The organism is Leisingera sp. ANG59 (assembly GCF_013317235.1).
Classification (GTDB): Bacteria; Pseudomonadota; Alphaproteobacteria; order Rhodobacterales; family Rhodobacteraceae; genus Leisingera.
Genome location: NZ_WLCM01000031.1, coordinates 1 through 51582 on the forward strand (window position 1 = coordinate 1; position 51582 = coordinate 51582).

Sequence of the window (51582 nt, forward strand, 5' to 3'; positions counted from 1 at the left end):
GTCTTATCCTTCTGCTCGCGGGCGGGGCCGCGGGGCGGGGCGGTTCTTGCGGGTCTCGCGCCAGACCGAGACCAGGCCGGAGGCGATGATCAGGGCGCTGCCGAGCCAGACCTGCAGATCGGGCCATTCGTTGAAGATCAGCACGCCCCACAGGACCGACATCGGCATCGCGATGTATTCGAAAGGCGCCGCCAGCGCGGCCTCGTTCATGCGGTAGGCCTGGCTGACCAGATAGCCGCCGGCCGAGCCTGCGAGGCCGACACCGATCAGATAGGGCCAGTCCTGCGGTGCGGGCCAGATCCAGGCGCGCAGGATGAAGTCGAAGGCGGGGCTGTCGCCGGTGGCAAACCGCCCGTCGCCGAAGACCAGCCCGGCCAGCGCGCTGAGGATCAGGAAGCCCAGCATCGGGTAGAAGGCCAGCGTCGCTCCGGCCTCGGACCCGCCTGCGCGGCGGGTCAGCACGTGCAGGGTGGCATAGCCGCAGGCGCCGAGGAACGGCAGGATGGCAGCGGGCTGGAAGGTGCCGGCACCGGGGCGCATGATGATCAGCACGCCGAGGAACCCGGCCACCACCGCGCCCCAGCGCCAGGGGCCGGGGCGTTCGCCGAGGAACAGGGCTGACAGGGTGGTGACGATGAGGGGCGTGGCAAAGGCGATCGCCACCGCCTCGGCCAGCGGTAGCAGGGTGAGGCCGGTGAAGAAGCAGATGTTGGCAAAGAACACCACCAGGCAGCGCAGCAGGTGCAGTTTCGGCTGGTGGGTGCGCAAGAGGTGGTAGCCGCCCTCCAGCGGCATGATGATGGCGAGCATGACGGCCACCGCGATGACGGAGCGGAACAGCACCATTTCATAAAGCGGGTAGTCGCCCGACAGGAACTTGAAGATCATGTCGATGACGGAGAAGGCAATGCCGGCACCGGCCGCGGCAAAGAGGCCGGGGACGCTGATCTTCACCTCTGCGCTCATGCCGTTGCCCTCCCGTCTCCTGCCCTTGATCAGTGGCGGATTTGGTCTGGCCGGGCAATGGGCCGGGGCGGAAAAATGCAATTTTTCCGGGCAAAATTCCGGGGCGGAATTTTGGGGCGCAGAACATGGAGGTTCGGGGCCGGGGAAAGGGTGGATTTCTTGCTGAGAAGCGGTTCAGGGGCAGGTATGCCCCTGAACGCGCCTGACTGAGTGTGGAGCGGCCTGATCCCGCGTCAAGGCCAAGCCGTGCTACGCAGGGTCCGCTGGCGCGGAGCCTTGACCCGGGAGCAGGCCTGCGGGGGCGCACATTTGCGTTTGCGAACAGGGAGATCACGCAATGTCATTGGGCAAGGCGGGCAGCGGCGCTTAGGTTTGGCCCTAAACCAGCACATGAGGTGGCCATGATCACATGTTATATCACGTATGAAATTCACCCGGACAAGGTTGAGGCCTTTGAGGTCTACGCCAAGGCCTGGATCCCGCTGGTGGAGCGTTTCGGCGGCACCCATCACGGCTATTTCCTGCCGCATGAAAGCGCCAATGATCTGGCGGTTGCGCTGTTTTCCTTCCCGTCTCTGGCCGCCTATGAGGAGTACCGCGCAAAAAGCTTTGAGGATGCGGACTGCCTGGCGGCGTTCCGGTTCGCCCGGGAGAACGGCATCGTCCGGCGCTATGACCGGACCTTCTTGCGTCCTGTTCTGGAGGGCGACCTTGCGCCGCTGAAGGCAGCGATGTCCTAGCGGCCCGCCTTGGCGGCTCTGAGCTCGCGCTCCAGCGCATCCAGAAACCGCGAGCGGTCGGCCTTGGTGAAACCCTTGCCGCCGCCCTGCATGCCCAAGGGGTTGGCGGCGCGCAGGTCGGCCATCAGGTCGCGCATCGCCAGCTGCTGGCCGATGTTGGCCTGGGTAAAGCGCTCGCCGTTGTGGCGCAGCACGCGGGCGCCGGCCTCGATGCATTTGGCGGCCAGCGGGATGTCGCCTGTCACCACCACGTCGCCGGGCCCGCAGCGGTCCGCGATCCACATGTCGGCCACATCGGCGCCCTCGGCCACGATCACGGTTTCCACCAGCGGGTTCTGCGAGGGGCGCAGCCCGCCGTTGGAGACCACGAACATGCGCAGGCCGTGGCGGGTGGCGACCCGCTCGGCCTCCTGCTTCACAGGGCAGGCGTCGGCGTCGATGTAGAGGGCGGTCACTCTGCCGCCTTCTTCTCTGCTTCGGGTTGCTTCTCCGGTTTCGCCTCTGCCTTGGGGGCGGGCTTGGCCTTGCGGGCGGGTTTCTTGACCTTGAACTCTTCCGGGATCGGCATCCGGTTGAAGGCGTCGAGACCGGCGATTTTATAGGCCTCGGCCAGGGTCGGGTAGTTGAAGGTGTTCTGCACGAAGTAGTCCACCGTGCCCTTGAGGTTCAGCACCGCCTGGGCGATGTGAATGAGCTCTGTTGCGCCTTCACCGACGATCTGCACGCCCAGCACCCGGCGGGTCTTCAGCGAGAACAGCATTTTGAGCATGCCATGCTCCAGCCCCATGATGTGGCCGCGGGAGGTCTCGCGGAAGCGGGCGACGCCGACCTCATAGGGGATGCCGCGCTCTTTCAGCTCTTCCTCGGACATGCCGCAGGTGGACATTTCCGGCACTGAGTAGATGCCGTAGGGGTACCAGGGGCTTTCAGGCAGGGTCGGGGTTTCCAGCGCGTGGCAGGCGGCGACGCGGCCCTGCTGCAGCGAGGTGGAGGCGAGCGACGGGTGGCCGATCACATCGCCCGCGGCATAGATATGGGGCACTTCGGTCTGGTAGGTCTTGCGGTCCACGCTGAGGCGGCCGCGGTGGTCGGTCTTGAGGCCAACAGCCTCGAGGTTCAGGGCGGAGGTGGCGCCCATCCGGCCAGCCGCAAACAGCAGCATTTCAGAGCGCACGTGGCGGCCGTTGTCGAGGATCACCTCAACATGCTCGCCGCGGTCCTCGATGCTTTCGACGGCGGAGCCGAGCCGCAGGTCAACGCCGTTTTCGCGGATCTGGTGGGTGAAGTCCTGGATCAGGGTCTTGTCGATGAAGTCGAGGAAGGTCTCGCGCGGCTCGATCAGGGTGACGCGCACGTCGAGGGCGGAGAACATGGTGGCGTATTCCACCCCGATCACGCCGGCGCCGATCACGGTGAGGGAGCGTGGGATTTCGGCCATCTCCAGGAACTCGTCACCGTCCACAACGGTCTTGCCGTTGAAGGGCACATACTCCGGGCGGTAGGTCTTGGTGCCGGTGGAAATGAGGAATTTCTCTGCCGTCAGCCGGGTGGTTTCGCCCGCCTCGGTGGCCACCTCGACCTCATTCGGGCCGATGAATTTCGCCAGCCCCAGCAGCGTGTCCACGTGATTGCGGTTGAACTGGTGCTCCAGCACGTCGACCTCGTAATCGAGGGTCATGTGCAGGCGCGCCTTCAGGTCGTTGGCTTCGATCTGGTCCTTCACGCGGTAGGAGCGGCCGTAGAATGACCGCTCGCGCCAGCCGGAGAGGTTCAGCACGGTTTCGCGCAGGGTCTTAGACGGGATGGTGCCGGTGTGCACCGACACGCCGCCGAGGCGGTCCTTGCGGTCGATCACCAGCACCCGGCGGTGCAGCTTGCCCGCCTGGATGGCAGCGGCGCGGCCCGAGGGGCCGGAGCCGATGATGATCAGGTCATAATCAAAGTCTTCACTCATGGCCGCGTCCTTTGGTCTTAGTTCTGGTACAGCGCGTCGGCGTGGAAGGAGACATGCTCCTCCATGAAGGTCGACACGAAGAAATAGCTGTGGTCATAGCCCGGCTGCATCCGCAGGGTGGCCTGCTGGCGGCGTTCGGCGACGGCGTGGGCCAGCGCCTCGGGCTTCAGGAGGTCGATGAACTGGTCGGAGGTGCCGGTGTCGATCAGGATCGGGCCGTCAAAGCCTTTCTCGCGCATCAGGAGGGTGGCGTCATGCTTGGCCCAGGCGGCTTCATCGTCGCCCAGATAGGCGCTCAGCTGCTTGCGGCCCCAGTCCGACTGGGTCGGGTTGGAGATCGGCGCAAAGGCGGAGACCGACTTGTAGCGGCCCGGCAAGTTCATCGCCAGCGTCAGCGCGCCGTGGCCGCCCATGGAGTGGCCAGTGACCGCCTGACGGTCCAGGTCGACGGCGAACTTGTCGCCCAGCAGCGCAGGCAGTTCCTCGGCCACATAGTCCCACATGCGGAAATGCGGCGCCCAGGGCTGTTGCGTGGCGTTCACGTAGAAGCCCGCGCCCTGGCCCAGGTCATAGGCGTCATCATCCGCCACGCCTTCGCCGCGGGGGGAGGTGTCGGGGAAGACGATGGCGATGCCCTGCTCGGCGCACCAGGCCTGGGCGCCGGCCTTGGTCATGGCGTTCTCGTGGGTGCAGGTGAGGCCCGACAGATACCACAGCACCGGTACCGGGCCGTCCTTGGCCTCCTCCGGCAGGAACAGGCCAAAGGTCATGTCGCCGCCAGTGGCGGAGCTGGCGTGTTTGTAGACGCCCTGGGTGCCGCCAAAGGCGCGGTTCTCGGAAACGGTTTCCATGGGTGAGGCTCCTCAAAATCTGTTAGCCCTATCGCTATCCGCAGTTGGCCTCAGGGTCCAGCGGATGGGCGGCAGCAATGCCGGTTTTTGCGGCATGAGGCTTGCGGAAACGCAAACAATCGGGGCTTTGGCCGACGGGAGGATGCCGCATTTGCGCAGAGGGTGCTGGACAGCCGATGCGAAAACCGGGACAGTCCGCCGCCAAGGCAAGAGGGAGGCACAGGGCCATGAGCGATTTTCTGAGACTGACACCGGAGGCTGCGGAGGCGGAGGTGGAGCGCCCGGCACCGGAGAAGGTGCTGGTAGGCGATCCGGTCTTCACCACGTGGAATGCGGAAGAGCGGAACGGTTTGTACTGCGGCATCTGGCAGTCGACACCGGGCAAGTGGCGGATTTCCTATGACGAGTGGGAATACTGCCGGATCCTAGAGGGGCGTTCGGTGATCACCAGCGATGACGGCACGGAATATCCGCTGGCGGCAGGCGACAGTTTCATCCTGCGGCCCGGTTTCAGCGGAACCTGGGAGGTGATCGAGACCACCCGCAAGGATTACGTGATCCGGCTTTAGGAAACCCAGGCGATCACCGCCGGCACGGTGACGATCGACACCACGGTGGAGATGAAGATGGCGGCGGAGGCCCGGTGCGGGGCCACGCCGTAGTGCTGCGCCAGCATGTAGACATTGCCCGCCACCGGCAGCGATGCGGCGGCGATGGCAACGGCGGCGGAGAACGGCGCCGCCGGGATCAGCCACAGCACCGCGACAGCAACGCAGGCCGGGTGCAGCACCAGTTTGGCAAAGCTGAGCCAGCCGGAGATATGCACCCGTTCTGCCGATTTCGAGGCCAGCGACGCGCCGATGGCAAACAGCGCGCCGGGGGTGGCGGCACCGCCGAGGATGGTGAGGAAGTCGTTTGCGGGCTCCGGGATCGGCAGGGCGGAGGCCGACCAGGCAAGGCCTGCGGTGATGGACAGGATCATCGGGTTTTTCATGAGGCCCAGCCCGACCAGCCGGAGTGTGGCAAGACCAAGCCCCTGGCCTCGGCCTGCGTTGATCAGAATCACGATCAGCGAGGAAAACACCACCAGATCAACGCTGAGCACCACCATCATCGGCGCCGCGGAGGCCGGGCCGAACAGGATCGCCATCATTGGCAGCCCCAGGAAACCCACATTGCCGATCGCGGCGCATTGCGCCTCCACCGCTGCGGTGGGCACGTCCAGGCCGCGGGCCATGGCGACAGCTGTCACCAGCAGGTAGACCGCCAGCGTGCCCGCCAGGTAGCCGAGGATCAGGGTTGGGTCGAAGACCTCGGCAAAGGACAGGTTGGCGGCGAAGCCGAAGATCATCGCCGACAGCGGGAAGTAGAACACGAAGCGGGTGAGATAGGCGGTGGCTTCCTCGGTGAAAAACCGGCTGCGCCCGGCCCAGTAGCCAAGGCCGATGATTGCGAAGAAGGGCAGGGTGCGGAAGAAGATCTCGGCCATGAGTAATTGGTAACAAGAGCTGACCAATTGGCAAGGGCTGTCTTGGGCGGGACCGGGCGTGCTCCCAACTGTGCTGCGCACAGGGCAGGTCTGCCCTGAGAGCGCCTGGTCAATTGTGATATCGTCCAAGACAGCCTCAAGGGTAAACCGCGCTGGCGCGCGGCGGCTGTGCCGCCCTTGACCCTGCCTTGGACAAGTGCAGCACCCGCAGCGCGTCAGCGCTGCCGGGCCCAACCGGGGAGGGGCAGCCTTTGGCTGCTCCGGAACGGGCGGGAGTACCCCGCTGGCGGCTCTAGCCGCTGCCGATCAGCGCGCCGGCGCCGAGCACCAGGGCACCGCCCAGAACCACCTGCATAGTGGCGCGCCAGAACGGGGTTTCCATGAACTTGTTCTGGATCCAGGCAATGGCCCAAAGCTCCACAAAGACGATCAGCAGCGCCAGCGTGGTGGCGGTCCAGAAATCCGGGATCAGGTAGGGCAGGGCATGGCCGAGGCCGCCGACGGTGGTCATGATGCCGGAGGCCAGCCCGCGTTTGACGGGGGAGCCGCGGCCCGACAGCTCGCCGTCGTCGGAGGCCGCCTCGGTGAAGCCCATCGAGATGCCGGCCCCGACCGAGGCCGCCATGCCGACCAGGAAGGTGGTCCAGGTGTCCTGGGTGGCAAAGGCGGTGGCAAAGATCGGCGCCAGGGTGGAGACTGAGCCGTCCATCAGCCCGGCCAGCCCCGGCTGCACCCAGGTCAGCACGAACTGGCGGTGGGCGGCGCGGTCCTCGTCCGCGCGGGTGCCGTCGTCCAGATGCGCCTCTTGCAGCTCGCCGGCGCGGGCCTGATGGCCGGCCTCGGCGGCGGCCAGATCGCCCAGCAGTTTGCGGGTCGCCGCGTCCCGGGTGCGGGCGGCGGCGGCGGTGTAGAAGCGTTCGGCGTCGCGCTCCATTGCGCGGGCCTCGTCGCGGATGCGGTCCAGGCTGAGGTTCTCCATCAGCCAGATGGGGCGGCGGGCATAGTAGCCCGCCACATGCTCGCGCCGGATCAGCGGGATGGCGGGGCCGAACCGCGCTTCGTGCAGGGCAATCAGCTGGGCGCGGTGGTCGTCTTCCTCCGCCGCCATGCCGTCAAACATCGCTGCGGAGGCGGGATATTCGGCGCGCAGCCGCTCGGCGTAGCCGCGGTAGATGCGCGCATCGTCCTCCTCGGAGGAGATTGCAAGGGCGAGGATTTCCTGGCCGGTCAAATCCGCAAAGTGCTTGCGCTGGGTGAAAAATCGCATCTGCCGCCCCTCAGCTTAGAATAATTCTAAACATAACGGTTCCGCGAGGGAGCGCAAGATGATGCGGCTTAACCTGTTGCAATGGGACGGCGCAAGCTACATTAGGCCCAGACCCCTACGCAGCCTACGGAGCCCGCATGAACCAGCAAGCCAGCGTCCTGCGCACCGGCCGGAAATTCGATCAGGTCCTGGACGGCGCACGCGAGGTGTTCCTGGCGGACGGGTTCGAGGGCGCGAGCGTCGACAAGATCGCCAAGGCGGCGGGGGTCTCCAAGGCGACGCTCTACAGCTATTTCCCTGACAAGCGGGTGCTGTTCATGGAGGTGGTGCGCTCTGCCTGCGTGCAGCAGGCGGATGAATCACTGGATCTGGCACCCGGCAGCTGCGGGCCGCGGGATGTTCTGCGGGCAGCGGCGGAGCGGGTGCACGGGGTGCTGCTGGGCGGCTTCAGCCTGCAGCTGTTCCGCATCTTCGTGGCGGAGGCCGACCGATTTCCGGAGCTGGGGCCGATGTTCTATGAAAGCGGCCCGATGGTGCTGCACGGGGAGATCCGCGACTATATCGAAACCGCTGCAGCGCGGGGCGAGCTGAAGATCGAAGACGCCGACCTGGCCGCCGCGCAGTTCATCGAGTTGTGCAAAGCGGATATCTTCCTGCGGTTCCTGTTCAAGATCGATACCGAGTTCACCGAGGCCGAGCGCGAGCGGGTGATCAGCGGTGCGATTGACACCTTCATGGCGCGGTTCGGCGCCTGAAGTGCCTGGCGGCAGGGGCCGCTGTCCGGTCAGTGGGTTGTGAAGCTGTTGGGGGTCCTGCGGTAGGTCTCGTGGCAGCTGAGACAGCCTTGCATCAGCCCTGGCAGGGTGCGGCGCAGGGCGGGCAGGGAGCGGGTGCTGAGGGCTCTGGCCGCAATTTCGGCTGATTTGGCCCGGGCTTCGAAATCATCCCAGGATATCCAGATCTGGGGCCGGGCGTGGCTGCGCGGGTCCATCCGGTGCTTGCGGAAATGCTTGCGGATGCTGCTGGTGGATTTGATCAGCTGCCGACGGGCGGTGCGCGCCTTGTCCCGGTCGAAAACGATGCGCCCGGACATCATGCCGGTGAGCACATCCATCGCTGCCTTCTGCCCGGTCATCAGGGCGATGCGGCGGGTCACATGCTTGCTGAGGCCGCTATCCGCTGTGACCGGGGCCGAGGGGCCGGCGGCCAGGGCCGCAAGCAGGGCAAGACAGGCAAGAGGTTTGAGCAGGCGCAGGGTCATTGCGCAGCGCCCCTGCGGATTGACCGAATCGCATATTGAGAACAAAATGGGAACATCTGCCGTGAGTCTCCTGTAACCTGCCGCCTGGCGGCCCCTGCTGCCCGATCTGCCCATGCCCCATCGCCGCATTCTGTCGCTGTGGTTTCCGCGCCTTGGCGCCGAACGCATTTTGCGGGCGGAGCGCGGCGGCATTGCCGGGCCGCTGGCCGTTGCCGAGGAAGTGTCCAACACGCAGGTTATTTCCGCGTTAAACATGGCCGCCTCGGCAGAAGGGCTGCAGGCTGGCCAGCCCTTGCGCGATGCCCATGCGATGTGCGCGGGCCTGGTGGTGCGGCCGCGCAGCCGCGCGGCGGAGATGGCGTTCCTGGCGGCGCTCAGGCGCTGGGCGGGCAAGTTCAGCCCCTGGGTGGCAGAGGCCGGGGAGGACGGGCTGACCATCGACCTCACAGGCTGCGCGCATCTGTTCGGCAGCGAGGCGGCGCTGATGGAGACCGCGGGGCAGGATTGCGCGGAGATGGGCCTGAGCGTGCGGATGGGGCTGGCCGACACCCTGGGCGCGGCCTGGGCGCTGGCGCGCTACGCGGGCGAGGAGGCGGCGCCGGAGCGGTCGGGCGATGCCATCGACCAGGAGGCGCGCGCGACCCGCGCCCGGGCGCAGAAACGCCAGAGCGTCAAGCGGCGCCATTGGACCCGCGGCGGCGCGGCGCCGCAGCTGCAGGCGGCGGTGCCGCAGCTGGGCCGGATTGCCGAAGCCGGCCAGGCCTATGGCGCGCTGGCGCCCTTGCCGGTGGCGGCCTTGCGGCTGGACAGCGCCACGGTGGCGCAGCTGAACCGGCTGGGCCTTCGGCGGATCGGCGACCTGCTGGGTCAGCCGCGGGCCAGTCTGGCGCGCCGCTTCGGCCAGGGGTTGGTGCTGCGGCTGGACCAGGCGATGGGCAGCGCGCCGGAGCCAGTCTCGCCCGCGCGCAGCCCGGACCGTTTTGCGGTGCGGCTGACCCTGCCGGAGCCGATCGGGCTGATGGAGGACCTGCTGGCAGGCATCGACCGGATGCTGCCGCGGCTGTGTGCCCGGCTGGAGGCGCGCGGCAAGGGGGCGCGGGTTTTGCGGCTGGAGGCGCACCGCTGCGATCAGGAAATGGAGGCGGTGAGCCTGGGCCTGGCCCGTGCCAGCCGCGATCCCGCCCGCATCCGGCCGCTGTTGGAGATGAAGCTGGAGCAGATCGACGCGGGCTACGGCATCGACATGCTGCGGCTGGAGGTCTTGCAGGCGGAGGCCATGCACGCCCGCACCCCGGCGGGCCACCTGCAGGCGGGCGCCGCGGCGCGGGCGCGGCAGGAGGATGGCGCGGCGCTGGAAGATCTGATCGGCCGGCTTGGCGCGCGGCTGGGGATGGAGGCCATCACCCGCTGTCACCCGGCAGAGAGCCATATCCCGGAGAAAACCTTTACCGTGCAGGCGGCGGCCTGGTCGGAGCCTGCCGCTGGCGACTGGCCGCGGCCGCCGCGGCCGCGGCCGCTGCTGCTGTGGCGGCCCGAGCTGGTGCATGCGCCGGATGTGCCGCAGGTGCCGGAACGCTTCCGCTGGCGCGGCCGGGACTGGGCGCTGGCAGAGGCGGAGGGGCCGGAGCGGATTGCGCCGGAATGGTGGCTGGAGGACCCGGAGTGGCGCAGCGGCGTGCGCGATTACTGGGTGGTGGTGACGGACTGCGGCACGCGGCTGTGGCTGTTCTTTGCCCATGGCGGCGCGCTGTCGCCGGGCTGGTTCTGCCACGGGTCGTTTGCATGAGCGGGCCGGGAGGCCGACTGGCGTGACGGCGGAAAGTTCGGCGCGCGGCGAAGGGTTTTGCTTGGGTGTCCCTGTGCAAACCGCATAAGGTAGGGGCATGATCACACCGCGTTTCGACATTCTGGGCCAGGCCATCAGCGACGCCAGCCGCACGCAGATGCTGTGCGAGCTGATGGAGGGGCGCGCCTATACCAACAAGGAGCTGGCGGCGGCTGCGGGGGTGACGCCGCAGACCGCCTCGGCCCATCTGCGGCTGCTGCAGGACGCAGGGCTGGTGGTGGCGGAAAAGCGCGGCCGCTGTGTCTATCACCGGCTGGCCGGCGCAGAGGTGGCCCATGCGCTGGAGCAGCTGGCAGCAATTGCGCCGGCCGACAGCCTGCACCGCGCCCAGCAGCGCAAGGCGGGCGGGCTGGCGCAGCTGCGCAGCTGTTACGACCACCTGGCGGGCCCGCTGGCGGTGGCGATGACCCGCGCCTTCCTGGACCGCGGCATGCTGGTGGAGGAGCAGGGCGCCTTCCGCACCGTTCCGGCCGGGGAGTGGCTGAAACTGGGGGTGGTGCTGCCGGAAAAGACAGGCCGCCAGCCCTTTGCCCGGCCCTGCCTGGACTGGACCGAGCGCAAGCTGCATGTGGCGGGGCCGATGGGGCGGCAGATCCTGGATCACGCGCTGGACAGCGGCTGGGTGAAGCGGCACCGGCACAAGCGCGGGCTGCTGCTGAGCGCGCCCGGACGGGTGGCGCTGGAGCAGATCCTGGGGGTGCAGTGCGGCGCGCTGGCGGCGGCCTGAACAGGGCTGAAACAGGCTCTGATACAGGAGGAAACACGCTTTCCGCACCTGTGCGGATACTGCACCACACGAAAATTCGACCGTTAAAAGCCTTGATTTGCCGCGGAAACGGCGCAACCTTTTATCTATGAGCTTTGATCAGGTGCAGCCTTTTCCCGGATCTCCCTACCCTCAGCAAGTCGCATTTGACCGGCGGGAACTGTCGGTCATTCTTTCGTTGTACGGACGGATGGTGGCAGCCGGGGAATGGCGCGATTACGGGATTTCTTCCTTGCGCGATCTGGCAGTTTTCTCCGTCTTCCGGCGCACGGCAGAGCATCCGCTCTACCGGATCGAGAAGCGCCCCAAGCTGCGCAACCGCCAGGGGCAGTATTCGGTGGTCGGCATGGACGGGCATATCCTGAAGCGCGGCACGGATCTGAAGACCGTGCTGAGGGTGCTGGAGCGCAAGCTGATCCGCTCCGTGGAGTAGCCGCAAGGTTTGCGGCGGAGCGGGGACCGGAAAATTCAAATTTTCCGGCCAAAAATCGTCGTAAGATTTTTTTACCGCCTGCGGCGGCGGGCGGGTGTCACCCCAGCCTTTTGTGCGCGGTGACCGGGCCGTCGCCCTGGGTTTCGATCCGCTCGATTGCCGCGCCGATGGGCTCAATGGCCACCGCCATGTCGTGGGCATTGGCGTGGATCAGCGTCTGAGCATCCCGCACCAGGGCCACGTGGCCCTTCCAGAACAGCAGATCGCCGCGCTGATAATCTCCGGAGGGGGCGGGATCTCCCAGCTCAGCCTCCTGCATGTCGCTGTCGCCAGGGCAGGGGATGCCGCAGGCCAGCAGTGCCGCCTGCACGAGGCCGGAACAATCGATCCCAAAGCGGCTGTTGCCGCCCCAGAGGTACGGCGTGCCGAGGAACAGTCCGGCAATTGCTGCTGCGTCGCTGGCATGGCTGCCGAGCAGAGACAGGTGGCGGGCCGGGAGGAAGCCCAGGTTGGTTTCAAGGAACCGGCCGCTGCCGCCCAGCACCTGCACCCGGCTGCCGTGGCTGAGGGACAGTGTTTCGGGGGATTTGAAGTCATCCGCTGTATAGGCATGGGTGGCGGCGGCGCTGACCCAGTGGGTTGCCTCGAAAGGGGCCGTCAGGCTGGCGCTGGGCACATAGCCGACATAGGCATCCTTGGCCGCTTGCAGGAAGGACCAGCCGCCGCGGTCCTCATAGACCGTGACCGGCTCGCCGTAGACAAGCTGGCGGTCGCGGGCGCCATCCGGTGCGCGCAACAGGTCCGCAACCGGCACGCCGACGCGGGCGGCGCTGCCTTCAACGCGCTGCAAACCCTCCGGCGCATCGTGCAAATGGGCCGCGGCAACGCGGGTGTTCGCCGGCGTGCGGCGGCGGTCTGACATCCCGGTCACAGCCCCAGCAGCTCCGGCAGCGCGGCAAACAGCGCGCGGGCGCCCTGCAGGGCGCCGCCCTTGGGGCGGCCGGGCGCGTCGCTGGGGGTCCAGCCGTAGATGTCGAAATGCATGTAGCGGGTCTCTCCGGCAAAGCGGCGCAGGAACAGGGCCGCGGTGATCGAACCGGCAAAACCGCCCGCCGGCGCGTTGTCCAGATCGGCGATGCCGGGCTCGATCATCGTCTCGTAAGGATCGTGGAAGGGCATCCGCCAGACCGGGTCGGCGGTGCGGGCGGCGCTGGCCGCAAGCGCGGCGGCGTCGCCGTCGTGATCGGTATAGAAGGGCGACAGGTCGGGGCCGACGGCGACCCGCGCTGCGCCGGTGAGGGTGGCCATGGAGATCAGCAGGTCCGGCGCGTCCTCCGCCGCCAGCGCCAGGGCGTCGGCCAGCACCAGGCGGCCCTCGGCGTCGGTGTTGTTGTTCTCCACCGTCAGCCCCTTGCGCGACATCAGCACATCGCCGGGCCGGAAGGCGGCGCCGGAGACGGCATTTTCCACCGCGGGGATCAGCACCCGCAGCTGCAGCTTCAGCCCGGCAGCCATGATCATGCGGGCGAGGCCCAGCACATTGGCGGCACCGCCCATGTCCTTTTTCATCAGCGCCATGCTGTTGCCGGGCTTCAGGTTCAGCCCGCCTGTGTCGAAGCAGACGCCCTTGCCCACCAGGGTGAGTTTCGGGCCGCTGCTGCCCCAGCGCAGGTCAATGAGCCGCGGCGCCCGGTCCGAGGCGCGGCCGACGGTGTGGATCAGCGGGAAATTCCGGGCCAAGAGGTCCTCGCCCAGGACGACCGAGGCTTCGGCACCGAACTCCCGGGCCAGGGATTCGGCAGCGGCCTGCAGCTCTGCCGGGCCCATGTCGGCGGCGGGGGTGTTGATGAGGTCGCGGGTCAGGCATTCGGCAGCGGCCAGCGATTCAACGGCGGCGGCCTCCACCCCTTCAGGCGCCTGCAGCGCGGCGGTGACGCCGTTGGCATCCTTGTAGCGGTCGAACCGGTAGGCGGTGAGCAGCCAGCCGAGCGACTCGCTGGCGGCGTCTTCATTCGGCAGGCCGGAGGCGATGCGGTAGGTTCCCGCGGGCAGTTTCTGTGCGGCTTCGGCCAGCACAAAGCGGCGGCGCGTGCGCTGGGCGGCGCTGCCGTAGCCCGCCAGGGCCATTGCGATCCCGCCATCGGCGTCCGGCACCGTCAGGGCCTGGCCGCAGGCGCCGGAGAAGCCCTGCGCCTTGGCCCAGGCCTGAACGCGCTGCGGCTGGCCTGCAAGCCAGCTGTCAAATTCATCGCTTGCAATAACATGCACAGGGCAGGCGTCCGGGCCGGGGGCGGCAAAGACTGGCGGCATTGAAAAACTCCGGTTGCAATCACTTCTGATGCGCCAGAGTAGCCGCCGCGGCGCGGCCTGCAAGCCCTGCGGGCTGCGGAAATGTCAGATCGTCATATCCTGCTGGTCCCAGACCGCGGTCAGCGAGCGTTCGCCCACCCGCATCAGCCGGAACAGGATGGCGGCCACGGCCGGCGCGTCCTCGGCATCGATGGCCCGGGTCACGTCGCTGGCGATGGAAGCCAACGCGGTCATGCCGATCTGTTCGGCCATGGCAATCAGCGACCGGGCGCTCTTGCGCAGGTTCATCATATCGTTCTGCCGCCACAGACGCTCGCAATGCGTCAGGCGGACCGCCATTTCCTCAATCGCACGGCACACGACGTCCTCGGCTCCGGCTTCGCCGAGCTGTTCATAGAGTGCGGAAAGTTTGTCTGGATCTAATCGCACTGTCTCGGAGTGCATCACTGTAAGTATATTGGCCACCACATTCACCCAATTCATCATGCCCCCACGGCACGCTGCCCAATTTGGAAGCCATAGGTTTTCAAAAGGTTTCCGCGGGCTGATCAAATCCCTCGAATTTTGAGACAATGCAGGCTAATACCGCCGTCAACGCGTAATGAACCGAGGATTCGACAATGGAATTTGCCAAGCCTCTCCCGAGCTATCTGGTGACCCGCTATCACGGCTGGAAGGCAACATCATATGAGGAGAACCAGGGCTGGTACCGCCGCCTGGCAACCGAAGGCCAGCGGCCGCGGGCGATGGTGATTTCCTGCTGCGACAGCCGGGTGCATGTGACCTCGATCTTCGGCGCCGACCAGGGCGAATTTTTCATTCACCGCAATATCGCCAACCTGGTGCCGCCGTTTGCGCCCGATGGCGACCACCACGGCACCTCGGCAGCGGTGGAATATGCGGTCACCGCGCTGAAGGTGTCGCATCTGATCGTGCTGGGCCATTCGCAGTGCGGCGGCGTGCAGGGCTGCATCGACATGTGCAAGGGCAACGCGCCGCAGCTGGAGGAAAAGACCAGCTTTGTCGGGCGCTGGATGGATATCCTGAAGCCCAAGTTCGGCGGTGTCGAGGATATCGAGGATCCGGTGGAGCAGGCCCGCCAGTTCGAGCGCCAGGCGGTTGTCGCGTCGCTGGAGAACCTGATGACCTTCCCGTTCATCGAATCGGCGGTCAAGGCAGGCGAGCTGAGCCTGCACGGGCTGTGGACCGACATCGGCGAGGGCGGGCTGGAATGCTACGACCCCAAGGCGGGCACCTTCGCCCCGGTCTGAGGTCAGGCCGTTTTCTTGCTGATCCCGAAAGCAGCCGCCAGGTTGGCGGCTGCTTGCGTATAGCCGCCCGCAGCGCCGTCGACGAAGTGGATGTGGTCGTCCTCCACTGGCGAGGGCACGATGCAGGTGACCATGGCGGCGTCCTGTTCGTGCAGGCCGAAGTGAACCAGCCCCGCATCGGCGGCCTGTTCCAGATGCTGGCGGATGCGGCTGCGGATTTCGGGCGTGCAGTCCAGCGTCATTTTGAGGCCGTCGTCGAATTTGCGGAAATCGGAGTGCGCCCGCAGCACTGACAGGTAATGCACCGGATCGAATCTGCCGACAGGGCGCCGGGTGAGAAAGATCAGTCCGGCCAAAGCGCTGTGGAAAAACAGGGACACTTTCCGGAGAAACAGCGGCGCCCTGCCGCGTGAGGCCCGGGCTTCGAGAGCCAGCCCGGCGGGCGGGAATTGCAATTTGGGGCCGGTTACGGGGACCGGGTGGCCACTGTCCTCCAGCTCTGCTGCGAGATCCAGAACCTCTGCCGCGAGCCGGGCAAAGGCCTGCGGGCTGGCGCCGGGGGCGGGCTGGGCCACCACCGACAGGATGATGCCGTGACGGGCAGGCGTGTTGCTCCAGCGGCAGGAGAGGCCAGCCAGGTCGGGCGGCTCCGCCTGCGGCGCGGGTGCAACCGCGAAGGCGCCGGCCTTCATCTGCGCTTCGGCCCAGGCCAGGCCGCCGCCGCTGAACATGGCGAAATCGGCGTGGTCAGACACCGCGTAGCGGGCGAGCTGCACGTCCAGCCCCTCGGCGCGGATCGCGGCGGCCGGCAGAACCGCGGCGCGCAGGGCGATGCCGTATTCCGCCTCGGTCCAGCTGCGCAAGGATCCCAGAACGCGCTGCGCCGTGGCCTGATGGCGGGGCGGCACCGCGAAGGAGGCGCCGTCGCCGCCGAAGACATAGGGAAACGCCTCGCCCTCCAGCGCGTTGCGCATCGCGGCGATCACCGCGGCACCGACCATGTTCACGGTTTTGTAGCGGCCCGCCTTCACCAGCCCGGTGGAATTCACGATATCAGTGCAGCACAGGTGCCAGTCCGCGGGCAGCGGCGCAAAGACGGACGGGTCGGAGAGATCGCCGAACTCGCGGACCTTGGGGAGGCTGGCATAGAAGCTATCCGTCGTCATATGCATCTTCCCCCTGTGGCGTGATCCCGTGACCTGCCGTTTCTGTCTAAACAAATTGTGCGCCCGCGCCAAACATGCAAGCTGTGCGGCAGCAACGAAAAACGCGGGGGAGGGAAAATGCAGGCAGGGTTGATCTTATTGTGCCTGGCCTATGTGCTGAGCCAGTTTTTCCGCGCTTTCCTGGGGGTTCTGACGGGGGTGCTGGGGCAGGACATCGGCGCGGCACCGGATGATCTGGCCAATGCATCCAGCCTGTGGTTCCTGTCCTTTGCCGCCATGCAGCTGCCGGTGGGCTGGGCGCTGGACCACGTCGGGCCGCGCAAGACGGCGTCACTGCTGCTGTTGCTGGGCGGCGGCGGCGGTGCAGCGCTGTTCGCGGCGGCCACCGGGCCCTGGCATGTCGGCGCGGCCATGTTCCTGATCGGCATTGGCTGCTCGCCGGTTCTGATGGCCTCCTATTACATCTTTGCCCGCCAGTATTCGCCCGCGCGGTTCGCGACACTCGCTGCGGTCATGCTGGGGGTGGGGTCGGCCGGCAATCTGGTGGCCTCCTATCCGACGGCGCTGGCGGTGGATCTGGTCGGCTGGCGCGGCACGCTGGCTGGGCTGGCGGCAATCTCAGTTTCAGTGGCGGCAGGAATTTTCCTGACCGTGAGCGACCCGGACAAGCCCGCGGGCGGGCACAAGGGATCGGTGCTGGATCTGCTGAAAATGCCTGTGATGTGGGCGATCTTCCCGCTGATGCTGGTGGCCTATGCGCCGTCCGGGGCGATCAGAGGCCTGTGGATCGGGCCATTTCTGAACGATGTCTACGGGCTCAGCACCCAGCAGGTCGGTTTGGCGGCCACGGTGATGGGGGCGGCGATGATCGCCGGTACCTTTGCCTATGGGCCGCTGGACCGGATGCTGGGCACCCGCAAATGGGTGATCCTGGGCGGCAACCTGCTAGCCTGCGCGGCGCTGGGCGGGCTGATCCTGGCTACCGGCGCGCCGGTCTGGATGCCGGTTGTGATGATGGCGGCGGTGGGTTTCTTCGGGGCGTCTTTTCCGGTGATCATGGCGCACGGGCGCGCCTTCGTGCCGCCGCATCTGGCCGGGCGGGGGGTCACGCTGCTGAACCTGTTTGGCATCGGCGGAGTGGGAATCATGCAGTTTGCCACCGGGCGCATCCACGCGGAAATGGCCGGTTCGGACCTTTCCTTACCCTATATCGGCATTTTCAGCTTCTTTTTGGTGCTTCTGGGGCTGGGATGCGCAATTTATCTGTTCAGCCGCGACAGCATGGACTGATACAGGCCTTTAAACTTGGCCGCGGAACCATTATCACTCCCGCGCCGGCCATGGGGCCGGGCAATATTGGAGAAACAGACAAATGGGTTACCGCATCGTCGTCGTTGGCGCCACTGGCAACGTGGGCCGCGAAATGCTGAACATCCTGGCCGAGCGCCAGTTCCCTGTGGATGAGATCGCTGCGCTGGCAAGCCGCAAATCTCTCGGCACCGAAGTCAGCTTTGGCGATAAGACACTCACTACCAAGGATCTGGACACCTTCGATTTTGCCGGCTGGGACATGGCGCTGTTCGCCATCGGTTCCGACGCGACCAAGAAATACGCCCCCAAGGCGGCCGAGGCCGGCTGCGTGGTGATCGACAACTCGTCGCTCTACCGCTACGACCCGGAGATCCCGCTGATCGTGCCGGAAGTGAACCCGCAGGCGGTTCACGGCTACAAGAACAAGAACATCATCGCCAACCCGAACTGCTCCACTGCGCAGATGGTTGTGGCGCTGAAACCGCTGCACGACCGCGCCAAGATCAAGCGCGTCGTGGTGTCGACCTACCAGTCGGTGTCCGGCTCCGGCAAGGACGCGATTGACGAGCTGTGGGATCAGACCAAGGCGGTCTACAACCCCACGCAAGACGTGCCGCCGAAGGTGTATCCCAAGCAGATCGCCTTCAATGTCATTCCGCACATCGATGTCTTCCTGGACGATGGATCGACCAAGGAAGAGTGGAAGATGGTCGCCGAGACCAAGAAGATCGTCGATCCGTCGATCAAGGTCACCGCGACCTGCGTCCGGGTGCCGGTGTTCGTCGGCCACTCCGAATCCGTGAACATCGAGTTTGAGGACTTCCTGGACGAGGACGAGGCGCGCGACATCCTGCGCGAGGCGCCGGGCATCATGGTGATCGACAAGCGGGAAGCGGGGGGCTACGTGACCCCGGTGGAATGCGTCGGCGATTTCGCCACTTTCATCAGCCGCATCCGCCAGGATTCGACCATCGAGAACGGCCTGAACCTGTGGTGCGTCAGCGACAACCTGCGCAAGGGCGCGGCGCTGAACGCGGTGCAGATTGCCGAGCTGCTGGGCCGTGAGGTCCTGAAGAAGGGCTGAGCCTTTCGCTCGTCTGATCAGGGGGCCGCTTCGCAGGAAGCGGCCCTTTTCTTTTGCATGGCTTCGGGGCGGGGCGGCGGCTAGGCTTGGCAGCGGGCGGGCAGGTTTGCCCCGCGGATATTTGTTCGAGAGATGCCAATGCGATTTTCCTTGATGGCCTTTGCCTTATCCTCATTTGCCGCGGCAGCCGCAGGCGCAGACACGATCCCCGTCAGCAGCGCGGTGTCGGAGGTGACGCTGTATCCCGGGCTGGCGGAAGTCACCCGCAGCGCCGCGCTGGCGCTGCCGGAAGGCCGCCACCGGCTGATCCTGCAGAACGTGCCCAGAACGGCGGCGCTGGAAACGCTGCAGGTGGAGATCGCCGGCGCCCGCCGCGTCGCCACCCTGCTGCGCGAGGACTACGTGCCGCCGCGCAATGCGGATGATCCCGAGGCGGAGGCCGCCGAGGCGCGGGTGCGCGAGGTGGAGGCGCGGATTGCCGCGGTTCGGGACGAGGCAGCACGGGCACGCTCTGGCGTGCGGGCGGCAGAGGCCTCGATTGGGTTCCTGCAGCAGCTGGGGGCAAACGAGGGGTTGGTACAGGCGGATGCCGCTGCGCTGAGTGAAATTGCCCGGATGATCTCCGCGGAAGCGGCGGGGGCCAGCCAGGCGGCGGTGGCGGCAGAGGCTGAGGCGCGCCGGATCGAGCTGCAGCTGGAGGACTTGGAAGAGGAGCTGGCAGAAGCGCAGGCAGCGCTGGCGGCGATCACGCTGGAGGATGAGGACCGGCTGTACATCGCGGTGGACATCGAGGCGGAGCAGGCGGGCGAGGGTGCCGTCAAGGTGAGCTACTACACCGCGGGTGAGGGCAATATCGGCTGGCAGCCGTCCTACGAGATGCACCTGAATACCGTGACCGAGCAGCAGGTGATCCTGAAGCGGGCGGTGATGCTGGTGCAGGACACCGGCGAGAACTGGCAGGATGTGGCGCTGACACTGTCGACGGCGGTGCCGGGTGACCAGGGCAGCCCCTCTGCGCTGCACCCCTGGCTGCGCCGGATCGAAGAACCGCAGCCGCCGCGGGCGCTGAAGTCCATGGGGCAGGATGCGGCGGAATTGTCTGCGCTGGCGGAACCGGCCGCTGCGCCTGTTTTTGCGGAGGAGGCCCGGAGCGGCTGGGGCGCCGATCTGGGCGGTGCGGCGGCGACCTACCGGTTCGGCCTGCCGGTCTCAATCGCATCCGGTGCTGATCTGCTGCGGCTGGAAATGGACAGCCTTACCGCCAAGGCAGAGGTGCGGGCGGTGGCCGTGCCGTTGCAGGACGGGACCGCCTACCGGGTGGCCTCTTTCACCAACACCTTCGGCGAGCAGTTGCTGGCCTCGGACGAGGTGCCGCGGTTCGTCGATGGCAAGCTGGTCACGGTGGAGGAGTTCGCCGGGCTGGCACCAGGGGCGGAGATGGACGCCGGTTTCGGCCCCATCGAAGGCTTGCAGCTGCGCCGCGACGTGCTGGGGCAGAGCGAGGGCGAGCAGGGGCTGATCTCGCGCAGCAACGCGCAGGTGCAGAAGGTGGAGATCACGGTGGAGAACCTGACCGCGCAGGACTGGGCGGTGCGGGTGCTGGACCGGGTGCCCTATTCGCAGCAGGACGACCTGGAGATCGAATGGAGCGCCGCACCGCGGCCCACGGAGGAAAACGTGGAGAAACAGCGCGGCATTCTGGCCTGGGATCTGAAGCTGGCGGCGGGCGAGAGCGAGACCATCCAATTGGACACCACGCTTAGCTGGCCCGAGGGTATGCTGCTGCGCTGACGCAGGCTTGGTGTCTGATAGCAGGTGGAGTTCTCCCGCCCGTCGTCCGGCATTGAAATACCTTCCTCCCGTTGGCGCGGCACCGCGCATGGCGCGGGGGGCTTCCTGTGCGGTTAGCGGTGCGTGTCTAGTCAGTCTTCCACTTGGCGGCCAGATCGCGGGCGTTTTTGGCCAGCACCATAACGTCGATGCCAACCGCCAGGAACTGCGCGCCCATATCCGCGTAGGCCTGGGTGGCCTCATCGGTGGTGCCGAGGATGCCGGGGGCGAGGCCTGCCGCCTTGATGCGGGTGATGGCATCGGCAATGGCCGCGCGCACCTCCGGATGGGCGGAGTTGCCCTGGTGGCCCATGTCGGTGGACAGGTCCGCCGGTCCGATAAAGACGCCGTCGATGCCCTCCACCTGCAGGATTTCGTCCAGCGCAGCCATGCCGGCGCGGTTTTCCACCTGCACCAGCAGGCAGACCTCCTGATCGGCGGTCTGGATGTATTCGCTGACTGTTCCGAACATGGTGGCGCGGGCCGCCGTGGCGCCGACGCCGCGCAGGCCCTTGGGCGGGTAGTGGCAGGCGCGGACCAGCTCGCGGGCCTGATCGGCGCTTTCCACAATCGGCACCAGCACCGTCTGGGCGCCGGCATCCAGCACCTGCTTGATCATCCAGGTTTCGCCCACCGGCACCCGCACCACCGGGTGGCTGGGGGAAGCCGCCAGCGCGATCAGCTGGTCGCGGATCGAGCGGATGTCGTTGGGCGCATGCTCACCGTCGATCACCAGCCAGTCGAAACCGCAGGTGCCCATGATCTCGGCGAGCTGGCCGTCGGCAAAGCTCATCCAGCAGCCGATCTGGCGTTTGCCCTGTGTTAGAGCCTGTTTGAAGGGGTTCTTGGGCGCGGGCATGGGGCCTCCTGTCAGGCGAAATTGATGGATACGGAGCCGAAGGGGCCGAAATCAGCGGCGATCTCTGTGCCCGGCGGGCATTCGATGGGGCGGATGAAAGAGCCCGAGAGCACGATATCCCCGGCCTCGATCTGTTGTCCATATTCCGCCATCCGGCGTGCAAGCCAAAGGACCGAGGTGACAGGATCGTTCAGGACGCCCGCGCCGAGGCCGGTTTCCTCGACCGTGCCGCCCCGGGCCACGATGGCACCGACCCAGCGCAGGTCGTGGGCGTCCACCGCATGGCGTTCCGCCCCCAGCACAACGCCCGCGTTGGCGGCGTTGTCGCTGATGGTGTCGGTGATAATGCGAGCCTGGCCGGTTTCCGGGTCCGCACGCAGGATGCGGGTGTCGAGAATCTCCAGCGACGGCGCTAAGTAGTCCGTTGCGGACAGCACGTCCTCGCGGGTGCACTCGGCGCCTGCGAGCGGGGATCTCATGACAAAAGCGATTTCTGCCTCCACCCGCGGCTGGATGAAGCGGCCTTCGGGGACGGTGGCGCCGTTTTCAAACAGCATGTCGTCCAGCAGCACGCCGCTGTCGGGGGTGGTGATGTTCAGCGCCTGCTGCATGGCGCGGCTGGTGAGGCCGATTTTCCAGCCGATTTTCCTGCGGCCGGAGGCCAATTTTTGCCTTATTAGAGCCTGTTGCACTGCATAGGCATCGTCCAGCGTCATGCCGGCATAGGCCAGCGAGAGCAGGCCGCATTGCTGGCCGGTTTGCTCGGCTTTCAACAGGGTCTCGGCGGCTTCCTGGTGCTGCTCCGGGGTCATGTCTCATCCTCAACCGTGTTGCGCAGGATGCCGATGCCCTCGACCTCGACCTCCACGACGTCGCCGGGGACCAGGTACTTCGGAGGGTCAAACCTTGCGCCTGCCCCGGTGGGGGTGCCGGTGATGATCACGTCGCCGGGCTGCAGGGTTGTGAAGGTGGAGATATAGGCGATCTCCTCGCGGATCGGGAACATCATCCGGTTGAGGGTGTCGTCCTGGCGGATCTCTCCGTTCACACGGGTGACAATGCGCGCCTCATCCAGCTGCGCGGCGTCGGTGAAGGGCACCAGCCACGGGCCGATGGAACCGGAATTGTCCCAGTTCTTGCCCTGTGTCACGTTGAACTTGGCGTGGCGGACCCAGTCGCGGATGGTGCCCTCATTCGCCAGTGTTAGAGCTGCAATGTGATCGTAGGCGTCCTCCGGTTTGATCCGGCGGCCTGCCTTGCCGATCACCACGGCGACTTCGCCTTCGTAGTCCAGCGTGTGGTTTTCCGGCGGGCGGATCAGCGGGCGCTCCGCCCCGGTGAAGGAGCGCGGGAAGCGGGGGAACAGGGACATGTGCTTGGGCTGGGCAGAGCCGTCCTTGTACTCCGCGTTGCGGTCCGGGAAGTTGACGCCAACGCAGAGGATCTTTTCCGGGTTGGGGATGGGGATCTCATAAGTGAAATCCGTTTGGGTCACGGGCTTGCCCTCTGCGGCCTGAGCCAGTGCAAGCAGGCCGTCCGCCGCAATCACGTCGCGCAGGGTGGGCCAGTCCGGGAACTGCGGCGAGAGGGCGATCATGCCCGCATCGGTCACCGCGCCATAGAAGACCTCGCCATCGGCGGTGTAGGTGGCAAAGCGCGTCATTGCAGGCTCCTTGCGATTTCGGTGATGACGCCGAAGGCCATCATCACGTCTGCTTCCGTAGTCTCGAACTGGCCTGCCTGGAAGCGGATCACCAGCTGGCCGTCGAGGCGGGTCTGGGTCAGGTAAATGCGGCCGTCGCCGTTGATCGCATTGACCAACGCTAGGTTCAGATCGTCCAGATCCGTGGCGCCCTCGGGCGCATAGCGGAAGGACCAGAGCGACCACATCGGCGCGGAAGTGATCTGAAAATCAGGCTCTAACTTGAGCTTTTCGTGCAATTGTTTCGACCACGTGATGTGGTTTCTGAGGCGCTGGCGCAGGCCCTCCAGCCCGTAGGTGCGGATCAGGAACCAGATTTTCAGCGCGCGGAAGCGGCGGCCCAGCGGCACCGACCATTCGGAATAGTTGATGATGCCGTCATGGCCGTGAGTCTTGAGATATTCCGGGCTGATGGCGAGGGTTTGGACCAGATCATCCGGGTTCTTCAGGAAATGGGCGGAGCAGTCGAACTGCACGCCCAGCCATTTGTGCGGGTTGAAGACGATGCTGTCGGCGCGTTCGACGCCGGGCCAGTAGTGGCGGTATTCCGGGCAGATCATCGCGGAGCCTGCCCAGGCGGCGTCCACATGGGTGTAGAGACCGTATTTTTCGGCCACGTCCAGCACCTTGTCCACCGGGTCCGTGGCGCCAACGCCGGTGCCGCCGACGCAAAGGATGACGCCCGCGGGCTGGTGGCCTGCCGCGAGGTCAGCCTGGATGGCAGCCTCCAGCGCGTCGGGGTCCATGCCGCGCCAGTCGCCCTTGATGGGGATGCGGATCAGGTTCTGCTGGCCGATGCCTGCAACCCAGATGGCGCGGTCGATGGAGGTGTGGACCTCCGACGAGCAGTAGATGCGCAAGGCATTCTGACCGAACAGGCCCTGTTGATTGCCCTGCCAGTTCAGCGCTTTCTCCCGCATGGTCAGGACTGCGGCGAGGGTGGCGGAGGAGGCGCTATCCTGAATGACACCCTGGAACTGGTCCGGCAGGTCCAGCGCCTGGCGCAGCCAGTCCATCATCCGGGTCTCCATCTCCGTCGCCGCCGGCGAGGTCTGCCACAGCATGCATTGCGGCGCGATGGCGGCGGTCAGGAATTCCGCCAGCACCGAGGGCGCGGCGGCGTTGGAGGTGAAATAGGCAAAGAAGCGCGGGTGCTGCCAATGGGTGATGCCGGGCATCACGATGTCCTCGAAATCGCGGAAGATGGCCTCCATCCCCTCGCCGTTCTCGGGCGGGGTTTGGGGCAGGGCGTTCAGTACCTCGCCGGGTTCGGTTTTGGCGCGCACGGGGCGGTCGCCGACGGTCAGGTGGTAGTCCTGGGTCCAATCCGCGACCCGGCGGCCCCATTCGGAGAATTCATCCCATTTCATCTCGTATTCCTTAAGTCTGTGCCGGAGGCACGGACAGCGCCCGGACCGACCCCATGGGGAGGGCGCCGTCCTTGTGTTTCGCTAGGGTGCAATAATCGGCTGCGCGTTCAAGGCGCTGGGTTTCGGGGCGGTGCCTTCGAACACCGAGCCTTCCTCGAACCAGCTGAGCGGTGCCGGGGCGCCCCAAAGGGTCTGGCGCTGCGGGTCGGTGAGCGACCACTTGATCGGCTCCAGATCGGGGTCGACGGTCTGGTAGTCGGAGCAATAGATCTCAATCCGGTGGCCGTCGGGGTCGCGCACATAGAGGAAGAAGGCGTTGGAAATGCCGTGGCGGCCGGGGCCGCGCTCGATGTTGCCGACATAGCCGGTGGTCGACATCAGATCGAGCAGGTCGATGATGTTCATCGGGTTCGGCACCCAGAAGGCAGTGTGGTGCAGGCGCGGGCCAAGCCCGTTGGTGAAGGCCACGTCATGCACGCCGCCCTTGCGGTGCATCCAGGCGGCCCAGACCTTGCCGCTCTCGTCATCCTCGGTGAACTCGGTGGTCCGGAAGCCCATCTCGTTATAGAAGGCGACCGCGCCGTCCACATCCGCGCTGAACATGTTGAAATGGTCGATGCGCAGCGGTTTTACCCCATTATAGAGCCTGTATTTCTGGAGGATCGGCTCCAGCCGCTCCATCTTGACGTAGAACTCCAGCGGGATGCCCCAGGGGTCGCGGGTGCGTAAGGTTTTGCCCATATGGGGGCGGTCCACCCATTCGACGGGCAGGTCCCTGGAGGCGAAGAACTCCGCTGCCTTTTCCAGGTCCGGCTCATCATAGAGCTTGAAGCCCAGAACGCCGACCGATGCGGTGTCCGACTTCACCAGCACGATGCAATGGTGGCCGCGTTCCTCCATCGCGCGCAAGTAGATGCGCTCGCTGTCTTCGTGCGTCACCTGCAGGCCGAGGGTATCTACATAGAAGGCGCGGGAGGCGGCGAGGTCGGTGACGGCGTATTCCACATGGGAAAGCCGCACGATGTTGAAAGGCGGATAGAGGTTCGGGGCGGGGACGGGCATTGGGGGTCTCCTTTTACTGAACCGGGAAGATCACGTTGGTCTGGCCGGTGCCGGAACTGGGGAAATACTCGGTGATCACTTCGCACGGGGCATCATAGCTGTCCCAGCCGAGCGCGCCGTAGAGCATGGCGGTGTCGTGCATGGACCCCTCGCCGCAGCAGAACTCGGCGTATTCGCCCAGCATTTTGAGGAAAGTGGCATGGTCGCCCTTCTGCCACAGCTCCAGCACCCGCAGGTCCATCTGGCGGTTGAACTCGGAGCTGATGGTGAAGGTGCCGTTGTTGGCGGCATAGTCCTTGTTCGCCCAGATCTTGTGGCTGAGCGAGCCGGAGGCGACCAGCAGCACCTTGCTGTCCGAAGCCTCGACCGCTTCGCGGATGGCCTCGCCGATCACCCGGCTTTCGTCGTGATCGTGGACGGTGCACCAGGCGGCGATGGAGACCACCTTGAAATCCCCCTCGCGGCTCATGAAGCGCATCGGCACCAGGGTGCCGTATTCCAGTTCCAGCGAGTCGAGCTGGTGCGACAGGGTGTAGACGCCCTTGTCCGACGCCGCTGCCGCGATGGCATCGCCCAGGGCCGGGTTGCCCTCGTACTCATAGGGCAGGTTCTGGATGAACTGCGGGAACTCGTTGGAGGTGAACAGGCCCTTGAACCGGCTGTTGGCGTTGATGTGGTAGCCTGCGTTGATCACCCAGTGGGTGTCGCAGATCACGATGGTGTCGGCGCCGAGCGCCTTCGCGCGGCGGGCGATTTCCCGGTGGCCGTCGATGGCGGGCTTGCGGGCGCCCTCCAGCCGGCCGGGCTGTTCCGACATCAGCATGGTGGGCACATGGGTGCATTTGGCGGCGAGAACGATTTCTCCCATGGTCTTCTCCTCAAAGACTGGTTGCGCGTTTCCTTGAGGTCAGGCGCCGAGGCGCGGGATCTTGTGCTGGCCCAGGGCAAAGCCGATGTGTTTCTGTTCCATGTAGAACTCGAAAGACCAGTCGCCGCCGTCGCGGCCGATGCCGCTGGCCTTGACCCCGCCAAAGGGGGTGGGCAGGTGGCGGACGTTTTCCGAGTTCACCCAGATCATTCCGGCCTCCAGCGCGTTTGTGAAGCGCAGGGCGCGGGTGAGGTCGTTGGTCCAGACATAGCCGGTCAACCCGTATTGCGTGTCATTGGCCAATGTTAGAGCCTCATCCTCGTCCTTGAAGCGGATCGCGGTAAGGACCGGGCCGAAGATTTCCTCCTGCGCGATGGTCATTTCGTTGGTGGCATTTGTGAACAGTGTCGGGCGGACGAACCAGCCTTGATCGCCAGCGCGGGTGCCACCAGCCGCGATGGTGGCGCCGTCCTGTTTGGCGGATTCGAAGTAGGAGGTGACCTTGTCGAAATGCACCTTGTGGATCAGCGGGCCGACCTCGGTGGCCGGGTCCAGCGGGTGGCCGACCTTGATGTTGTTGACGCGCTCGATCAGCTTGGCCTCGAATTCCGCCGCGATGCTCTCCTGCACCAGCAAGCGCGAGGAGGAAGTGCAGCGCTCGCCGTTCAGCGAGTAGATCATGAAGATCGCGGCATCGAGCGCGCGGTCGAGGTCGGCGTCGTCGAAGACCACCACCGGGTTTTTGCCGCCCAGTTCGAAGTGCACCCGTTTCAGGGTGTCGGCGCCCTGTTTCATGATCATCGAGCCGGTCTTGCTTTCGCCGACAAAGGCAATGGCCTTGATATCGGGATGTTCTGTGAGGGCCTTGCCTGCGTCCTCGCCAAAGCCGTTCACGAGGTTCCAGACGCCGGCGGGGAGGCCCGCCTCGTGGGCGATCTCAGCCAGGATGCGGGCGGTGAGGGGGGAGAACTCGGCCGGTTTGTGGACCACGGTGCAGCCGGCCGCCAGCGCGGGGGCGATCTTCCAGGTGGACAGCATGAAGGGGGTGTTCCAGGGGGTGATGACGCCGACCGGGCCGATCGGCACCCGGGTGGTCACATTCATCAGCGTCGGCGATTGCAACTGCTGGCCGTCGCGGGCCGAGGCGGCCTTGTCCGCGAAGAAGCGGACGTTTTCTGCGCCGCGCAGGGCGGCCTTGGACATGAAGCGTAAGGCTTGCCCGGTGTCCCAGCATTCGCACAGGGCGATTTCCTCGGCGCGTTCGACGATCAGGCCGGCGATGCGGTTGAGGATCTTCTTGCGCTCCAGCGCAGGCATGTCGCGCCAGGCGGGGAAGGCGGCCTTTGCTGCTGCTGCTGCTGCATCTACGTCCGCTGCGCCGCTCTTGGCGACGGAGCAGATCACGCTTTCATCCACCGGGGACGATGTTTCAAACGTGGCTCTGGAGGCGGCGGGGCGGCTTTCGCCGCCGATCAGGTTCAGAATGCCGGTCTCGCGGAAACGGGTCAGGTGGCTGTTCAGCGTTTCGATGTTGGTGGTCAGATCGCTCATCACTGGTCCGCCTTTTGCATGTGGTCGCGGATGGTGCCGCATTTCGGGGAAAGCTCCGGGTCGATGTCGCGCATCTCCAGCGACAGGGCGATGGAATGCTTCTGCAGGGCCGGTTCAAGGAAGGTTTGCGCTGCGTCGAACACCGCCTGGGCGGCGCGTTTGCGGGTGTCCAGGTCGCGGCCCGCGCGCAGCCGGATGGAGATATCGATATAGCCGTGCTTCGGGTCGCCGTCGGCAATGGAGGTGTGATTGGCCGCAAAGGCGCGCACCCGGATGCCTGCCAGGGGGAACACGCCGGTCGCCGCTGCGGCCTGCCGCAGGTGGCGGCAAAGGGCGGCGATATCGGTGCGCGCCTCCATATTGGCCGAGTAGTCCAGCGTGATGTGCGGCATGTGCAGTACCTCTCCTGAATTACTTAACATGTTTAGCAATTATGCGGTGATGAGTCAAGCAGAAGAAACCCAAGCGGCAATTGCGTTTAGCCGGAAGCGGGGTGATAATCGCGCATGACCAGGATGATGCCCTCCACCGACCGTTCGCTGCCCATTGCCCTTTTGAGGGCGCGGGAGCGCGTGATGGGTCCGATCCGTGCGCTGCTGAGCGGCGCTGGGCTGACCGAACAGCAATGGCGCGTTCTGCGGGTGGTGCAGGAGAGCGGACCGATCGATCCGACCCAGATTGCCGACAAGGCCTGCCTGCTGCTGCCGAGCTTGACGCGGATCCTGCAGAAGCTGGAGGAAAAGCAGCTGATCAGCCGGGAGCGCGACAAAGAGGATCGCCGCCGCCAGGTGGTACAGATCTCCCCGGCTGGGGAGAAGATCATTGCCGACAACCTGGAAGCCAGCCTGGAGCTGATGGAACGGACCCGCCGGAAGATGGGGGCGAAACGCTATGAGGCGCTGCTGGATCTGCTGAATGAGCTGGATCAGATTGAGCTGACTGACTGAGTCGGGTTTGCCGCATTTGGCGCGGATGGAGAGGTGCGTGACGCAAACCGGCCCGAGCGCGATTTTCGCTGCTGTGCGCGGCGGTGATTTATTTTATCTATTAATAATATGATCTTATCTCGGTAATGCGTCCGTGTGGTTGTGGCCGGTCATGCTGCAACTGCATTGGTGATTTCCCGCCTGTGACGCAAATGGCGCTGCCGATGTCCGAAATCCCCCTGTGAAATGACGCATTTCTCAACGATTCTGCCGGGGACAGTTGATGAGGACATCATGCGGTACTCTGGCCTGAAAGTGATCAAGGAGGCCCTGACGGGCCACAAGGGATGGCGCCCGACCTGGCGCGATCCGGAACCCAAGAAAAGCTACGATGTGGTGATCATCGGCGGCGGCGGGCACGGGCTGGCGACGGCCTATTACCTTGCCAAGAACCACAACATCACCAATGTCGCGGTGATCGAGAAGGGCTGGATTGGCGGCGGCAACGTGGGCCGCAACACCACCATCATCCGCTCCAACTACCTGCTGGACGGCAACGAGCCGTTCTATGAGCTGTCGCTGCAGCTGTGGGAAGGGCTGGAGCAGGACTTCAACTACAACGCCATGGTCAGCCAGCGCGGCATTCTGAACCTGGTGCATACCGATGCGCAGCGTGATGCGGCGCGGCGGCGGGGCAATGCGATGATCCTGAACGGCTCCGACGCGGAGCTGCTGGATACCGATGGCGTGCGGTCGATGTACCCGTTCCTGAATTTCAATGACGCGCGTTTCCCGATCAAGGGCGGGCTGCTGCACCGCCGCGGCGGCACCGTGCGCCACGATGCGGTGGCCTGGGGCTATGCCCGCGGTGCGGACCTGCGCGGTGTCGATATCATCCAGAACTGCGAAGTCACCGGCTTCAAGATCGAGAACGGCAAATGCCTGGGCGTGGAAACCACCAAGGGCTTCATCGGCGCCAACAAGGTGGCGAGCTGCGTTGCCGGGTCGTCGAGCCGGGTGATGGAGAAGGCGGGGATGCGCCTGCCGATCGAAAGCCATGTGCTGCAGGCATTCGTGTCCGAGGGTCTGAAGCCGGTGCTGGACGGGGTCATCACCTTTGGCGCGGGCCACTTCTATTGCAGCCAGTCGGACAAGGGCGGGCTGGTCTTTGGCGGCGACCTGGACATGTACAATTCCTATGCGCAGCGCGGCAACCTGCCGGTGGTCGAGGACGTGATGGAAGGCGGCATGGCACTGATCCCGGCGCTGGGCCGGGTGCGGATGCTGCGCAGCTGGGGCGGTATCATGGACATGTCGATGGACGGCTCCCCCTTCATCGACAAGACCCATATCGACGGCCTCTATTTCAACGGCGGCTGGTGCTACGGCGGGTTCAAGGCGACCCCGGCCTCGGGCTGGTGCTATGCGCATCTGCTGGCGACGGACACGCCGCACAAGGTGGCCACGGCCTACCGGCTCGACCGGTTCCGCCGCGGCTGCATGATCGACGAAAAGGGCCAAGGCGCCCAGCCGAACCTGCACTGAGGAAAGGACAGCAGCGATGATTATCAACCATCCGATCCTCGGGCCGCGGGACAGCCAGGAGTTCACCTATCTGGGGGATGCGGCGCTGATCGACCGGCCGGACTGGCAGGCCGAAGGCGCGGCGGATCAGTTTCACGACTACCTGTACCTGCGCGACAACCCGGCGGGCGAGCACCGCGAGCTGTGGTTCCACGAGCAGGGCGACCGGTCCTGGCTGGTGGTGACCCGCAACACCGTGACCCATGAAATCCTGAATGTCGAACTGGCCCGTGATGTGGCCCGGGCAAGGGGGCGCAGCAAATGACTGACGCAGTGATGAATGCCGGCCGCGTGGCCTTTCAGGCCGATGGCAGCACCGGCGCCCGCAAGGGGGTGCAGGTGAACCGCCTGGATGGCGGGCTGATCAAGGGCAGCAAGGCGCTGAGCTTCACCTTTGATGGCAAGAGCTACAAGGGGTTCGAGGGCGACACGCTGGCCTCGGCCCTGCTGGCAAACGGCGTGCGGCTGATGGGCCGGTCGTTCAAATACCACCGTCCGCGGGGCGTGCTGACCTCTGGCTCGGAAGAGCCCAACGCGCTGGTCGAGCTGCGCAGCGGCGGGCGGCAGGAGCCGAACACCCGCGCCACCGTGGCGGAGCTGTATGATGGGCTGGAGGCGAATTCGCAGAACCGCTGGCCGTCGCTGCAGCATGACTTCATGGCGATCAATGACCGGTTCTCGAACTTCCTGACCGCGGGTTTCTATTACAAGACCTTCATGTGGCCGGCTGCGTTCTGGGAGAAACTGTACGAGCCGATCATCCGCAAGGCGGCGGGTCTGGGCAGCATCAGTTTCGAGGCGGACCCGGATGCCTATGACAAGGGCTTCCTGCATTGCGACCTGCTGGTGATCGGTGCCGGCCCCACCGGCCTGATGGCGGCGCTGACCGCGGGCCGGGCCGGGGCGCAGGTGATCATTGCCGATGAGGATTTTCTGCTGGGCGGGCGCCTCAATGCGGAAACCTTTGGCATTGGCGATCTGGCCGGCGCGGCCTGGGTTGCGCAGGTTCAGGCGGAGCTGGTGTCGATGCCGAACGTGCGGGTAATGCCGCGCACCACCATCATCGGCGCCTTTGACCACGGTATCTATGGTGCGGTGGAGCGGACTGCCGACCATGTGCTGGCGCCGGAAGCGGGCAAGCCGCGGCAGATCCTGTGGCGGATCTATTCCAAGCGGGCGATGCTGGCGGCGGGTGCCACTGAACGCCCCATCGCGTTTGAGAACAACGATCGCCCGGGCGTGATGCTGGCGGGTGCGGTGCGCGCCTATGCCAACCGTTGGGCGGTGACGCCGGATCAGACCGTTGCGGTCTTCACCAACAACGACGACGGCCACCGCACTGCCGCCGACCTGATCGCCAAGGGGGTGAAGGTGACGGCGGTGATCGACACCCGCGCCGATGCGCCCAAGGTTGAAGGCGCCGAGCTGTTTGCCGGTGCCCAGGTGATCGACACCAAGGGGCGGCTGGGTCTGGAGTGGGCGCGCGTGCGCCTGGCCAACGGCACCACCCGCGACGTGCCTTGCGGCGCGCTGGCGGTCTCCGGCGGCTGGAACCCGAACGTGCATCTGACCTGCCACCAGCGCGGCCGTCCGGCCTGGCGCGCGGACATTGCGGCCTTTGTTCCCGCGGGCGAGCTGCCGCAGAACATGTCCGTGGCCGGTGCCGCCAATGGCGATTTCTCCACCGCTGCCGCGCTGCGGGCCGGTGCCGAGGGCGCGGTGGCCGCGCTGTCGGAGCTGGGTATTGAGGCCAAGGCGGGTGATCTGCCCGAGGCCGAGGATGCGCCGGTCAATGTGACCCCCTTCTGGTACGTGAAGGAAGGCAAGGGACGCGCCTGGCTGGATCAGCAGAACGACGTCACCGTCAAGGACGTGAAGCTGGCGCACCAGGAGAACTTCCGCTCTGTCGAGCATCTGAAGCGCTACACCACCCTTGGCATGGCGACCGATCAGGGCAAGACCTCCAACATGGGCGGCTTGGCGATCATGGCCGAACTGGCGGGTAAGCAGATCCCCGAGGTCGGCACCACCATGTTCCGCCCGCCCTATACGCCGGTTTCGTTCGGTGTGATGGCAGGCCGCTCGGTCGGCGAAGAGTTCCGCCCCACCCGCAAGACTCCCAGCCACAAATGGGCTGAGGAGCAGGGCGCAGTGTTTGTCGAGGTGGGCCAATGGCTGCGGGCGCAGTGGTTCCCCAAGGCGGGCGAAACCCATTGGCGCCAGTCGGTGGACCGCGAAGTGCTGCAAACCCGCAACTCGGTCGGCGTCTGCGACGTGACCACGCTGGGCAAGATCGACGTGCAGGGCAAGGACGCAGCCGAGTTCCTGAACAAGATGTATGCCAATGCCTTTGCCAAGCTTCCGGTGGGCAAGGTCCGCTATGGCCTGATGCTGCGCGAGGACGGCATTGCCTATGACGACGGCACCGCCGCACGCTTTGCCGAGGATCATTTCGTGGTGACCACCACCACCGCCAACGCAGTTCTGGTTTACCGCAACATGGAATTTGCGCGCCAGTGCCTGTTCCCTGACATGGATGTGCAGCTGATCTCGACCACCGAGGCCTGGGCACAGTTCGCGGTGGCGGGTCCGAATGCCCGCAAGCTGCTGCAGAAGGTCGTGGACCCTGAGTTCGACATCTCGAATGAGGCGTTTCCCTTCATGGCCTGCGGGGAAGTGACCGTGGCGGGCGGCTGCCGGGCGCGGCTGTTCCGGATCTCCTTCTCGGGCGAGCTGGCCTATGAGATCGCGGTGCCGACCCGTTACGGCGATGCAATGATCCGCAAGCTGATGGAGGCGGGCGAGGAGTTCGGCGCGGTGCCTTACGGCACCGAGGCGCTGGGCGTCATGCGGATCGAGAAGGGCCATGCCGCGGGCAATGAGCTGAACGGCACCACTTCAGCGCTGAACCTCGGCATGGGCCGGATGGTCAGCAAGAAGAAGGACTGCATCGGCAATACCCTGAGCGAGCGCGAGGGGCTGAACCAGGAGGATGCACTGAAGCTGGTTGGCTTCAAGCCGGTGAATGCCGCCGATCCGGTGCAGGCCGGGGCGCATCTGATGAACGCTACGGGCGAAGTCAGCGCGGCCACCGATCAGGGCTATATCACTTCTGCCGCCTATTCGCCGGTGCTGGGCTGTTCGATCGGGATCGGCTTCCTGAAGCGCGGCGACAGCCGCAAGGGTGAGGTGATCCGCGCGGTCAACCCGCTGGAGGGCAAGGAAATCCAGGTCGAAGTTGTCAGCGCGCATTTTGTGGATCCGGAAGGGGAGCTTCTCCGTGGGTAAGTTTGATAATCATGGGCTCAAAGCCATCTCTCCGCTGGGTGGGCAAGAGCCGCGGGTGGATGTCTTCACAGGTCTCCAGATCCGTGAAGTCACCGACCGGGCGCTGGCCTCTCTGGCGGCACGCCAAGGCAGCGAAGATGCGGTGAAATCTGCGGCTGCGTCTTATCTGGGCGGAGCGTTGCCGGAGGCTGCAAGCTGGACTGAGCACGGTGTGTTTGCTGCCTGGTGGATGGGGCCGGACCTGTGGATGGTCTCTGCCCCGCATGACAGCCACGAACTGATGGCGGCGGATCTGAAGCAGGCCGTGGGCGACGCGGGCTCCGTGGTGGAGCAGACCGACGGCTGGTGCCGCTTCGACATGGAAGGGCCGCGCTGCTTTGACGTGCTGGAGCGGCTGTGCAACGCCAATGTCCGTGCGGGCAAGGGGGGCGATGCCACCCGGACCTCGATGGAGCATCTGGGTGTGTTCCTGCTGTGCCAGACCCCCGGGCAAGGATATTCGATCATTGGCCCGCGGTCCTCTGCCGGCTCGCTGCATCATGCGCTGGTGGCGGCGGCGAAATCGGTGATCTGAACAGAAAAGGGCCGGTGGTTTCTGAGAAAACCACCGGCCTTTTTGTGCCTGGTCTTTCCTGTCTGGGCGGGTCAGGCCGACGGGATCGGCCGGTTGTCCTGAACCCGGAACAGGTTCACCTTGCGGCGTTCCTCCTGCGGGGTGACGCCGAAGCTTTCGCGGTAGTGCTGCGACAAGGTGGAGGAAGTGGCGTAGCCCACCGCATTGGCGATCGAGGTGATCGAGTCGCGCGAATACATCACCAGCTGGCGCGCTGCGTTCATCCGCAGGGTGCGGTAATAGATTGCCGGGCTCTGGCCGGTGGCGGCCTTGAAGCTGCGCTCCAGCTGGCGCGGCGAGACGCCGATCTCGCTGGCCGCATCGCGGATCGACACCGGATGTTCCAGGTTGTCGGCAAACAGCTCCACCGCCTTGGCCACCGGCGGCGGCAGGCTGTCGGCGGTGCTGTCGGTCTTGAACGCCGGGGTCTTCTGGCGCACGCCCTCGGCCCGGACCATCGGGTGCTGGAACCAGCAGGCGACCTCTGTCATCACGGCGTCGCCCATGGCGCGCTCGATCAATTTCAGTGACAGGTCGAACATCGCCGCGGCGCCGCTGGCGGTGAACCGGCGGCGGTCCAGCACGATCACGTCGTCGACGGTGGCGAGGGACGGGAATTCTGCAGTGAAGGCAGCCTTGTAGCACCAGTGGACCGAGCAGCTGTGCCCGTCCAGCAGGCCGGAGCGGGCCAGCGGGAACACGCCGCCGGAGACCGCGCCCATGGTGGTGCCGTGCCGGGCCAGATGGCGCAGCTTGCCGTTGGAGGCCTTGGGGTCGTCGAATTTGCCCTGCGGGCTGGACAGCAGGAACAGGGTGTCGATGCCGTCGGCCTCATCCAGGGCGCAGTCGGGCTGGAACGCCACATTGGCGGAGGCGTTGACGCTGTTGCCGGTCTCGGACACCAGTTTCCATCGGAAAGTTTCAGAGCCGGCAATTTCATTTGCCGCGCGCAGGGGTTCGATGGCCGAGGTCAGGCAGGCCATTGGAAAGCCGGGAAAAATCAGAAAGCCGAGTGTCATGGTGTTATCGCGCTGCATGGGGTGAATTATAGCTTGCGAAGAGAGATTCGCACAGCGGCGAAGGGGTGCCTGCGCCGTACAGGAAGGGGAAAACGGCGCAGGCGTATCTGCTTAGTTCTGCAGATATGCTTCCAGCGAGTCGTCCAGTGCGTCCTTCCACGGGGTGTGGTGCACAGGGGCCATGGTGCCGGTGATCACTGATTTGTAGGAGTTGTTACGGAAGGCCATGATGTCCTTGGCCTTGTGCCCCTTCCATTCATAAAAGGCCTGGCAGGCACCGGCCACGTCGAAGGTCGGGTAGTCGGTCTCCTCGATCAGTTCCAGCACGTAGTCGCCCTGGTACTTGATCGCGTATTTGACGTCGTCCGAGGCTTCCTCGCGCGCTTCGCGCTCCTTCACGTCGGCCAGAAGGGCCTCCTTGTCCGCCGGGATCTCGATCTTGCCCATGATCGCGTCGCGGACCCACCAGGCCTGGGCGTCGAACATGTTGAAGGTGAACCACTGGTCCTGCATGCCCAGGTAGAACATCTTGGGGTTATGCGCGTAGACCACGCCCTTGTAGAGGTCGGCGGTGGCCAGGCGGTTGGCGGTCTTCAGGCGCAGGTCGTCCGGCAGGAAGTTGAAGAAGTGCTTGTAGCCGGTGCAGAGGATGATCGCGTCGACCTCTTTCTGGGTGCCGTCCACGAAGGTGGCGGTATTGCCGGTGACCGATTCCAGCGCCGGAACCTCGTCCCAGTTGTCCGGCCATTTGAAGCCCATAGGTGCCGAGCGGTAGGAGGTGGTGATCGACTTGGCGCCGTATTTCCAGCATTGGGAGCCGATGTCTTCGGCCGAGTAGGAGGAGCCGAGAAGCAGGATGTCCTTGCCGGCAAATTCGCGGGCATCGCGGAAGTCATGGGCGTGCAGCACGCGGCCGTTGAAGGTGTCGAAACCCGGGTAATAGGGCACGTTCGGGGTCGAGAAGTGGCCCGAGGCGCAGATCACGTGGTCGAAGTCTTCCTTGTAGGTGCTGTCCTGGGTGTGGTCATGCACGGTGACGGTGAAGTTGCCCTTGTCCTCGTTGTATTCGACCCAGCGGATCGGGGAGTTGAAGCGGATCCACTTGCGCACATCTGCCTTCTTCACCCGGCCCTCGATGTAGTCGAACAGCACGGCGCGCGGCGGGTAGGAGGCGATCTGCTTGCCGAAATGCTCCTCGAACGAGTAGTCGGCGAACTCCAGGCCCTCCTTGGGTCCGTTCGACCACAGGTAGCGGTACATCGAGCAGTGCACCGGTTCGCCGTTTTCGTCCAGGCCGGTGCGCCAAGTGTAATTCCACAGGCCGCCCCAGTCGTCCTGCTTTTCGAAGCAGACGATTTCCGGGATCTCCTCGCCCTTTTGGGCCGCGGACTGGAAGGCGCGCAGCTGGGCCAGGCCGGAGGGGCCTGCGCCGATGATGGCAATACGTTTCTTGGTCATCTGGTTCTCCCGTTGGTTCGGACCAATATTCTAATTTGGATCATTTGGTCTGGTCCAATTAGGTCCAAACTTGCGCCAATAAGTCAACATTTTTTCACATGCGGAATGTTTTTGGGCGCAATTGGACTGGAAGCGCGTTGTTTTACTGGTAGGATTCCAAACATGAAGACGACCAGTTTTGTGCACCAGTTGACCGCCCGCGCGGCGTTGCCCCGGCTGTCCGTGGGGATGGCAGAATCAGTGAATATCGGATTCCTCGGCCCGCTTTCGGGCCGGGTGGAGAGCTGGGGGCTGCCCGGATTGAACGGCTGCCGGATCTGGGAGGACGGGCTGAACCAGGCCGGCGGGGTGCTGATCGGCGGCCGCCGCTACCCGATCCGGATCCACTCATACGATTGCGGCTACGACCCGGAACGCGCGCTGGAGGGCGCGGTTGAACTGGTTCAGCAGCACAACGTCAAGCTGATGCTGATGCTGGGCGGGGACACGTTTGCGCCGGTGCGCGATTTCCTGATGCGCAACAAGGTGCTGACGTCGACCCTGCTGCCGACCGACCTGTCGCCGGACACGCCCTATCTGATCGCGCCCAGCGAGGCGCACCCGATCCAGAACGTGACCGGGGTGGCCTGGCTGGCGGAAACCCGGCCGGAGCTGAAAACCGTCGCCCTGTGCAGCCAGGCCGATCTGCTGGGGCTGCCCGCACAAGCGGTCTACCGGGCGGCGTTCAAGGCGGCGGACAAGCAGATCCTGCGGGAAGTGCAGTATGATCCCGGCGCCAGCGACCCGGCGCCGGTGGTGGATCCGATGCTGGAAAGCGGCGCCGATATCCTGTGCTGGTGCTCGTCTTATGCGCCGATGGTGCATGCGATGACCGAATATGCCCACACAAAGGGCTTCACAGGGCAGATCATCAGCTGCACCATGGACGGCTATGACCGGCTGGTGGAGCGGACATCCCCCGAATTCATGGAAGGGGTGGTGTTCCAGTTCCCCGATTTCGATGACCCGCTGCTGCGGGAGAAGGCGTTTTTCTTTAACCGCCCGCATGAGTTCTATGAGGAATACAACCGCCGTTTCCCGGGCAGCTGGTCGGCGGTGAGCTGGGAGTATGTGGCGATCCTGGACATCTGGCACAGCGCGGTGGAGAAGGCGGGGTCGGTTGCGCCGCCATCGGTGCTGGCGGCGATGAAGCAGCTGGGCCATGTCACCCATGCCTTCGGCCACGCGGAATGGTGGGGTGAGGATATCTTCGGCATTTCCAATGCCTTGGTCGGCGACTGGCCGGTGGTGACGATCCGGGAAGGCAAGGCGCGGATCGCTGCGTTCAAGTCGATTCCGGCCTGGCTGGCGCAGCATTCCGGCCTGCTGAAATCGGAAATGGAAACGCTGGGGCAGCTGTGGCATCAGCGGCTGGAGAGCGGCGCGCCGGGCAGCGAGGTCAGCTCGCGCGCGGTGGAGGGCTGAGGCGGCTCAGACCTCCTGCAGCAGCAGTTTCTGCTCGTCGATCAGATGCAGCTTGATGAACTCGACCGCGGATTCCACATCGCGCGAGGCGATGGCGTTGAACAGCGTGTTGTAGCGCTTCTGGTAGTCCTGAATCCGCTGCGGCGTCAGGTGGCGGCGGCGCAGCGCAGTGCGGTAGGACAGGCGGCAGGCCTCGATCGTCAGCTCGTAGCAGGAGTGCAGCAGCGGGTTGCCGGTGCCCTCGGCGATCTTGCGGTAGAGATCCTCCTCGGCCTCGATGAATTCGACGGGGTCGGTGCGCACGGCCTCCACCCGGGACAGGATCTGGTCCAGCTCCTCGATCTGGCGCGGGGTCATGTTGATCACCGCCAGGCGCACCAGTTCCGGCTCCAGAATGCCGCGCACCACCAGGTGGTCGAGCGGAGAAACCTCATTGGCCAGCGAGCTGTAGGAGGAGGTTTCCGGCTTGGGGCCGGAGCGGAATTTCACAAAGCTGCCGGACCCTGCGCGGCGCTGGATCACGTTCTGGCCGGCCAGCACGTCCAGCGCTTCGCGCACGGTGTTGCGGGCGACCCCGAGCTCGGACGCCAGCGTGCGTTCCGAGGGCAGACGGGTGTCCACCGGGTAGGTGCCGGATTTGATCCGGGCAAACAGCGTGTCGATCACCACCTGCACGGTGGCGCCGACGGAATGGGTGGTCAGGATCTGCGAGGTGGTTTCTTCCGCTGAGCTCATGGTCTGTCTTTTTCCGGGCCGTATGAGCGGGAAACCCTGCTCCTGAGTGCTGTGGCAAGGCTGCATTTGCCGGTTCTGGCGGCGGCTTTGCAGGTGCCCTTCACAGCGGTGACTGACCCTCAGACTAGCGGTTCCAGTGCCGGTCAGCAAGGACGGGTGCGCAAATTGGTTCTATGCCGCGGTGATTGCGCGTGTTCTGGAGGTTCGCCGTAGCTCCCTGTTTTTGCGCCATTTTAAGCTTTCTCGCCGGTGCTTGCCGTGGCGGCTCCTGAAATTGGTGCCTTTTTGGTCCAGAGGTGGCAAGCGTATGCCCGGGCCGGGTGTCCGTTGGCGGCGCCGGCGTGTTCCGGCTGGGCTGATCTGCGTGTCGCGCCGGCACTGGAAGCGGGCCGCAGGGCGCGCTGCCGCCTGCACGCGGGCGGGGCGCAGCGCCGCGGTAACATTTTTCTTTCCTCAGGCGGTAAGGGGTTGGGAAAAATGAGTAATGACAGTAAAATAATATTCGCACCATTCCTCGCGTCCGGGAAAGTTTTTACATATCGGCTGCTGCGCGCTTGTCAGAGGCCATCCATAAGGAAGATAACACAGTGGCTAAACTCAAAGATGATAGTGACGCAGTGGCAAATAACCTCTCCCAAGACCCGCACCGGGTCCGCGACGGTGCAGAAAAAGTTCTGGAAGTGGCGATCGGCCGCGAGGTGCGGTCGTTCCGGCGGCAGCAGGGAATCACGGTGGCGGATCTCGCCAATCTGACGGGGCTGTCGATCGGCATGCTGTCGAAGATCGAGAACGGCAATACCTCGCCGTCGCTGACGACGCTGCAGCTGCTGGCCAATGCGCTGAGCGTGCCGATCACGTCTTTTTTCCGGCGGTTCGAGGAAAGCCGCGAGGCGGTGCATACCAAGTCCGGCGAAGGTGCTGAGACTGAGCGCGCGGGCACGCGGGCAGGCCACCAGTACCAGCTGCTGGGGCATCTTGGCGCCAATGCGTCCGGCGTGATGGTGGAGCCTTACATGATCACCCTGACCGAGGAGTCGGATGTTTTTCCGACCTTCCAGCACGACGGGGTGGAAATGCTTTACATGCTGGAAGGCGAGGTGGATTACCGCCATGGCGACACGGTTTATCCGCTGAAGCCGGGGGATACGCTGTTCTTTGATGCCGATGCGCCGCACGGGCCGGAAAGCCTGGTCAAACTGCCAGCGCGCTACCTGTCGATCATTTCCTACCCGCAATCGAGCTGACGCGCGGCGGGAGTGCTCCCGCTGGTTCCGCGGCATCTGAAGATGCCCCTGCACCGTTGGGCGTGGCGCCGCGCGATGCGCGGCGCTGTTGCGTTGAGCTGTGCGCTTTTGCCGTCTGCCGCCCGCAGCGCGCAGCGCGCAAGGCTGCGCAGAGGCAGGCAGCGCCTGCGGCCTGAAGGGGGGCGGTTTGCAGCCAGCGCAAAAAAAAAGAAACTGCCGGAGCCAGGGGCAACGGCAGTCAGTGAAGCGGGCCTAAGTGACAGGGGGTAGGGACGGCCCGCGAGTCCGCTCGGGATCAATCGTCGTCGGGCCAGATGCCATCCGAGGTCGGGCTGCCATCGTCAAACTGCGACAGCCATTCCACCATCAGCGGGCGGTTGTCGATGAAGCCCTTGTAGGTTGCCAGCTCCTCCGGCAGGTCGCGGATCACCCGGTGCAGGCGGCGCGCCCATTTCGGCACTGTCACCAGATCGTTGAAGCTGATCAGGTAGCAGCGGATCGGGAACACCAGCGCGTTGGAGCGCGGCAGGCGGAAGAAGGTCTGCAGTTCGACCCGCAGGTGCTGTTTCTCGCCGATGTTCTCCATCGTCAGCCCCTGCTTCATCACGCCCCATTTGTGGTAGTTCTCGGGGGAGGTATCGAGCAGCGGGTTGACTGTCATCGTCCAGTTCAGGCGGCGGGCGGGCTGGCCCTGCTGGATGTTCAGCAGGAACTTCAGGGCGCGCACGAAGATGCCCATCTCATGCGCCTTCGGCACCGGCGCGTGCCATTCGAAGAAGTTCATGCCGATGTCGAAATCCAGCGACCAGTCGGCCTGGGTGGTGACCATGCCGGCATCCATCCACAGGTTGTCGTCGCGCTGGTCCAGCACCGCAAAGTCGCCCTGGGTCTGACGGGTGATGTATTCCATCGGGCCGTAGGGCAGGGTGCTTTCATCGAGGAAGGTGAAGGTGTCGTCGATGCCCAGCGGCTTGTTGATCCAGCGCCAGCGGTTGCCGTCCTTGTGCAGTTCGAACAGGTCCGGATATTCGGCCGCCTTGGCCTCCATGATCAGCTCGACCAAGTCCCAGCCCGCCAGCGTCATATGCGGCAGCGACTGGCAGCGCAGCGGATCATTGGCCAGCACCCGGGCGCGGTCCTTCATTTCCGAGACATAGTGCTCGTCCACGTCAAAAGTGCGTTCGAACACCGAGCCGGGGCGGTAGGATTTGTGCGGCTCCATGTTCACCGAGTACATGTAGCTGTCTTCGTGGAACGGGAAAGGGAAGCGTTTGATTGCCCAGTCCGAGTTCTTGAAGGTGAAGTCGCCGTAGAAGGTTTCGTCGTTGAATTGAATGGTCATCTTTCTCTCCCTCAGCGGTCCAGAACCAGTGTCTTGCCTTCAAAGCGCGACACGCAGGGCATGATGTGCTTGCCGCCGGCCTTTTGTTCATCCGTCAGCCAGTGGTCGTAGTGCAGGAACTTGCCGTCATAACCGATGACATTGGTCTCGCACTGGCCGCAGGCGCCACCGCGGCAGAGGTAGGGGGCGTCGATGCCGGCCGCTTCCAGCGCTTCCAGCAGCGACTGATGCTCGCCGACCTGGACGATCTTGTTGGAGACCGCGCATTTCACCTCGAACGGCTTCCCGGAGGCCGGTGCCAGGAATTCCTCGGAATGCACCGCCTCGCGCGGCCAGCCCATTTCCTCCGCAGTGCCGTGCACCCAGTTGATCATGCCCTTTGGGCCGCAAACGTAGACGTGGGTGCCTAGCGGCTGGTTGGCGAGCAGGGTTTTGAGGTCGATCGCCTCTTTCTGGTCGTCATGGTAGACGTGCACCCTGCCCGGGTAGTGTTCGGTCAGTTCCTTGGCATAGGTGCCGAGCGAGGCGGTGCGGACCGAGTAGTGCAGCTCGAAATGGCCGCCCATCATGGAAAGCTGATGCATCTGCGCCATGAAGGGGGTGATGCCGATGCCGCCGGCCAGCATCAGGTGCTTCTTGGCGCGCAGGTCCAGGGAGAACAGGTTCACCGGATTGGAGATCACCATCTCCATGCCCTCTTTCACCTGGGTGTGCATGAACTTGGAGCCGCCGCGGCCCTGGTCGTCGCGCCGCACCGAGATGGTATAGGCACCGCGGTCGGCCGGGTTGGACATCAGGGAATAGGCGTTGAGCCGGGTGATATCGCCGTCCTGCATTTCGACCACGGTATGCGCCCCGCCCGAGAAGGTGGGCAGGCTGCCGCCGCCGGTGCGGACGAATTTGAACCGGGTGACCAGGTCGTTGATCGGTTTGACCTCGGCCACGGTGACATTCAGTTTTGCGGTGCCAGCACTCATTTGAACAGCTCCACTTTCTCGGGGATGTTGCCCGGATCCTCGGCATCCACCCGCACGCCCTGGAAGGCCGCGAGGCGGCGCGAATAGTGATCGCGCACGAACAGGCTGAGGCCGCAGTGGCTGCATTCGAACGGGTCGGTGGTGACGTCCTCGGTGATGCCCTTGCAGTGCACGCATTGCATGCGCCGCGCGGTGGAGCCGCGGTGTTCGGTCTGGATCGCGGTATGCGGGATGCCAGCCGCGGTGGCCTCGGCCATGGCCTGGCCCATCAGGCTCTCGGTGCCGGTCAGGTAGACCTGAGTGCCCATGTGGCAGTCCTGCAGGGCGCGGCGGATCCGGCTTTGCGAGGCTTCATAGGAAGGGCCTGCGTAGAACTGGCCGGCACCCAGTTCTTCCAGCTGGCTGCTGTATTTGGTGCCGGTTTTCTTGGGGATGTAGATGATATGGGCCTTGGCCCAGAAATCCTCGTCCGTGGATTTGGCCAGATCGAGGATCGCCTCGGCGCCTTCGGCATCGGCGATCATCAGGTGGCCGCTGCCGGAGCGGGCCTCCAGCTCGCCGTATACAGGGCGGCTTTTGATAGAAGGGGGGAATTCGGTCTTAGACATGTGGGTCGCTTTTCCTGCAGTCCGGGTGAACGAAAGCGGGCGCCCCCCGGGATGGGGACGCCCGGGATCCGGATCAGCCCTTTGCGGTGCGGATCGATTTGTCCTTGTCGTAGAAGGGCATCTCTTCGGCGGTGGCGGCAATCTCGGTGCCGTCGCCGTTGCGGACGGTCAGCTTGGTGCCAGGCTTGGCGCAGGCGACCGGCATCCGGGCGATGCCCACGTTGTGGTTGTTCACCTCCGAATACATGCCGTAGGTGACCACGCCGACCTTTTCGCCGTTCTGCAGCAGGTCCGCGCCTTCGTCCGCGGGGATCTTGCCTTCCAGCATGACGCCGTAGATCTTGAACCGCTCCTTGCCTTCGGCGGCATAGTGGTTTTCGGCGCCGATGAAGCCGGTCTTGCCGGGGGAAACGGTGAACTCAAGGCCCAGTTCCCACAGTGTGTCGCCGCAGGGCTCATCGTCGAACGGGTAGGTCTCGGAGTTGTCGCCCGGATAGAACAGCAGGTAGCTTTCGGTGCGCAGCAGGTCGAGGGTGGAGAACTGCACGGGAACGATGCCCATGCCTTTGCCCTTGTCCAGAATGCTGTCCCAGAGGTGAACCGCGTCCTTGGCCTGGCAGAAGATCTCATAGCCGCGCTCGCCGGTGTAGCCGGTGCGTGAGATCATCACCGGGCAGCCGAACAGCTTGGTCTGAATGATGCCGAAATAGGCAAGATCGCGGATACCGGGCACATATTCGGCCAGAAAGTCCACGGCGACAGGGCCCTGCAGCGACATGTCGTGCAGGTTGTCATCGAACACAACCGAGCAGTTCTTGCCGGCGGCAACGGAGCTGAGCTGCTCCATTCCGGTGCCGGTGCCATGCACAACCATCCAGCTGTTCACTGACAGGCGGTAGATGATGCAGTCGTCCACGAACTTGCCCTGCTCATTCAGGATCGAGGCGTAGGTGGAGCGGCCCGGCATGATCTTTTCGACGTTGCGGGTTGTGACCCGGTCGATGACCTGGGCGGCATGCTCGCCCACGACGTGGACTTTCTTGAGGCCGGACACGTCCATGAGGCCCGCCTTGGTGCGGACCGCCTCGTAGTCGGCTTTGGCGCGCTCGGGGGTGTGGTCATAGAACCAGGCGGTTCCCATGCCGTTCCAATCTTCCAGCTCGCCGCCGATTTCCTTGTGGCGCTGTGCCAGTGCTGAAGTCCGCCAGATGATGGCCATTGTGTGCGTCTCCCTATTGGTGCGGACCAAAATTCTTGATTTGGTTCCTTTGGTCTGGTCCAGTTAGCCAAAGGAGGGGGCGTCATGTCAATGAATATTCCTATCAGGAAAAAGATTTTTCTTAAAAGGCAGATTTCGAACGTGTTTGCGGCATGAACTGGCCTGAAACGGTCTTGCCTGCGAGCTGCTTGGGGTTGCGGCAGCAGCCAGATGACGCGTTTGAGGGGAAGAATCGGCTTGGATCGCGGCGGAAGCTTAAGTGATTCTGCCGCATTTCAGCAGGTCAGCGCCATGTTCAACCGGGCCGTGTTTGCCGGGAGCGGCCTCGAAATGGGTCGCAAACAGCGTGCTAAGCTGTTGGATGTTTGAGGCTTTGGGGCAAGTGGCGGCATCGGCGAAGGTCGCAAAAGCTGCCGTGTATTTCCCCAAAGGTAACAATTTTTCACATGATTATTGACAGCTCGCCCTTCTGGGACACAGTATTTAGGAAAATAATTTTCCCAAGAGGCAAAAAGTCCGGGATACTGCCAACAGGAGGGCAAAACATTGGATGGAAATCTGAACGCGTTAACGACGGTGTTCACCGAGTTCTATTACTGGGTGACCGTTGTCTTCATGTTCCTCATTCACGTGGGGTTCTGCATGTATGAGGTCGGCGCCAGCCGTCACCGCAACCACATGCACACATTGATGAAGAACATCATGATCATTCCGCTGGTCACGGTGACCTTCTTTTTCTTCGGCTGGTGGATCTACTGGTCTTTCCCGAACTTCCCGTTCTTCGGCGGGCTGAATCATGATGCGGGGGCTGCGAACCTGCCGTGGTCGGAAAACATGGGCACCAACCTGTCGGACCGGATCACCGGCGTGTTCTGGGCAGCGTTCCTGCTGTTCTCCTGGACCGCGGCCTCGATCGTGTCCGGTGCAGTCATTGAACGGATCCGCTCGTCCGCTCTTTGGGTGCACGCGGTTATGATCGGCTCGGTGTTCTGGATCATCGATGCGGCCTGGGGCTGGCATGCCGAAGGCTGGATGGTCAAATACCTGGGCTATCACGACGCCTATGCGTCCGGCGTGATCCACGCGATTGCCGGCGGTTACGCGCTGGGCGTCATCATGGTGCTGGGTCCGCGCCTGGGCAAGTTTGCCGCCGACGGCACCCCGCGCGATATCCCGCCGCATAATCCTTGGATGCTGACTATCGGGATCTTCCTGATCTATTCGGGTTTCTGGGGTTTCTACGCAGCCTGCAACATCCCCGCGATTTCGCCTGAGGGCATCGGCGGCCTGTTGACCGGCGAGACCTGGACGGCCACCAATATCTACCTGGCGCCGACCTCACTGTCCGCGATCACCTTCAACTTCCTGATGTCGCTGTCCGGCGGCCTGATGGCGGCCTATGTGGTGTCCAAGGGCGATGCGTTCTGGACCTTCTCCGGCGGTCTGGCCGGGATCATCACCGCCTCTGCGGGCAACGACCTGTACCACCCGATCCAGGCGATGCTGGTGGGCGCGGTTGGTGTCGTGATCGTCTACAATCTGCACTACTGGGTCGAGCGCACCTTCAAGATCGACGATGCGGTGGGTGCGGTTGCGGTGCACGGCTATTCCGGCATCGTGGGCCTGATCATCGCCGGCTTCCTTCTGTGGGGCGCACCGAGCTCGCCGTATGAGGGCTATGCCACTGTCAACCCGGTCGGCCAGACCATCGGTGCGGTGATCATGTTCTTCGTGCTCGGCTTCCTGCCTGCCTTTGTGATTTCCAAGATCCAGGCGGCGATGGGGGTTCTACGCATCCCGGTTGAGGTCGAGCTGCAAGGTCTCGATTACGCCGAACACCATGCCTACGAAGATGCCAAAGCTGAAATCATCGCTGCTGACAAGGCTGCGCTGAATGGCGGCGGTGTTCCAGCTGAATAAGGAGAATTGAAATGTCTACGATCGGTTACGACAGCTGGGCGGTGGACCTGGCAGAGGTGGGGGCGGTTTATCCCTTCCAGGGGTCTGAGGGGCTGATGGTGCTCCTGGGAGTGATCTTCTGGATCGGCTGGCACAGGATCCAGTTTGTCCGGGAGGGCGCCCATCTGGAAAAGGCTAAGCGGATGGGAGACAGGGAGAAAATAAATTCCTTGCTGGAAAAATACTGACCCGGACCCCACCAAAGGCGCGCCAGATGGCGCGCCTTTTCTTCCCTTCACAGGAAAATAAGTTTCACAAGAGTTGAATGGTTGAGCGCAAACTGCTAGCGTTGATTCGAGATGAAAACCAGGAGGCACACCCATGTGCGGGATTGTCGGTCTTTTTATTAAAGACAAATCACTTGAGCCGAAGCTGGGCGATATGCTCACCGATATGCTCATCACCATGACGGACCGCGGTCCGGACAGCGCCGGCATTGCGATCTATGGATCGGAAGCGGAAGGGCGCACCAAGCTCACCGTTCAGTCGGATGCGCCGGAGGCGGCCTTTGACGGGCTGGATGGCGCCCTGGCGGAAGCGCTGAGCAGTGATGTGTCGATCCGGGTGATCGACACCCACGCGGTTCTCGACCTGCCTGCGGGCAAGGCGGAAGAAGCCCGCAGCGCGCTGGCTGAACTGCGCCCCGGCATGCGCGTCATGAGCGCGGGCGACACCATCGAGATCTACAAGGAAGTGGGTCTGCCCGAGAAGGTTGCCGAGCGTTTCAATCTGCGCGGCATGAGCGGCAGCCACGGCATCGGCCACACCCGCATGGCCACCGAATCCGCCGTGACCACCGAAGGCGCGCACCCGTTCTCCACCGGTCTGGACCAGTGCCTGGTGCATAACGGCTCGCTGTCCAACCACAACGCGCTGCGCCGCAAGCTGCGGCGCGAGGGCGTGCGGATCGAAAGCCAGAATGACACCGAAGTCGGCGCGGCCTATCTGACCTGGAAGATGCAAAACGGCGCCAGCCTGGGCGAGGCGCTGGAGGGCACCCTCGAGGACCTGGACGGCTTCTTCAACTTCGTTGTGGGCACCAAGGACGGCTTTGGCGTGGTCCGCGACCCGATCGCCTGCAAGCCGGCCGTGATGGCGGAAACCGACCAGTATGTGGCCTTCGGCAGCGAATACCGCGCGCTGGTGAACCTGCCGGGCATCGAAGACGCCCGCGTCTGGGAGCCCGAACCCGCAACCGTTTACTTCTGGAACCACTAAGATGCAGACATACGACCTTGAAGCAAATGGCCTACGCGGTCTGAATTCGGCCCTGCAGGAACTGAACGGCAGCTCCAACAAGACTGCCTGGGAAATCGTCAACCCCAAGGGCAGTCATGCGATTGCCGTAGGATTGAATGCACCCATCGATGTAACCATCAACGGCTCCACCGGCTACTACTGCGCCGGCATGAACCAGCAGGCAACCGTGACGGTCAAAGGCTCAGTTGGCCCGGGTGTGGCGGAAAACATGATGTCCGGCACCGTGATCGTCGAAGGTGACGCCAGCCAGTATGCCGGGGCCACAGGCCAGGGCGGCCTGCTGGTGATCAAGGGCAATGCCTCGTCGCGCTGCGGCATCTCGATGAAGGGCATCGACATCGTCGTGCACGGCAACATCGGCCATATGTGCGCCTTCATGGGGCAGGCCGGCAACCTGGTGGTGCTGGGCGATGCCGGGGATGCGCTGGGCGACAGCTGCTACGAGGCGCGCTTCTTCGTGCGCGGCTCGGTCAAGAGCCTGGGCGCCGACTGCATTGAGAAGGAGATGCGGCCGGAGCACATCGAGATCCTGAAGGATCTGCTGGCCCGCGCCGGCGCAGATGCCAAGCCGGAGGAGTTCAAGCGCTACGGCTCCGCCCGCAAGCTTTACAACTTCGACGTCGACAACGCGCAAGCGTACTAAGGACAGGGATCTAAGACATGGACAACACGAACATCCCCCGTACGGTCCCGATCCAGTCGGCGACTTTCTCCAACCCGATCAACGCGGAAATCCGCCGCGCGGCTGCCTCCGGGATTTATGACATCCGCGGCGGCGGCGCCAAGCGCAAGGTGCCGCACTTCGATGACCTGCTGTTCCTCGGCGCCTCGATCTCGCGCTACCCGCTGGAGGGCTACCGCGAGAAATGCGACACCAAGGTGACGCTGGGCACCCGCTTTGCCAAGAAGCCGATTGAGCTGGACATCCCGATCACCATCGCCGGCATGAGCTTTGGCGCGCTGTCGGGCCCAGCGAAGGAGGCCCTGGGCCGCGGCGCATCCGCTGCCGGCACCTCGACCACCACCGGCGACGGCGGCATGACCCCGGAAGAGCGCGGCCATTCCACCAAGCTGGTCTACCAGTATCTGCCGTCCCGCTACGGCATGAACCCGGATGACCTGCGCAAGGCGGACGCCATCGAAGTCGTGGTCGGCCAGGGCGCCAAACCAGGCGGCGGCGGCATGCTGCTGGGCCAGAAGATTTCCGACCGGGTCGCGCAGATGCGCTGCCTGCCCAAGGGGATCGACCAGCGTTCCGCTTGCCGTCACCCTGACTGGACCGGTCCGGACGATCTGGAGATCAAGATCCTGGAGCTGCGCGAAATCACCGATTGGCAGGTGCCGATCTATGTGAAGGTCGGCGGCACCCGCCCCTACTATGACACTGCGCTGGCGGTGAAAGCGGGTGCGGATGTGGTGGTTCTGGACGGCATGCAGGGCGGCACCGCTGCCACTCAGGACGTGTTCATCGAACATGTCGGCCTGCCGACCCTGGCCTGTATCCGCCCTGCTGTGCAGGCGCTGCAGGACTTGGGTGTGCACCGCGAAGTGCAACTGGTAGTCTCTGGCGGCATCCGCACCGGCGCTGACGTTGCGAAGGCGCTGGCGCTGGGCGCGGACGCGGTGGCCATCGGCACCGCGGCGCTGATCGCTCTGGGAGACAATGACCCGAAATGGGAAAGCGAGTACCAGAAGCTGGGCACCACCACCGGTGCCTATGACGACTGGCACGAGGGCAAGGACCCGGCCGGCATCACCACCCAGGACGCCGAGCTGATGAAGCGCCTCGATCCCATTGATGCGGGCCGCCGCTTGCGTAACTATCTCAAGGTGATGACGCTGGAGGCGCAGACCATTGCCCGCGCCTGCGGCCACAACCACCTGCACAACCTCGAGCCCGAGGATCTGTGCGCCCTGACCATGGAGGCTGCCGCCATGGCGCGGGTGCCGCTGGCCGGGACCGACTGGTACCCGGGCAAAGCAGGGTTCTGATGATTGGCGGGGCGCGGCCGGCAACGGTCCGCGCCCCATTCTCGAAATACGTTCAACAGGGAAAGGAAGTAGGACCATGACGACTGATCTGGCTGCTTTCGCAAAAGAAAAAGGCGTCAAGTACTTCATGATCTCCTTCACCGACTTGTTCGGTGGCCAGCGCGCCAAACTGGTGCCGGCAGAGGCGATCGCGGACATGCAGGAAGACGGGGCAGGCTTTGCCGGTTTCGCCACCTGGCTCGACCTCACCCCGGCGCACCCGGACATGCTGGCGGTGCCGGATCCGTCCTCGGTGATCCAGCTGCCGTGGAAGCCGGAAGTCGCCTGGGTGGCGGCCAACTGCGTGATGGGAGGCGAGGATCTGGCCCAAGCGCCGCGCAATGTGCTGCGCCGCTTGATCAAGGAGGCCGCCGACGAGGGCCTGCATGTGAAGACCGGCATCGAGGCCGAGTTCTTCCTGCTGACCCCGGACGGAGAGGAGATCTCCGACGCGTTCGATACAGCCGAGAAACCCTGCTATGATCAGCAGGCGATGATGCGCCGCTACGATGTGATCCGCGAGATCTGCGATTACATGCTGGAGCTGGGCTGGGGGCCCTACCAGAACGACCACGAGGACGCCAACGGCCAGTGGGAGATGAACTGGAATTTCGACGACGCCCTGGCGACCGCCGACAAGCACAGCTTCTTCAAGTTCATGGCGAAATCGGTGGCAGAGAAGCATGGCTTCCGCGCCACCTTCATGCCCAAGCCCGTCGAGGGGCTCACCGGTAACGGCTGCCATGCGCATATCTCGGTCTGGGACGCGCCGGGCAAAGATGCCCGCGTCAACGTCTTTGCGGCGGACAAAGGCGAAGGGCAGATCGCCGAGCTGGGCCTGTCCCAGCAGGGCGGCTACTTCCTGGGCGGCATCATGAAACATGCCTCTGCCCTGGCTGCGATCACCAACCCGACGGTGAACTCCTACAAGCGCATCAATGCGCCGCGCACCATGTCCGGGGCGACCTGGGCGCCGAACACCGTGACCTGGACCGGCAACAACCGCACCCACATGGTGCGTGTCCCCGGCCCCGGCCGGTTCGAGCTGCGGCTGCCGGACGGGGCGGTGAACCCCTACCTGCTGCAGGCGGTGATCATTGCTGCAGGCCTGTCGGGCGTCCGCTCCAAGGCCGATCCCGGCCCGCGCCACGACATCGACATGTATGCCGAGGGCCACAAGATCACCGACGCGCCGAAGCTGCCGCTCAACATGCTGGATGCGCTGCGTTTCTACGACAAGGACGACGGGCTGAAGTCGATGATGGGCGAGGAGTTCTCCAGCGCCTATCTGAAGATGAAGCAGCAGGAATGGAACTCCTTCGTGAACCACTTCTCCCGCTGGGAGAAGGACAACACGCTGGATATCTAGGCACTGATTCCCCCTGTCCGGCCTGCGGGCCGGACCCTGCGCGGCCCGGGCTCTGCCCGGGCCCCTTTTGTTTGCGTCAGCGCCTGCCGCATATGCGCCGTGTTCACCCGGGGTGAAATTCCGCCTGTTTCCTATCGGCGGCGGAAATGCGGAAAATGACCGGTTTTGCACAGAAAATAGGGCGGGAAGATATTGACGGTCAGGAAAATAAATTGAGTAATAGGAATATATCTTGCCTCGCAATCAACATTTGCCGCGGGGAGTGAACCGGAACAGACAGCAGCAGGAACCTTGCCATGAGCTACAAGAGTGACATCGAGATTGCGCGTGAGGCGCAGAAGAAGCCGATCCAGGAGATTGGCGCGAAGATCGGGATTTCCAGCGATGACCTGCTGCCCTACGGGCATGACAAGGCGAAGGTGAGCCAGGGGTTCATCGACTCGGTGCAGTCGAAGGAGGACGGCAAGCTGATCCTGGTGACCGCGATCAACCCGACGCCGGCGGGCGAAGGCAAGACCACCACCACCGT

Annotated in this window: 50 protein-coding genes; 24 read left to right on the forward strand and 26 right to left on the reverse strand. The window is 64.6% G+C overall.

Annotation, left to right across the window (positions count from 1 at the left end; genetic code table 11):
- Positions 1 to 3: 3 nt before the first annotated feature.
- Positions 4 to 966 (reverse strand): DMT family transporter, encoded by a 963-nt coding sequence (locus GKC28_RS19835; protein WP_174148734.1) that lies wholly within the window; start codon positions 964 to 966, stop codon positions 4 to 6.
- A 401-nt stretch (positions 967 to 1367) separates the two neighbouring features.
- On the opposite strand from GKC28_RS19835, the gene GKC28_RS19840 reads away from it, so the two are divergent.
- Complete coding sequence (locus GKC28_RS19840) at positions 1368 to 1706, forward strand: NIPSNAP family protein (RefSeq protein ID WP_174148735.1); 339 nt, start codon at positions 1368 to 1370, stop codon at positions 1704 to 1706.
- Here the strand turns inward: GKC28_RS19840 and GKC28_RS19845 are convergent.
- From GKC28_RS19845 to fghA, 3 genes are read right to left on the reverse strand one after another with little or no spacing between them, the layout of a single operon-like run.
- Positions 1703 to 2161, reverse strand: coding sequence for a YaiI/YqxD family protein (locus GKC28_RS19845; protein WP_174148736.1), 459 nt, complete (start codon positions 2159 to 2161; stop codon positions 1703 to 1705). The genes GKC28_RS19840 and GKC28_RS19845 overlap by 4 nt on opposite strands.
- Positions 2158 to 3660 (reverse strand): Si-specific NAD(P)(+) transhydrogenase, encoded by a 1503-nt coding sequence (gene sthA, locus GKC28_RS19850; RefSeq protein ID WP_174148737.1) that lies wholly within the window; start codon positions 3658 to 3660, stop codon positions 2158 to 2160. Before sthA ends, GKC28_RS19845 begins: the two co-directional genes overlap by 4 nt.
- 17 nt (positions 3661 to 3677) lie before the next feature.
- A complete protein-coding gene (gene fghA / locus GKC28_RS19855) occupies positions 3678 to 4511 on the reverse strand; it encodes an S-formylglutathione hydrolase (RefSeq protein ID WP_174148738.1) in 834 nt (277 codons plus the stop codon).
- 227 nt (positions 4512 to 4738) lie between these two features.
- Here fghA and GKC28_RS19860 point away from each other — a divergent pair, with 227 nt between their 5' ends.
- A complete protein-coding gene (locus tag GKC28_RS19860; RefSeq protein WP_174148739.1) occupies positions 4739 to 5080 on the forward strand; it encodes a cupin domain-containing protein in 342 nt (113 codons plus the stop codon).
- On the opposite strand, the gene GKC28_RS19865 is transcribed toward GKC28_RS19860, so the two are convergent.
- Together GKC28_RS19865 and mbfA are read right to left on the reverse strand one after the other, a co-directional pair.
- Entirely contained in the window at positions 5077 to 6000 is a 924-nt protein-coding gene (locus GKC28_RS19865) for an AEC family transporter (protein WP_174148740.1), read from the reverse strand. The two genes, GKC28_RS19860 and GKC28_RS19865, sit on opposite strands and share 4 nt — an antisense overlap.
- A gap of 292 nt (positions 6001 to 6292) precedes the next feature.
- Positions 6293 to 7267 carry an iron exporter MbfA gene (gene mbfA / locus GKC28_RS19870; RefSeq protein WP_174148741.1) on the reverse strand — a complete coding sequence of 325 codons (975 nt, stop codon included), beginning with the start codon at positions 7265 to 7267 and terminating at the stop codon, positions 6293 to 6295.
- Between the two features lie 137 nt (positions 7268 to 7404).
- Here mbfA and GKC28_RS19875 point away from each other — a divergent pair, with 137 nt between their 5' ends.
- The gene (locus GKC28_RS19875) at positions 7405 to 8022 is read left to right on the forward strand and encodes a TetR/AcrR family transcriptional regulator (RefSeq protein WP_174148742.1); all 618 of its coding nucleotides are present in this window, start codon (positions 7405 to 7407) and stop codon (positions 8020 to 8022) included.
- A 29-nt stretch (positions 8023 to 8051) separates the two neighbouring features.
- Here the strand turns inward: GKC28_RS19875 and GKC28_RS19880 are convergent, their stop codons facing one another.
- Positions 8052 to 8528 (reverse strand): cytochrome c, encoded by a 477-nt coding sequence (locus GKC28_RS19880; RefSeq protein ID WP_254604324.1) that lies wholly within the window; start codon positions 8526 to 8528, stop codon positions 8052 to 8054.
- A 112-nt stretch (positions 8529 to 8640) separates the two neighbouring features.
- Here GKC28_RS19880 and GKC28_RS19885 point away from each other — a divergent pair, with 112 nt between their 5' ends.
- The 3 genes from GKC28_RS19885 to GKC28_RS19895 all read left to right on the forward strand — a co-directional run bounded on the left by GKC28_RS19885 (position 8641) and on the right by GKC28_RS19895 (position 11573).
- The gene (locus GKC28_RS19885; RefSeq protein ID WP_174148744.1) at positions 8641 to 10314 is read left to right on the forward strand and encodes a DNA polymerase Y family protein; all 1674 of its coding nucleotides are present in this window, start codon (positions 8641 to 8643) and stop codon (positions 10312 to 10314) included.
- A 97-nt stretch (positions 10315 to 10411) separates the two neighbouring features.
- On the forward strand, positions 10412 to 11101 hold the full coding sequence (locus tag GKC28_RS19890) for a helix-turn-helix transcriptional regulator (RefSeq protein ID WP_174148745.1): 690 nt from the start codon (positions 10412 to 10414) through the stop codon (positions 11099 to 11101).
- A gap of 127 nt (positions 11102 to 11228) precedes the next feature.
- The gene (locus tag GKC28_RS19895) at positions 11229 to 11573 is read left to right on the forward strand and encodes a DUF2794 domain-containing protein (RefSeq protein WP_174148746.1); all 345 of its coding nucleotides are present in this window, start codon (positions 11229 to 11231) and stop codon (positions 11571 to 11573) included.
- 97 nt (positions 11574 to 11670) lie between these two features.
- On the opposite strand, the gene GKC28_RS19900 is transcribed toward GKC28_RS19895, so the two are convergent.
- From GKC28_RS19900 to GKC28_RS19910, 3 genes are all read right to left on the reverse strand, one after another.
- On the reverse strand, positions 11671 to 12495 hold the full coding sequence (locus tag GKC28_RS19900) for a C40 family peptidase (protein ID WP_174148779.1): 825 nt from the start codon (positions 12493 to 12495) through the stop codon (positions 11671 to 11673).
- Positions 12496 to 12500: 5 nt separating this feature from the next.
- Positions 12501 to 13883, reverse strand: coding sequence for a M17 family metallopeptidase (locus GKC28_RS19905; RefSeq protein ID WP_174148747.1), 1383 nt, complete (start codon positions 13881 to 13883; stop codon positions 12501 to 12503).
- An 84-nt stretch (positions 13884 to 13967) separates the two neighbouring features.
- On the reverse strand, positions 13968 to 14327 hold the full coding sequence (locus GKC28_RS19910) for a hypothetical protein (RefSeq protein WP_174148780.1): 360 nt from the start codon (positions 14325 to 14327) through the stop codon (positions 13968 to 13970).
- 176 nt (positions 14328 to 14503) lie between these two features.
- On the opposite strand from GKC28_RS19910, the gene GKC28_RS19915 reads away from it, so the two are divergent.
- Positions 14504 to 15154 (forward strand): carbonic anhydrase, encoded by a 651-nt coding sequence (locus GKC28_RS19915; RefSeq protein WP_174148748.1) that lies wholly within the window; start codon positions 14504 to 14506, stop codon positions 15152 to 15154.
- Between the two features lie 2 nt (positions 15155 to 15156).
- Here the strand turns inward: GKC28_RS19915 and GKC28_RS19920 are convergent, their stop codons facing one another.
- Positions 15157 to 16320 carry a DUF3095 domain-containing protein gene (locus GKC28_RS19920; RefSeq protein ID WP_174148749.1) on the reverse strand — a complete coding sequence of 388 codons (1164 nt, stop codon included), beginning with the start codon at positions 16318 to 16320 and terminating at the stop codon, positions 15157 to 15159.
- A 117-nt stretch (positions 16321 to 16437) separates the two neighbouring features.
- On the opposite strand from GKC28_RS19920, the gene GKC28_RS19925 reads away from it, so the two are divergent.
- The 3 genes from GKC28_RS19925 (at position 16438) to GKC28_RS19935 (ending at position 20506) form a co-directional block, all read left to right on the forward strand.
- Positions 16438 to 17610 carry an MFS transporter gene (locus GKC28_RS19925; protein ID WP_174148750.1) on the forward strand — a complete coding sequence of 391 codons (1173 nt, stop codon included), beginning with the start codon at positions 16438 to 16440 and terminating at the stop codon, positions 17608 to 17610.
- Positions 17611 to 17692: 82 nt separating this feature from the next.
- The gene (locus GKC28_RS19930; RefSeq protein ID WP_174148751.1) at positions 17693 to 18715 is read left to right on the forward strand and encodes an aspartate-semialdehyde dehydrogenase; all 1023 of its coding nucleotides are present in this window, start codon (positions 17693 to 17695) and stop codon (positions 18713 to 18715) included.
- 138 nt (positions 18716 to 18853) lie between these two features.
- The gene (locus tag GKC28_RS19935) at positions 18854 to 20506 is read left to right on the forward strand and encodes a DUF4139 domain-containing protein (protein WP_254604325.1); all 1653 of its coding nucleotides are present in this window, start codon (positions 18854 to 18856) and stop codon (positions 20504 to 20506) included.
- Between the two features lie 127 nt (positions 20507 to 20633).
- On the opposite strand, the gene GKC28_RS19940 is transcribed toward GKC28_RS19935, so the two are convergent.
- The 8 genes from GKC28_RS19940 to GKC28_RS19975 all read right to left on the reverse strand — a co-directional run bounded on the left by GKC28_RS19940 (position 20634) and on the right by GKC28_RS19975 (position 28349).
- Positions 20634 to 21404, reverse strand: a complete 771-nt coding sequence (locus tag GKC28_RS19940; protein ID WP_174148752.1) for an HpcH/HpaI aldolase/citrate lyase family protein — start codon at positions 21402 to 21404, stop codon at positions 20634 to 20636.
- 11 nt (positions 21405 to 21415) lie between these two features.
- Positions 21416 to 22216: a 2-oxo-hept-4-ene-1,7-dioate hydratase gene (gene hpaH, locus GKC28_RS19945; protein WP_174148753.1), complete on the reverse strand. Its 801-nt coding sequence runs from the start codon at positions 22214 to 22216 to the stop codon at positions 21416 to 21418.
- Positions 22213 to 23067 carry a fumarylacetoacetate hydrolase family protein gene (locus GKC28_RS19950; protein WP_174148754.1) on the reverse strand — a complete coding sequence of 285 codons (855 nt, stop codon included), beginning with the start codon at positions 23065 to 23067 and terminating at the stop codon, positions 22213 to 22215. Before GKC28_RS19950 ends, hpaH begins: the two co-directional genes overlap by 4 nt.
- Positions 23064 to 24476: a pyridoxal-dependent decarboxylase gene (locus tag GKC28_RS19955; RefSeq protein WP_174148755.1), complete on the reverse strand. Its 1413-nt coding sequence runs from the start codon at positions 24474 to 24476 to the stop codon at positions 23064 to 23066. The genes GKC28_RS19950 and GKC28_RS19955 overlap by 4 nt, the downstream gene beginning before the upstream one ends.
- A gap of 81 nt (positions 24477 to 24557) precedes the next feature.
- The gene (gene hpaD, locus GKC28_RS19960) at positions 24558 to 25538 is read right to left on the reverse strand and encodes a 3,4-dihydroxyphenylacetate 2,3-dioxygenase (RefSeq protein ID WP_174148756.1); all 981 of its coding nucleotides are present in this window, start codon (positions 25536 to 25538) and stop codon (positions 24558 to 24560) included.
- Between the two features lie 13 nt (positions 25539 to 25551).
- On the reverse strand, positions 25552 to 26406 hold the full coding sequence (gene hpaD / locus GKC28_RS19965; RefSeq protein ID WP_174148757.1) for a 3,4-dihydroxyphenylacetate 2,3-dioxygenase: 855 nt from the start codon (positions 26404 to 26406) through the stop codon (positions 25552 to 25554).
- A 39-nt stretch (positions 26407 to 26445) separates the two neighbouring features.
- Positions 26446 to 27957, reverse strand: coding sequence for a 5-carboxymethyl-2-hydroxymuconate semialdehyde dehydrogenase (gene hpaE / locus GKC28_RS19970; RefSeq protein ID WP_174148758.1), 1512 nt, complete (start codon positions 27955 to 27957; stop codon positions 26446 to 26448).
- Complete coding sequence (locus GKC28_RS19975; RefSeq protein WP_174148759.1) at positions 27957 to 28349, reverse strand: 5-carboxymethyl-2-hydroxymuconate isomerase; 393 nt, start codon at positions 28347 to 28349, stop codon at positions 27957 to 27959. Before GKC28_RS19975 ends, hpaE begins: the two co-directional genes overlap by 1 nt.
- 114 nt (positions 28350 to 28463) lie before the next feature.
- Between GKC28_RS19975 and hpaR the strand changes: the two genes are divergently transcribed.
- The 5 genes from hpaR to GKC28_RS20000 all read left to right on the forward strand — a co-directional run bounded on the left by hpaR (position 28464) and on the right by GKC28_RS20000 (position 34329).
- Positions 28464 to 28904 carry a homoprotocatechuate degradation operon regulator HpaR gene (hpaR, locus tag GKC28_RS19980; protein ID WP_174148760.1) on the forward strand — a complete coding sequence of 147 codons (441 nt, stop codon included), beginning with the start codon at positions 28464 to 28466 and terminating at the stop codon, positions 28902 to 28904.
- Positions 28905 to 29177: 273 nt separating this feature from the next.
- Entirely contained in the window at positions 29178 to 30428 is a 1251-nt protein-coding gene (locus GKC28_RS19985; protein ID WP_174148761.1) for a sarcosine oxidase subunit beta family protein, read from the forward strand.
- Between the two features lie 16 nt (positions 30429 to 30444).
- Positions 30445 to 30732: a sarcosine oxidase subunit delta gene (locus tag GKC28_RS19990; RefSeq protein WP_174148762.1), complete on the forward strand. Its 288-nt coding sequence runs from the start codon at positions 30445 to 30447 to the stop codon at positions 30730 to 30732.
- Between the two features lie 11 nt (positions 30733 to 30743).
- Positions 30744 to 33755 carry a sarcosine oxidase subunit alpha family protein gene (locus GKC28_RS19995; RefSeq protein ID WP_174148782.1) on the forward strand — a complete coding sequence of 1004 codons (3012 nt, stop codon included), beginning with the start codon at positions 30744 to 30746 and terminating at the stop codon, positions 33753 to 33755.
- Positions 33748 to 34329, forward strand: coding sequence for a sarcosine oxidase, gamma subunit (locus tag GKC28_RS20000; protein WP_174148763.1), 582 nt, complete (start codon positions 33748 to 33750; stop codon positions 34327 to 34329). Before GKC28_RS19995 ends, GKC28_RS20000 begins: the two co-directional genes overlap by 8 nt.
- A gap of 71 nt (positions 34330 to 34400) precedes the next feature.
- On the opposite strand, the gene GKC28_RS20005 is transcribed toward GKC28_RS20000, so the two are convergent.
- On the reverse strand, positions 34401 to 35405 hold the full coding sequence (locus GKC28_RS20005; protein ID WP_174148764.1) for a GlxA family transcriptional regulator: 1005 nt from the start codon (positions 35403 to 35405) through the stop codon (positions 34401 to 34403).
- 93 nt (positions 35406 to 35498) lie between these two features.
- Positions 35499 to 36845: an NAD(P)-binding domain-containing protein gene (locus GKC28_RS20010; RefSeq protein ID WP_174148765.1), complete on the reverse strand. Its 1347-nt coding sequence runs from the start codon at positions 36843 to 36845 to the stop codon at positions 35499 to 35501.
- Positions 36846 to 37007: 162 nt separating this feature from the next.
- On the opposite strand from GKC28_RS20010, the gene GKC28_RS20015 reads away from it, so the two are divergent.
- A complete protein-coding gene (locus GKC28_RS20015) occupies positions 37008 to 38309 on the forward strand; it encodes an ABC transporter substrate-binding protein (protein ID WP_174148766.1) in 1302 nt (433 codons plus the stop codon).
- Between the two features lie 6 nt (positions 38310 to 38315).
- On the opposite strand, the gene GKC28_RS20020 is transcribed toward GKC28_RS20015, so the two are convergent.
- Positions 38316 to 39044: a FadR/GntR family transcriptional regulator gene (locus GKC28_RS20020; RefSeq protein WP_174148767.1), complete on the reverse strand. Its 729-nt coding sequence runs from the start codon at positions 39042 to 39044 to the stop codon at positions 38316 to 38318.
- A gap of 587 nt (positions 39045 to 39631) precedes the next feature.
- Between GKC28_RS20020 and GKC28_RS20025 the strand changes: the two genes are divergently transcribed.
- A complete protein-coding gene (locus GKC28_RS20025) occupies positions 39632 to 40288 on the forward strand; it encodes an XRE family transcriptional regulator (RefSeq protein WP_174148768.1) in 657 nt (218 codons plus the stop codon).
- Positions 40289 to 40583: 295 nt separating this feature from the next.
- Here the strand turns inward: GKC28_RS20025 and GKC28_RS20030 are convergent, their stop codons facing one another.
- The 4 genes from GKC28_RS20030 to GKC28_RS20045 all read right to left on the reverse strand — a co-directional run bounded on the left by GKC28_RS20030 (position 40584) and on the right by GKC28_RS20045 (position 44434).
- Positions 40584 to 41630, reverse strand: a complete 1047-nt coding sequence (locus GKC28_RS20030) for a DUF3445 domain-containing protein (protein ID WP_174148769.1) — start codon at positions 41628 to 41630, stop codon at positions 40584 to 40586.
- An 11-nt stretch (positions 41631 to 41641) separates the two neighbouring features.
- Positions 41642 to 42607 carry a PDR/VanB family oxidoreductase gene (locus GKC28_RS20035; protein WP_174148770.1) on the reverse strand — a complete coding sequence of 322 codons (966 nt, stop codon included), beginning with the start codon at positions 42605 to 42607 and terminating at the stop codon, positions 41642 to 41644.
- Positions 42604 to 43215: a dimethylamine monooxygenase subunit DmmA family protein gene (locus GKC28_RS20040; RefSeq protein WP_174148771.1), complete on the reverse strand. Its 612-nt coding sequence runs from the start codon at positions 43213 to 43215 to the stop codon at positions 42604 to 42606. Before GKC28_RS20040 ends, GKC28_RS20035 begins: the two co-directional genes overlap by 4 nt.
- A gap of 73 nt (positions 43216 to 43288) precedes the next feature.
- Positions 43289 to 44434: an aminomethyltransferase family protein gene (locus GKC28_RS20045; protein ID WP_174148772.1), complete on the reverse strand. Its 1146-nt coding sequence runs from the start codon at positions 44432 to 44434 to the stop codon at positions 43289 to 43291.
- Positions 44435 to 44980: 546 nt separating this feature from the next.
- On the opposite strand from GKC28_RS20045, the gene GKC28_RS20050 reads away from it, so the two are divergent.
- From GKC28_RS20050 to GKC28_RS20080, 7 genes are all read left to right on the forward strand, one after another.
- Entirely contained in the window at positions 44981 to 46354 is a 1374-nt protein-coding gene (locus GKC28_RS20050; protein WP_174148773.1) for an ammonium transporter, read from the forward strand.
- Positions 46355 to 46365: 11 nt separating this feature from the next.
- A complete protein-coding gene (locus GKC28_RS20055; protein WP_174148774.1) occupies positions 46366 to 46581 on the forward strand; it encodes a hypothetical protein in 216 nt (71 codons plus the stop codon).
- Between the two features lie 133 nt (positions 46582 to 46714).
- Positions 46715 to 47611 (forward strand): glutamine amidotransferase family protein, encoded by an 897-nt coding sequence (locus GKC28_RS20060; protein ID WP_174148775.1) that lies wholly within the window; start codon positions 46715 to 46717, stop codon positions 47609 to 47611.
- Between the two features lies 1 nt (position 47612).
- Entirely contained in the window at positions 47613 to 48296 is a 684-nt protein-coding gene (locus GKC28_RS20065) for a GXGXG domain-containing protein (protein WP_174148776.1), read from the forward strand.
- Positions 48297 to 48313: 17 nt separating this feature from the next.
- Positions 48314 to 49645, forward strand: a complete 1332-nt coding sequence (locus tag GKC28_RS20070) for an FMN-binding glutamate synthase family protein (RefSeq protein WP_174148777.1) — start codon at positions 48314 to 48316, stop codon at positions 49643 to 49645.
- Between the two features lie 76 nt (positions 49646 to 49721).
- Positions 49722 to 51053, forward strand: coding sequence for a type III glutamate--ammonia ligase (gene glnT, locus GKC28_RS20075; RefSeq protein ID WP_174148778.1), 1332 nt, complete (start codon positions 49722 to 49724; stop codon positions 51051 to 51053).
- Positions 51054 to 51349: 296 nt separating this feature from the next.
- Positions 51350 to 51582: formate--tetrahydrofolate ligase (locus GKC28_RS20080; protein ID WP_174147743.1), on the forward strand; the 233-nt coding region annotated here is incomplete at its 3' end.

What these genes read in the sequence shown, in the direction of transcription:
- GKC28_RS19835 (WP_174148734.1), bottom strand. Translation starts at nt 966, where the DNA reads ATGAGCGCAGAGGTGAAGATCAGCGTCCCCGGCCTCTTTGCCGCGGCC.
- GKC28_RS19840 (WP_174148735.1), top strand. Translation starts at nt 1,368, where the DNA reads ATGATCACATGTTATATCACGTATGAAATTCACCCGGACAAGGTTGAG.
- sthA (WP_174148737.1), bottom strand. Translation starts at nt 3,660, where the DNA reads ATGAGTGAAGACTTTGATTATGACCTGATCATCATCGGCTCCGGCCCC.
- fghA (WP_174148738.1), bottom strand. Translation starts at nt 4,511, where the DNA reads ATGGAAACCGTTTCCGAGAACCGCGCCTTTGGCGGCACCCAGGGCGTC.
- GKC28_RS19860 (WP_174148739.1), top strand. Translation starts at nt 4,739, where the DNA reads ATGAGCGATTTTCTGAGACTGACACCGGAGGCTGCGGAGGCGGAGGTG.
- GKC28_RS19865 (WP_174148740.1), bottom strand. Translation starts at nt 6,000, where the DNA reads ATGGCCGAGATCTTCTTCCGCACCCTGCCCTTCTTCGCAATCATCGGC.
- mbfA (WP_174148741.1), bottom strand. Translation starts at nt 7,267, where the DNA reads ATGCGATTTTTCACCCAGCGCAAGCACTTTGCGGATTTGACCGGCCAG.
- GKC28_RS19875 (WP_174148742.1), top strand. Translation starts at nt 7,405, where the DNA reads ATGAACCAGCAAGCCAGCGTCCTGCGCACCGGCCGGAAATTCGATCAG.
- GKC28_RS19880 (WP_254604324.1), bottom strand. Translation starts at nt 8,528, where the DNA reads ATGACCCTGCGCCTGCTCAAACCTCTTGCCTGTCTTGCCCTGCTTGCG.
- GKC28_RS19885 (WP_174148744.1), top strand. Translation starts at nt 8,641, where the DNA reads ATGCCCCATCGCCGCATTCTGTCGCTGTGGTTTCCGCGCCTTGGCGCC.
- GKC28_RS19890 (WP_174148745.1), top strand. Translation starts at nt 10,412, where the DNA reads ATGATCACACCGCGTTTCGACATTCTGGGCCAGGCCATCAGCGACGCC.
- GKC28_RS19895 (WP_174148746.1), top strand. Translation starts at nt 11,229, where the DNA reads ATGAGCTTTGATCAGGTGCAGCCTTTTCCCGGATCTCCCTACCCTCAG.
- GKC28_RS19900 (WP_174148779.1), bottom strand. Translation starts at nt 12,495, where the DNA reads ATGTCAGACCGCCGCCGCACGCCGGCGAACACCCGCGTTGCCGCGGCC.
- GKC28_RS19905 (WP_174148747.1), bottom strand. Translation starts at nt 13,883, where the DNA reads ATGCCGCCAGTCTTTGCCGCCCCCGGCCCGGACGCCTGCCCTGTGCAT.
- GKC28_RS19910 (WP_174148780.1), bottom strand. Translation starts at nt 14,327, where the DNA reads ATGCACTCCGAGACAGTGCGATTAGATCCAGACAAACTTTCCGCACTC.
- GKC28_RS19915 (WP_174148748.1), top strand. Translation starts at nt 14,504, where the DNA reads ATGGAATTTGCCAAGCCTCTCCCGAGCTATCTGGTGACCCGCTATCAC.
- GKC28_RS19920 (WP_174148749.1), bottom strand. Translation starts at nt 16,320, where the DNA reads ATGACGACGGATAGCTTCTATGCCAGCCTCCCCAAGGTCCGCGAGTTC.
- GKC28_RS19925 (WP_174148750.1), top strand. Translation starts at nt 16,438, where the DNA reads ATGCAGGCAGGGTTGATCTTATTGTGCCTGGCCTATGTGCTGAGCCAG.
- GKC28_RS19930 (WP_174148751.1), top strand. Translation starts at nt 17,693, where the DNA reads ATGGGTTACCGCATCGTCGTCGTTGGCGCCACTGGCAACGTGGGCCGC.
- GKC28_RS19935 (WP_254604325.1), top strand. Translation starts at nt 18,854, where the DNA reads ATGCGATTTTCCTTGATGGCCTTTGCCTTATCCTCATTTGCCGCGGCA.
- GKC28_RS19940 (WP_174148752.1), bottom strand. Translation starts at nt 21,404, where the DNA reads ATGCCCGCGCCCAAGAACCCCTTCAAACAGGCTCTAACACAGGGCAAA.
- hpaH (WP_174148753.1), bottom strand. Translation starts at nt 22,216, where the DNA reads ATGACCCCGGAGCAGCACCAGGAAGCCGCCGAGACCCTGTTGAAAGCC.
- GKC28_RS19950 (WP_174148754.1), bottom strand. Translation starts at nt 23,067, where the DNA reads ATGACGCGCTTTGCCACCTACACCGCCGATGGCGAGGTCTTCTATGGC.
- GKC28_RS19955 (WP_174148755.1), bottom strand. Translation starts at nt 24,476, where the DNA reads ATGAAATGGGATGAATTCTCCGAATGGGGCCGCCGGGTCGCGGATTGG.
- hpaD (WP_174148756.1), bottom strand. Translation starts at nt 25,538, where the DNA reads ATGCCCGTCCCCGCCCCGAACCTCTATCCGCCTTTCAACATCGTGCGG.
- hpaD (WP_174148757.1), bottom strand. Translation starts at nt 26,406, where the DNA reads ATGGGAGAAATCGTTCTCGCCGCCAAATGCACCCATGTGCCCACCATG.
- hpaE (WP_174148758.1), bottom strand. Translation starts at nt 27,957, where the DNA reads ATGAGCGATCTGACCACCAACATCGAAACGCTGAACAGCCACCTGACC.
- GKC28_RS19975 (WP_174148759.1), bottom strand. Translation starts at nt 28,349, where the DNA reads ATGCCGCACATCACGCTGGACTACTCGGCCAATATGGAGGCGCGCACC.
- hpaR (WP_174148760.1), top strand. Translation starts at nt 28,464, where the DNA reads ATGACCAGGATGATGCCCTCCACCGACCGTTCGCTGCCCATTGCCCTT.
- GKC28_RS19985 (WP_174148761.1), top strand. Translation starts at nt 29,178, where the DNA reads ATGCGGTACTCTGGCCTGAAAGTGATCAAGGAGGCCCTGACGGGCCAC.
- GKC28_RS19990 (WP_174148762.1), top strand. Translation starts at nt 30,445, where the DNA reads ATGATTATCAACCATCCGATCCTCGGGCCGCGGGACAGCCAGGAGTTC.
- GKC28_RS19995 (WP_174148782.1), top strand. Translation starts at nt 30,744, where the DNA reads ATGAATGCCGGCCGCGTGGCCTTTCAGGCCGATGGCAGCACCGGCGCC.
- GKC28_RS20005 (WP_174148764.1), bottom strand. Translation starts at nt 35,405, where the DNA reads ATGCAGCGCGATAACACCATGACACTCGGCTTTCTGATTTTTCCCGGC.
- GKC28_RS20010 (WP_174148765.1), bottom strand. Translation starts at nt 36,845, where the DNA reads ATGACCAAGAAACGTATTGCCATCATCGGCGCAGGCCCCTCCGGCCTG.
- GKC28_RS20015 (WP_174148766.1), top strand. Translation starts at nt 37,008, where the DNA reads ATGAAGACGACCAGTTTTGTGCACCAGTTGACCGCCCGCGCGGCGTTG.
- GKC28_RS20020 (WP_174148767.1), bottom strand. Translation starts at nt 39,044, where the DNA reads ATGAGCTCAGCGGAAGAAACCACCTCGCAGATCCTGACCACCCATTCC.
- GKC28_RS20030 (WP_174148769.1), bottom strand. Translation starts at nt 41,630, where the DNA reads ATGACCATTCAATTCAACGACGAAACCTTCTACGGCGACTTCACCTTC.
- GKC28_RS20035 (WP_174148770.1), bottom strand. Translation starts at nt 42,607, where the DNA reads ATGAGTGCTGGCACCGCAAAACTGAATGTCACCGTGGCCGAGGTCAAA.
- GKC28_RS20040 (WP_174148771.1), bottom strand. Translation starts at nt 43,215, where the DNA reads ATGTCTAAGACCGAATTCCCCCCTTCTATCAAAAGCCGCCCTGTATAC.
- GKC28_RS20045 (WP_174148772.1), bottom strand. Translation starts at nt 44,434, where the DNA reads ATGGCCATCATCTGGCGGACTTCAGCACTGGCACAGCGCCACAAGGAA.
- GKC28_RS20055 (WP_174148774.1), top strand. Translation starts at nt 46,366, where the DNA reads ATGTCTACGATCGGTTACGACAGCTGGGCGGTGGACCTGGCAGAGGTG.
- GKC28_RS20060 (WP_174148775.1), top strand. Translation starts at nt 46,715, where the DNA reads ATGTGCGGGATTGTCGGTCTTTTTATTAAAGACAAATCACTTGAGCCG.
- GKC28_RS20065 (WP_174148776.1), top strand. Translation starts at nt 47,613, where the DNA reads ATGCAGACATACGACCTTGAAGCAAATGGCCTACGCGGTCTGAATTCG.
- GKC28_RS20070 (WP_174148777.1), top strand. Translation starts at nt 48,314, where the DNA reads ATGGACAACACGAACATCCCCCGTACGGTCCCGATCCAGTCGGCGACT.
- glnT (WP_174148778.1), top strand. Translation starts at nt 49,722, where the DNA reads ATGACGACTGATCTGGCTGCTTTCGCAAAAGAAAAAGGCGTCAAGTAC.